Here is a 57,671-nt window from a genome sequence, read left to right as displayed (position 1 = left end):
GTGCTGGAGCAGATCGCCGCGCAGATGCAGGCCAAGAAGCTGCCGATGGTCGCCGACCTGCGGGACGAATCCGATCACGAGCATCCCTGCCGGATCGTGATCATCCCGCGCTCCAACCGCATCGACCTCGACGAGCTGATGCAGCATCTGTTCGCCACCACCGACCTGGAGTCCAGCTACCGGGTCAACATCAATATCATCGGCCTGGACGGCAAGCCGCAGTTGAAGAACCTGCGCACCTTGCTGGTGGAATGGCTGGAATTCCGGGTCAACACCGTCCGTCGCCGCCTGAAGTTCCGCCTGGACAAGGTCGAGAAGCGCCTGCACCTGTTGGACGGCTTGCTGATCGCCTACCTCAACCTGGATGAAGTGATCCATATCATCCGTACCGAGGAACACCCGCGGGCCAGGCTGATCGAGCGTTTCGCCCTCAGCGAGATCCAGGCGGACTACATCCTCGATACCCGCCTGCGTCAGTTGGCGCGGCTGGAAGAGATGAAGTTGCGCTCCGAGCAGGATGAACTGCTCAAGGAGCAGGCCAAGCTGCAAGCGCTGCTGGCCAGCGAGACCAAGCTGAAGAAACTGGTGCGTACCGAGCTGCTCGCCGATGCGCAAACCTATGGCGATGACCGTCGTTCGCCGATCGTTTCCCGTGCCGAGGCCAAGGCGCTGTCGGAAAACGAATTGATGCCCACCGAGCCGGTAACAGTCGTTTTGTCGGAAAAAGGTTGGGTTCGCTGTGCAAAAGGCCATGATATTGACGCCACTGGACTGTCTTACAAGGCCGGTGATGGCTTCAAGACCTCGGCAGCGGGGCGTTCCAACCAGTTTGCGGTGTTTATCGACTCCACCGGGCGCAGTTATTCGGTGGCGGCCCACACGTTGCCGTCGGCGCGTGGCCAGGGCGAACCGCTGACCGGTCGCCTGACGCCGCCGCCGGGTGCGAGCTTCGAATGTGTGCTGTTGCCGGAAGACGAGGCCTTGTATGTCATCGCTTCCGATGCCGGGTATGGTTTCGTAGTCAAGGGTGAGGACCTGCAGGCCAAGAACAAGGCGGGCAAGACCCTGCTGAGTCTGCCCAACGGTTCCAAGGTGATGCCGCCCAAGCCGGTGACCGACCGCGAGCAGAACTGGCTGGCGGCGGTGACCACCGAGGGTCGCCTGCTGATCTTCAAGATCAGCGACCTGCCGCAACTGGGCAAGGGCAAGGGCAACAAGATCATCGGTATTCCCGGTGAGCGGGTCGCCAGTCGGGAAGAGTACGTCACCGACCTGGCGGTGATCCCGGATGGCGCGACGCTGGTGCTGCAGGCCGGCAAACGTACCTTGTCGCTCAAGGCCGATGACCTGGAGCACTACAAGGGCGAGCGTGGGCGGCGTGGCAATAAACTGCCGCGGGGCTTCCAGCGGGTCGATGCGTTATTGGTAGAAGCTGGCAATTAAGCCGGTTTAGAGCGTTTGTCCTAGCTTTTTAGCGCAGGATCGACGCTGCAACACTGGAGTCATGGCGCATATTCACGGATGATATGCGCCTCTTGGGTGCCCGCGTGGCGGAGTGCCCAAACGAATTTTCTGGATCAGACTGTGGCATGCCTTGTGGTGGCCACCTGGATGGGATGATGACTGTTCTGCGCCTTCCTCTTATGTTGCTGCTCACCGGTGTGCTCGGTTTGGCCGGCTGCAGCGTTCACCAACCGGTTTCTTTGTATCAATTGGACAGTGGCACGCCGGGCCAACCTCAACAAAGCGCGGGCATGTCCGTGGTCCTGGGACCTGTGTCCCTGGCCGATTACCTGCAACGCGAAACCCTGTTGCAACGCCAGCCGGATGGCAGCCTGACGGCGGCGACCGATGGCCGCTGGGCTGGCAGCCTGTCTTCGGACATCAATCAACTGCTGGTCCGGCAACTGGCCTGGCGCCTGGACAGCCAGCGCGTGGTGCTGTCGCCGGCGACTCCGGGCACGACGCCGGATGTGCAGGTATTGCTGTCGATCACCCGCCTGGACTCCGGTGCCAAGCAGCCGGCGATCCTGGACGCGCAATGGCGTTTGCTCGATCGTCGTGGGCAGGTGCGCGACAACCGTATCGTCCACCTCGAGCAGCAGCATGCCGGCACCTCGGCAGCGCAGGTCCAGGCTCAGGGCGAGCTGTTGCAGCGCCTGGCCGAACAGATGAGCGTGGCACTCAAGCCGCTGGCCAATCAGCCGCCATTGGTGGAAGTGCGCAAGCCGGCGGCGGCGCCGGCTCCGGTCAAACAGGCCGAGCCGGAGAAACCGAAGATTCCGATGGCTTCGCCGATCCGTACGGACATGGAAGTGTTTCGTTTCTGAGGCCTGTATTCGAGACAACAAAAAGCCCGCGTCGAAGCGGGCTTTTTGTTGTCCTGCATTGACCGGGGGCCGGTTACTTGCCGCTGTTCTCGTGCATCCGCGCCAGTTGCCGTTCGAGCATCGACGGGTAGGGTTCCATCAGGCGTTCCACGCAGCAGGCGCCTTCAGGGCTGGCAATCGGACGGATACGGGCGCGCTGGCGGATCAGCGCATCGTCGCTGATCTGTCGCTCCACCAGCAGCAGGTTGCGGCTGTGCTGCGACAGCGCCAGGGCATCCTGGGCGGTTTCGGTCAGCAGCAGGTCGATCTGGCTCATGCCGAACAGCTCGTCACCCAGGGTCAGGCCCAGTTGCAGTTGCAGGGTGATGCCGCTGTCGGCGACTTCGATCTGCAACTGGTGGCCCAGCGCCCTGAGCAATTCGCCGCAGCAGATGGCGTTGGTCAGGTAGTCGTCGCCACTGTCCTCGGTATGGAACAGCATCAGCGTGCTGCCGTCGTTCAAGGTGTGCAGTTCGCTCTGGTACAGCGAGGCGGCCTGGTCCAGGCAGTCGCGATACCGTTCCAGCAGTTCGGTCAGGCGGGCCCGGGGCAGGCGACGCAACTGATCCTGGGCGCCCAGCTGGACCGCGAGCACGGCACTGTGCTGGGGCTGCGCAGGCACCACCGGCGCTGGTCTTGGCGCCACGGCGGTGGCGCTGCGCGGGGTTTCCCGCAGGTCGGCGAACGGGTCTTCCTCGTCCAGGTCGAGATCGTCTTCGGCGGTGCTGACGATATGCCGCGGCGCCGGCTTGGGCGTCGGGACTGCCGCGCTTTCGTCGAAGCTGGGGTCACGCAGGTTGCGCACCTGGAAGCTCGGCTCGGCGGGCTCTTCCTCGTAGTCGGTCTCGTCGTAGTCGATTTCCGGCTCGGGCTCGGGTTCCGGCTTGACCGGGGCAAAGCGCGAATGCAACTGGCGGGCGAGGTCGCCGATTTCGTCCTGGCGCTGGGTGGCCGGGGTGTGCTCGTCCATGTCCCGCAACCAGACCCGCAGTTGCAGCAACGGCGTGGAGATATGCCGTCCCAGACGCAGGCTCAAGGCCAGGGCCAATGCCAGCAGGATCGCACTGAGAATGCCCATGCTTTGCAGGCTGATGGTCATCGGCTGCTGGAACTGGGCCATGTCCAGGCTGATCCGCAGGTTGCCGGCGGTCACGTCCTGGAAAGTGATCTTGGTCTGGTAGACCCCTTCGGTTTCCCCCAGCAGGCCGCTTTTCGGACGCTGGCCGGCCTCGGCGAGGATCCGGTTGTCGACGCTGTAGATCGCCGCGTGGGCCACCAACGGGTTTTTCGTCAGGTTGTTGAGCAGCACGTTGAGGCTGAGGATGTCGTTGGACACCAGCAACTCGGTCGCGGACGTGGCGGTCTGGGTGGTCAGGCTCTGGCCAAGGGCATCGGCCTGCTGATGCATGGCTTCCTTGAACTGCAATCCCATCACGCAGGCGTAGATGACCAGCGCCAGCGCGACGAGAATCACGTTGTGGCTGGCGATACGCAATGCAAGCGGTACACGGCGGTGACGCAATGCCCGGAAGATCAGCAGGAAGAAGTTATCGGTTTTGACTGGCGTGGGCCGGTTCACTGAGCGCGGCTCTTTTGTCCGTGAAGTTGACGCGCAGTATAGCGAGAGGCCCTAGACCGGCAAAGCGCTGGCGGTGCCGATGGTCACTGAAAGTGAGTAGAATGCGACTTTTTTAACGAACGGGGGTGCGCTTTGCGCGAAATCGTCCTGATTAACATCACCGGTGAGGACCGTCCGGGTCTCACCGCGGCCATTACCGGCGTGCTGGCACAAGGTGGTGTGAACATTCTCGACATCGGTCAGGCGGTTATCCACGACACCCTGTCGTTTGGCATCCTGGTTGAAATCCCGAGCACCGAGCAGGCCTCGTCGGTGCTCAAGGATATTCTGTTCACCGCCTACAAGCTCGACCAGCAGGTCCGCTTCACCCCGGTGTCGGAAGCCGATTACCAGCATTGGGTCGACGGCCAGGGCAAGAAGCGCCATATCGTCACCCTGCTGACCCGCAAGGTCACGGCCGAGCAGTTGCAGCGGGTGAGTTCGATCACCGCGCAGTACGGCCTGAACATCGATCATATCGACCGCCTGTCGGGGCGCATGCCGCTGGACACCCCGGTCGACCAGGGCAAGGGTTGCATCGAGTTCTCGGTCCGCGGCGAACCGGCCGATCCGCAGGCGCTGCGTGCCGAGTTCCTCAGCGTGGCCCAGGAACTGAACGTCGATATCGCCTTCCAGGAAGACTCGCTGTTCCGGCGCAATCGGCGCCTGGCGGTGTTCGACATGGACTCGACACTGATCGAGGCCGAAGTCATCGACGAACTGGCCAAGGCGGCTGGCGTCGGCGAGCAGGTGTCGGCGATCACCGAGCGGGCGATGGCCGGTGAACTGGACTTCCGCGCCAGCTTCAAGGAGCGCCTGGCGTTGCTCAAGGGGCTGGACGTCAGCGTGCTGGATTCGATCGGCGCCTCGCTGCGCCTGACCGAAGGGGCCGAGACCCTGTTCGCCGAGTTGAAGCGCCTGGGCTACAAGACCGCGATCCTGTCGGGCGGCTTTACCTATTTCGCCCGGCAGTTGCAGGCGAAGCTGGGCATCGACTACGTGTTTGCCAACGAACTGGAAGTGGTCGACGGCAAGTGCACCGGTGTCGCCATCGAGCCGATCGTCGACGCCCAGCGCAAGGCTGACCTGCTGCGCGAACTGGCCCACAAGGAAGGCTTGCGCCTGGAGCAGACCATCGCCGTCGGCGACGGCGCCAACGACCTGCCGATGCTGGCGATTGCCGGGTTGGGCGTGGCGTTCCGCGCCAAGCCGCTGGTCAGGCAGTCGGCCAAGCAGGCGATTTCCACCCTGGGACTGGATGGCGTCCTGTACCTGCTGGGGTTCCGCGATCGCGAAGGGCAGAACTGAGGAAGGGCACCGGCTTGCCGGCGATGAGCGTTTAGAGTCTTGTGGTGTCCGTCCGGACGCCATCGCTGGCAAGCCAGCTCCTACAAGGGGTTGGCTTGGCTCCTACAGGGTTTTCCATAGCGAGCCGAAATCTTCTTCGTGTCCCGCCGCGCCACCCGCGGCCGATTCGCTCTTGATCGCTACCGGCTGCTCGAACAACCGATATTCGAACTGATTGAAGCTGCCGGTGCTGGCCAGGCGTTTGTTCAGCCCGCCGCGGCGTTCGTCGCCATTGGTGTTGATCACCACCTTGTGGCCTTCCTGGAAGGGCAGGCGCGGTGCCAGCAGCGTGGCGGGCACCCCGATGGCGCTGATTTCCGGCAACAGCAGGGCGCGCAGGTACTGGCTGCTCTCTTCGCTGCCGCGCACCAGTTGCAGGCCGCAGGGCTGGGCATGGGGTGCGACCAGCTCGATGCCCATCTGCGTGCCGCCGCTGCGGACCTGGCGGATCCAGCGCACCACCGCGACGCTCCAGCCCTGGGCCGTCGAATCCTGGATGCCCACCAGTTCTCCCGCCTGCAACTGGCCGGGGACCTCCCTGGGCCACGCCAGGCAATAGCCGCCGGGACTGTGGTTGATGATCTGCAGGCCGAAGGTCGGGAAATCCTCGGCGCTGTTGGCGGCCGCCTGGCTGACCTCGGCCTCCGTGGGGTGATACTGGATTTCCTCGTAGGGCAGCAGGGTATCGGCACTGCCGTGGCGCTCGGCGTCGAAGGCGAGCGTCCAGCTGTCCTTTTCCGCGCTGTTGGCCATTTGCGCGGTGAAATGCGCCGCGCGGCTGGCGACCGGGCGCTTGAGGATTTCGCTGAAGGAACGTTGCCCGCCGAGGTAGTAGTGCAGGGCACTCATGCCGATACACAGCGTCAGTTCGCCTTGTCCCGGCGTGCGCTGGAAGGTCCGCTCGGCCGCTTCGCCCCAGGCCGCGCAAAGGTGTTGCAGGGTGTCCAGGCTGAAGCCGGAGGGCACCAGCAGGCGCGACTGGCCGCGCTGGTCGGCGGGCAGTTCGAGGTAATCCTTCATGGCCGCGACCAGGGGCAGGGTGTTGATGCCCATCAGCCCCGGCAATTGCTCGTCGAGGAACAGCGAGGTGTAGCGCGGTGGCGCATCGGCCGCGGGGGCGATGGCGAAGAGACTCGACGGCAGGCCGGCACTCTGCAGCGTGACCAGCGCGCTCCAGGGCTCGAGGACTTCCGCCAGGCGGGCGATATTGTTCTGGCGCATCTGGTTGCTGCGTGAACAGCCCAGCAGCAGCGCGACGATATAGGTCTGCTCGATGGTCAGGGACTGGGTCTGGCTCGCCAGTTCATCCCGTACCGGGTTGCCCTGCACCTGATGGATGATGGCCAGCTGGTACAACTGGTGGACTTCGAACCACAGGCTTTCCGGCACGGGGCAATACAGCTGGCTGGCGCGGATCAGCGGACCGTTCAGGCAATGCAGGGCCCGCTGGATGCCGATGGTCATCAGGGCCGTGCGGTCCTTGCTGAAGCGCGAAGCGACGCGCATCGCGATCTGCTTGTAACCGATGGCCAGGTGATTCTGCAGGGCCTGGCAGAGGTTGGCGACCTTGCGCGGGCGCTCATCGAGGACGATGGACTGATTGAGGAAGTGCCGCTCCAGGTGCTTGCAGACGTAATACACCTCGGGGCGCATCAGTTCGAGCAACTGCAGGCGGTTTTCGCTGGGGGTGAGCAACTGGTTGAGTTCGCCCAGGCCCTGATACAGCAGGCGCGCGGTTTCTCCGAGATTGGCTTTCGGCAGTTCGGCGATCCAACGCTTCAGATCGCGCGGTGTTCCATCGCAGAAGGACAAGCTCAACTGCGTGGGCGTTGGCGCGCGCAACAACAGGTGAGGACTCGGATTACTCATGTAGCGGGCCAGCTCCAGCAAAGAAACAACAGGCGCCATCCATGGGCGGGGTGACAAAAAATTGATGGCAATATAATGCCACGACTCTAGCAGCTATACGGAAAGGACGCAGCCCTGTCGGTCGGATCAGGCTGCGACTCTTTGTCCGGCGGGTGAAGTCTCAGGATAGCCCGCGACTCAGGCTTCCCGGGGCAGGCCCAAACCCTGGCCCATGGTCACCGGTGAACCGGCCACCAGGCCTTCAGCCCATTTTACCTGCTCGGGACCAAACAGCACGATGGCCGTGGAACCCAATTTGAAACGGCCCAACTCGGCGCCTTTTTCCAGGTGGATCGGCGCGCGGGCGGCTTCGTCGTAACGCACGCTCTTCAGCTCGCGCTTGGGCGGCGTCACCAGCCCAGCCCAGACGGTTTCGATCGAGGCGACGATCATCGCCCCGACCAGCACCACGGCCATCGGGCCGCGCTCGGTGTCGAACAGGCAGACCACGCGCTCGTTGCGGGCGAACAGCTCCGGGACGTTTTCGGCGGTGGTCTGGTTGACCGAGAAGATCCGCCCTGGCACGTAGACCATTTCCCGCAGGGTGCCGGCCAGTGGCATGTGCACCCGGTGGTAGTCCTTGGGCGACAGGTAGATCGTCGCGAAGTCACCGCCCATGAACGGCGCGGCGACCGCCGCGTCGCCACCCAGCAGTTCGAGGACGCTGTAGCTGTGGCCCTTGGCCTGGAACACGCGGCCATGCTCGATAGGACCGAGCTGGCTGACGGCACCGTCGGCCGGGCAGAGGATTGCCCCCGACGTCTGGTCCAGGGGGCGTGCGCCTTCTTTCAGGGCACGGGTGAAGAAGGCATTGAAGTGCTCGTAGGCGGTCAGGTCTTCGACCAGCGCCTGGGACATGTCCACCTGGTAGCGCCTGGCGAACCAGGCGGTGAAGGCATTCTTGAACCAGCGCACGCGGCATTCGGCGATGCAGCCGGCCAGGCGCGACAGCAGGTGATGGGGCAGCAGGTACTGGCTGAGGATGAACAAACGCTTTTTCATCAAGGGTCCTTGGAAATCTCAAATCTCTACGGGGGTGTCGGGGTGGTTGCCCCATTCGCCCCAGGAGCCGGCATAACCTTTGACGCGCGGGTAACCGAGCGCCTTGGCCACCAGGTAGGTGAAGCCGGAGCGGTGATGGGTCTGGCAGTGGGTGATGACTTCTTTGTCCGGGGTGATGCCCAGGCTGTCGAGAATCTCCGGCATGTCCTTGCGGATCCGCAGGCTGCGGGCCTGGTCCATGCCGGCGGTCCATTCGAAATTCACGGCGCCGGGGATATGCCCGCCCTTGGCGGCGAGGACTTTTTCACCGGAGTACTCCAGCGGGCCACGGGCGTCCCAGATCGCCAGGTCGGCGGCGCCCAGGCGCGACTGCAGGTAGTCGCGGGTGGCGGTCGGTTCGTCGTGCAGCGTCAGGGCCACCGGGCCGCCGGCGGCCACCGGGGTGTCGGTGGACACCGGCAGGCTTTCGGCCAGCCATGACAGGAGGCCGCCGTCGAGGTAGTGGTAACGGCCGTGGCCGATGACATCCAGCAGCCAGATAAAGCGTCCGGCCCACCCGCCGCCTTCATCGTCATAGACCACGTAGACCGCATCCGGGTTGTGGCCCAGTTCGCCGAACAGCGCTTCGAGCGCGGCCTTCGGCGGCATCAATCCGGGCGCTGGCGGCTGGCCCAGCTGGGTGCGCTTGGGGTCGACGAAACGCGCGCCGGGAATATGCCCGGTGGCATAGCGGGCGCTGCTGGTCAGGTCCACCAGGATCAGCCCGGGCGTGTCGAGGCGCGGCAGCAGGTCGCTGGGCTCGATCACCAGCGGCAAGCCAGAGAAGTCAGGCATGTGAGGTCTCCTGGACGCAAAAGGGAGGATTGTAGCGCAAGCTTCAGGCGCTGCGGTTGGTAAAGGCTTGCAGCGCTTTCTCGATGCACTGCGCGGTCTTGCCGAAGGCCTGCACGGTCATTTCCGAGAGCGGCCCGCCTTCCTGGTCGGCCATGATCAGCATGATCACCCGGCCATTGTTGCTCAACGAACGCAGCAGCAAGTGCTCGCCGGGGAACTGGGCCCGCAGGTTGCCGGGCAGGAGAGCGGAGAACTGGGCATTGTTGGCCGGCGTCAGGCGGATCTGCGCCGGCTGGCTCAGCAGGCGCTGCAAGACGGTGCTCTGGGCAACCTGGAAGATCAGGTTGGCGGCTTCCCTGGGCAGGCCGGCGATCTGGTTGACCCGCAATGCGCTATGGCTGCGGTCGGCCATTAGGATCATCACGCGGCGCATGCCGCAGGCCACCAGGGCGTCGCGAGCGACGGTGGTCAGGTGCATGGCATTGGTGAAGCGACCGGGCTCGGCCAGCAGCTGTGCGCAGTGTTTGCGCCAGGTGCCCAGCGCCTCGGCGGTGGGGGCCGGGGCCGGCAGCAGTCCGGCATGCACGCGGCGGACATGCCAGGGCCAGATCAGGGCTTCGGCCGGGTGCCAGAGGTCTTCCATCGAATGCTGGTTGGCACTCTGGGCCGCCTGCTGGTGGATCTGTTGCTGCAACTCATCCATCGGCTGTTGCAGGTAGAGGCTCGACAGCAGTTGCCAGCGCAGGCAGTGCGGGCTGTCCCAGGCCTGTTGCGCGGCCAGGGCCAGGCCGTTGGCCAGCAGCACGGTATTGGCGGGCTGGTTCAGCCAGCGGCGCAGAGCCGGATCGGCATCCAGCCGCTGTTGCTGGTGCAGCCGGTCATCGCTGTCGCGGGCGATATGCAGCACCCTGGCCAGGGTGCGCTGTTCGGTGAGCAGCAGTTGATAACCCTGGGTCACCCACACCGGCAGGCGCCAGACATCGGCCAGCCCCTGGCACAGCTCCAGCAGGCGGATGCCGAACAGTTCCCGTTCGACGGCGGCGGCCGGTTCGTGCTTGTGCAGCACCCGCAGCTCCCAGTTTTCGAGGAGCTTCGGATGGGTCAGTGCCAGAGGCCACAAGGGCGAGAGAAACAGCAGGCTGCCCCAGTGGATGTCCTGCCAGAGTCGCGCCAGGCGTGCGGCGAACAGGCCGTTGGCCTGCTGGCTGGCGTGCTGGCTGATCAACTGCAACTGTCGCAGGGCCACCGGGATTTCTTCCGGTGGTCGCGCCGGCAGGCGTTCGAGCAGTTCTTCGGTGCGCTTGAGGCCCAGGCGATTGATCGCCACCTCGAGGTTCTCGGCCGGCTCGGTCATGCTGCCGTGGGTGTGGTGGTTGGCTTCGCAGATCACGCTCAGCGCCAGCGCGGGGCTGTCCTGCATCAGCTCGGCGATATCGCGCAGCGAGCTGCGGTTGTCGCGGATGGCCCGGCAGACGCGGTCGTGACTGTCCTGGGGGACGGGTAAACGCACGCCTTGCAGCAGCTTGATCCAGCCCTGCAGCGTGTCGGGTTTCTGCGTGGAGACAGTCGTTTCGTTAGCCATATTCGAGCGCGGTCATCATCACTGTTAACAGGCCCGTAAAGGGCTGGGCAGGCGCTGCGCAATCGACCGGCGTTGCTGGCACATGGCCGGTTTTCTGGCTTTTCGCCTGAACTGGCTATAGTCTGGCGCAGATTCGCCGATAAGGAGAAGAAGAGATTTATTAACTTCCGAATATGACCTTGAACCCGACTCAGTAAGTGCTCTCTACCTATGGCTAAAATTATCGGCATCATCGTCGTATTCGCGAGCGTGCTCGGCGGGTACGTGCTTTCCCACGGCAAGATTGCCGCCCTGATCCAGCCCTTCGAGGTGATGATCATCGGTGGCGCGGCCTTCGGTGCGTTCCTGCAGGCCAACCCCGGCTACATGACCATGCACGTGGTCAAGAAATCCCTGGGCATGTTCAGTTCGCGCTTTACCCACACTTTCTATCTCGAGGTGCTGGGCCTGATCTACGAGATCCTCAACAAGAGCCGCCGCGAAGGCATGATGGCGATTGAAGGGGATATCGAAGACGCCGCCGCCAGCCCGATCTTCGCCAAGTACCCGGCCGTGCTCAAAGACGAGCGCATGACCGCCTACATCTGCGATTACCTGCGCATCATGTCCTCCGGCAACATGGCTCCCCATGAGCTGGAAGGCCTGTTCGACATGGAGCTGTTCTCCATGAAGGAAGAGCTGGAGCATCCGGCCCATGCGGTGACCGGCATCGCCGACGCCATGCCCGGCTTCGGTATCGTCGCGGCGGTACTGGGGATCGTGGTGACCATGGCTTCCCTGGGCGAAGGCGACCAGAAGTCCATCGGCCTGCACGTGGGGGCGGCCCTGGTAGGTACCTTCTTCGGTATTCTCGCCGCCTACGGTTTCTTCGGTCCCCTGGCGACTTCCCTGACCCACGACGCCAAGGAAGAGCTGAATATCTACGAAGCGATCAAGGCCTCCCTGGTGGCCTCGGCTTCGGGCATGCCGCCTTCGCTGGCGGTGGAGTTCGGGCGCAAGGTCCTGTATCCGAAGCACCGTCCCAGCTTCGCCGAGCTGGAACAAGCGGTTCGCGGTCGCTGAGTCATGGAAAACAATCAGCCGATCATTATCAAGCGCGTCAAGCGCTTTGCCGGCGGGCATCATGGTGGCGCCTGGAAAATCGCCTTCGCCGACTTCGCGACGGCGATGATGGCGTTCTTCCTGGTGCTGTGGTTGCTGTCTACGGCGACCCCGGAACAGAAGATCGCCATCGCCGGCTATTTCAAGGACCCGATCGGCTTCTCCGAGAGCGGCACGCCCTACATCATCGACCTGGGCGGTTCGCCGGTGCTGGCGCCGGACAAGACCCTCAATCCGGAAGTCAAATCCCAGCCGCAACCGGACAAGGTCACGGTCGACACCGACCAGGTCGAGAGCATGGCCGAACAGGTCGAGAAAGAGCGCCTGGAGTTGCTGCTGCAGGAGTTGCACAAGAAGGTCGACGAGAGCCCTGAGCTGCAGAAGTTCAAGGATCAGATCCAGTTCGAGATCACCCCGGACGGCCTGCGTATCCAGATCATGGACGCGGAAAACCGGCCGATGTTCGACTCCGGCAGTGCGCGCCTGAAGCCTTACTTCGAAGACATCCTGCTGGCCATGGCCGACACCATCAAGGCGGTGCCGAACAAGATCAGTATCAGCGGTCATACCGATGCCAAGCCGTACGCAGGCTCCGGTGACTTCGGTAACTGGGAACTGTCGGCCAACCGCGCCAACGCGGCCCGTCGGGCACTGGTGGCGGGGACCTATCCGGACACGCAAGTGGCGCGGGTGGTGGGTTATGCTTCGTCGTCGCTGTTCGACAAAGCCAACCCGTTCAACCCGGTCAACCGTCGCATCGATATCGTCGTGCTGACCAAGAAGGCGCAGAAGGCCATCGAGGGCGAACAGGGTGCCGATGACGACAAGCCCGCCCCGGTCCCGACTCCGGGCCAGGGCGCGCCGGGCGAAGTGCCGGCCGACCCGAATGCGTTGCCGGCGGACAAGCAGCCGCTGCCCGCCCATGAGGTGCGACAGCGCTTGAACATCTTCGAGGACGGTGTCTTGAAGATGGACGAACCGGGCAAGCCGAAGACCGGCTCATAAGCCGATAAACAACAAGGCCGCGATTATCGCGGCCTTGTTGTTTGGGTGGTGTTTCAGTCATTTGGGGCGACAGAGGTCAATAGCTGTCCTGCGGCAGGCTGGCGATGATCGAGCGGTAGCTGTTCATCCGCTGTTGCTGCACGCGGCCGTCTTCCAGGGCCTTGAGCAGCGCGCAGCCGGGCTCGCGATCATGCTTGCAGTCGCGGAAGCGGCAGGTGCCGATCAGGTCGTTGAACTCGATAAAACCCGCCTCGACGTCGGCACGGCTGACGTGTCCCAGGCCGAATTCGCGGATCCCCGGGGAGTCGATCAGTTCACCGCCGCCGGGGAAGTGGAACAGCCGCGCGGTGGTGGTGGTATGGGTGCCCTGACCGGACAGTTCGGAGAGCGGGCCGACGCGGGTGTCCACTTCGGGCAGCAGGCTGTTGACCAGCGAGGACTTGCCGACCCCGGACTGGCCGACAAACACGCTGATGCGCCCGTCCAGTTGTTGTTGCAACTGCTCCATGCCGTTGCCGTGATGGGCCGAGACTTCCAGCACCGGATAACCCAGCGTGCGATACACCGCCAGCAGTGCGTTCAGGGCCGGGGCATTCTGCTCGTCGATCAGGTCGAACTTGTTCAGCAGCAGCAACGGCCGGATGCCAGCATGCTCGGCCGCCACCAGGTAGCGGTCGATCAGGTTGGCATGGGGTTCGGGCAGCGGTGCGAAGACGATCACGATCATGTCGACGTTGGCGGCCACCGGCTTGAGCTGGCCACGGCTGTCCGGGCGCTTCAGTTCGGTGGTGCGCGGCAGTTGCGCGACGATCACGCCAATACCCTGGTTGCCGGCACGCCAGACCACCCGGTCGCCGGTCACCAGCGCCGGCAGGTTGGCCCGCAGATGGCAGCGGAATACCTGGCCCTTGAGCTCGCCTTCCAGTGCCTCGACTTCGACCTGCACGCCGAAGTGGGCGATCACCAGGCCCGTCTGCTCGGCGCCCAGGTCGCCGCCTTCCAGTGCCTCGACGGCCTGGGATTCGCGTTTGGCGGCGCGTGCGGCGCGTTCGCCCTGGATCTTTTCGATGCGCCAGTTCTGGCGGCGGTTGAGCTGGCGTTTGGCCATGGGTGTTCCGTGTCGTTGAATCGGCGGGGAGGGGCAAGCGGTCGCGAGTTTAGCACGCCCGGCAAGCGCGGCCTGCGCTAAACTGTGCGGCTACGCCGAGGAGCCAACCCATGCAAAACCCACAGAATCTGATCTGGATTGACCTGGAGATGACCGGCCTGAACCCGGACACCGACGTCATCATCGAAATGGCGACCATCGTCACCGACAGCAACCTCAACACCCTGGCCGAAGGCCCGGTGATCGCGATCCATCACAGCGATGAAGTGCTGGCCGGCATGGACGAGTGGAACACCCGTCAGCACGGCGGTTCGGGCCTGACCCAGCGCGTGCGCGAGAGCCGCATCAGCATGGCCGAGGCCGAGGCGCAGACCATCGCCTTCCTGGAACAGTGGGTGCCCAGGGGCAAGTCGCCGATCTGCGGCAACAGTATCTGCCAGGATCGCCGCTTTCTCGCCCGCCATATGAAGGCACTGGAAAACTATTTCCACTACCGCAACCTGGACGTGTCGACCCTCAAGGAACTGGCCGCGCGCTGGGCGCCGCACGTGCGTGACAGTTTCCAGAAGGGCAGCACGCACCTGGCGCTGGACGATATCCGTGAGTCGATCGCCGAGCTGCAGCACTACCGCAAGCATTTCATCAAGTTCTGATCCGCAGCGGTGCCTGCCGCGCTGCGCTCTTTTGGGGCGCGGCGCAAGTCAGTAGACTGCGGGCCTTCTCCTGCCCGGATCGCCATCATGCTGCTGATGCTCTACCTCGTCGCCATTACCGCTGAAGCCATGACCGGCGCATTGTCTGCCGGACGGCGTGGCATGGACTGGTTCGGCGTGGTGCTGATCGCCTGCGTCACCGCGCTTGGCGGCGGTTCGGTGCGCGACGTCCTGCTGGGGCATTACCCGCTGACCTGGGTCAAGCATCCGGAGTACCTGGTACTGACTTCGGTCGCGGCCCTGGTGACGGTGTTCATCGCGCCGCTGATGCGTCACTTGCGCTCGCTGTTCCTGGTGCTCGACGCCCTGGGCCTGGTGGCCTTCACCCTGATCGGGTGCATGACCGCCCTGGAAATGGGCCAGGGCATGATGGTGGCTTCGGTCAGCGGAGTGATCACCGGGGTGTTTGGCGGGGTGCTGCGTGATATCTTCTGCAACGATATTCCCCTGGTCTTTCGCCGCGAGCTCTATGCCAGCGTCTCGTTCGCCGCCGCCTGGTGTTTCCTCGGTTGTACTTATTGGCAACTGCCCAATGAACAGGCGATTCTGATCACGCTTTTTGGTGGCTTTCTGCTACGCCTGTTGGCAATTCGCTTTCACTGGGAAATGCCGAAGTTCGTCTATAACGACGAAGCCTAGTGGGCCTATATATCTATAGTTTGAAACCTTATTGTTGATCCGATCGGACAGGGTCCGATCAACAAATTGCGTTTTTCTTTTGAAAAGGACAACGAGTAGCCTTGTGACTCATAAGTAGTAATAAGGATATTACGATGTCTGAGTCTTTTCTGTCCGCTTGTCTCCCTCCGTGCCTGATCGGGCGGGATGGGGTTCTTGTATGAACAGACTGTTGTTCGATTATGGCTCGAATCGCTACGAAATATCGGGTGACGCATTGAGCCAGGATGACCTGGCGTACCTCGCTGAAACTCAACGTGTCCTGGAAAAATATAAAGTCTGTTTTCCCGAGCTGTATCTGCAAGGCAAGGAAATACATGCCACGCAAGGTGGCAAGAGCTATCTCCTGGGAACAATCCATACCCAGGGAGCGGATGAACAACGAATTATCTATCCCTGCTTTCGGGAAGAGTTCGTATTTGATTTTCTTCGCGATATGTCGTCCTTTTCTTTGTGGCGTGACCTGGATGGCGAGTTGGCGGCTTCTTACCCTCTGCTCAAGTCGGCGTTGATAAGGGAGGGGGTTGCCGAAGAGCATCGGATCAACTGGGTATTGACCCGGGACTTTATCGCGATGGTCACTCCGGCGGGCGAGAACTCCAGCGTTAAAAAACAAGAGCTGGATTTTTTGAACGGGCTGCTTTCTCTCCAGCAGGTCGGGGCCGCACAGGCGAAGATGCGACGCTTGCAAGGTGTGAACCTGGCGAATCCGCCGGCAACGGATAGCGCATCGGGTCCGGGAAGTCGTCGCAAGCGTGCCATTGAGCACACATTGAATCTGCTGGTGGGTGACGATGTTGCCGATGTCAGACTCTATCAGGTGGTCGCGGCGCAAAGTCCGGATTCCGCTGCCAGTATGCGTCTTGTTTCGAAGTACTACACACAATGGAAAGGGCGTATCAATACCCGGCAGGAATTTGCCAATTTCCTCCTGGCGATCAATCTCGGCTCAATGCCACCTTCGCTGTTTACCGGGTTCCATCAATTAGGCGCCTTGAGACAGCGACGCGTGACACAGGTCCTGCTCACGCTACCCAACGAAGGCTCTCCGGAGTGGCGGAGGATGCTGCTCAATATTCATGGCGAGTTCGATCAGTTCAGGCAGCGGGCGCTGGGTCGCATACTCAAGCCGGGGGGCCGCAGTTACCTCGAGTTGGGGGCCGACTATTCAATCAGCAATAACGACCTGGTCATAAAATATTCCGCGGCGGCGGCGCCAGGTGTCGAATTTGACGGAGTCGTCAATGTCATCGCCCACGGTCAGGATATAGAGCGACGCGTGTCCGGTTATCCGGAAAAGGTTGCGGGCTGGCTGCACGACAACCTGCTCGCCAATTATGGCGCGACAGGGTTCAGGAAATTGAAGGTGATCAATTTTCAGTCCTGCCATATTCCTGATGTGCTGGCGAAGCACATTACCTGTCTTTTCCTGGAAAGGTCGTCGGTGTTTTTTGAACCGGATCGAATTCCCAATTTACTGATCATCTCCAGTCCGCGATCGCCGCTGGTATTGACGTCGCAGCTGCTACTCGGTCGTGCCCTGTCGAGTCTGTGGCAGGAGCAGCACTTTGTTTTTCCCGGGCATGTGCTCAAGGCGTTCAGGCACCTGATCGATAACTCTTCGGGTATTCAGGTGGCGATCAGCGAGAATTTTCACTGGTCTTCTACCTTTACCGATCCGAACTATCTTTCATTCGCGGATTACCTGAGAAGCACACAGGTTTTACAGGCGGATCGACTGTTTACGGAAACGCCCGGTATTCCTTATGTCGATAAGACCACGTTCGACTCTATCAACCGCGTCACACGCGCGGTGCTCGATCTGCGCAGGTCGGGAGTGGAGCAGTGTGCCCAACTGATCGTTGATCGGTTTCCCGGGGCGGTCGGCGATGTCCAGAGGCTGGTGTCGGTTGCCTCCATCGCCGAAGGGCCGGATATGCTGCCAGTCGGCGAAGTCGATACCGTGCGCAAAGTGATAGGTTTTCTGGCGCAATTGAAGTCGGCAGCGGACCGTCGGGATTTTCTCGGCGGTTATCAGATTTACCATGCGACGAAAATAAAAATCCTGATTGATCCCTATGATCCCCATGGGCCTGCAAAGATCAGGCACTTCACCGACCTGATCTTCATATTGTGCGGTTCCAGGATGCCTGGCACCGAAGAGCGCTATGAGGCCGCCTATAAAAAGCTCTTTCTGCTGGAGAAGGAGGAGTATCGGGCGATGACCGGCATCGATATCGATTTCGCCGCCCGGCAGTTTTTCAAGAATTATCCGTATATACAGTTCGCTCCGAGCGAGTTTCATTCCTTTCAAGCACCCAGCCCTCAGCCGGACATGGTGACCGTGGACACCGGCCTGCTGCGGGGGCTGCAGGGCAGCGAACAGTTGGGGATGCCCACACGGGAACTGCGGCGATTGCTGGACGCCGGGGACGAAATAAATACCCTGTCGGCCATGGAGCGGCTGGAAAGCAGCCTGGACAAGAAGAAGCCATTTCTCAACGACTCGCGTTCGCTGAGAAGCCTGCAAGAGACCCGGGAAAATCTCGAGCGCGCCAGGACCCGTCTCGAGAAAAAGCAGTTGTCACCCATCGCCCTGAAAGCCACTGCGCGCTTGGCCGCCGGCTCCAGTCGCCTGCTCGGGGCATTCGGGGTCTTCGCGGACTTCCGCACCCAGCCCTTCCACCTCGACTTTTCCTCGGTCAGGTCGGGGCTGTTCAGCACCAGCGATTCGCTGGCGGTGGTCAAGGGGGTCTTCGATTTCAGCTCCGATATCGGCCCGGCACTGGCCTTGCGCCTGGCCTCCAGCGCGTCGCGGGCACTCTGGCAACCGCGGCTGGACCAGCTGTTCTTCAAGATGAACAAGGTGCTGCTGCCCCTCGATGTGCTGTTCACGGCGGTCAGCCTGTATCGCAACGTCGAAGGCGCACGGTTGGCCAGGAGCGTCGAGGAACAGGCGCTGTATATCACCATGACGGTGATCGATGGCGCCTCGTTCGGTCTGGGCCTGGCGGGCTTTATCCTGATCGGTGTGCCCGGGGTCGGGGTCGCGCTGATTCTGGTGGGGATGGCCCTGGCCGTGGTGAACATCCTGCTGAACGCCATTGTCAGCCTCTCGCAACTGGAGAACTATCGCTGGGATGAAAAGGTTGGCCTGTTCTTCGGCAACCTGTTCGGGGCTTCGGCACTGCACGGCATTCTCACCCAGCAGCAGATGCGCCAGGCGGCGGATCAACTGTTCACCGGGGTGAGCGAAGAGAGTATCGATCTGTTGCTGACGCCGATGATCAATGACGCCGACGACAGCGACCAGACCAATCCGCTCAAGGACATCGGTTCGATCAGCCAGGGTTCCAGCCTGCGCCAGCAGCCCAAGGGTTATACCTTGTCGCCGCTGGGGCTGAGCCCGGACGACCTGCAGACCTGGTCGGACGGGAAGGACCAGGACAAGACCGTGCAGGTCCACAAGGGCTGGTACCTGCGTCGCCGGGAGCGCCCGCGCAAGCTGATGGTGACGATGCCGTCCACGCCGAACACACGGCTGGAACTGCTGGATTTCGGTGCGATCCCGACGATCCTGCTGTTCGGTGCCACGCCCCACCTGTTGCTGGAGGCCAATCCGTTTGGCTGGGCGGCGGGAGAGTCACCCCAGGAGCGGGCGCTGAACCGCTACCAGGTCAGGCTGCACCGCGAGACGCCCTACACCCTGCAGTTCAAGAAAAGCGTGCTGAGCTCAAAGGACTTCGACTCGAACTTCGGCAGTCGGACGGAACTGCTCGTTCCGCCGGGGGATTTCCCGACGCTGCCGCAAGTGAGCCTGGACCTGTCCGGCCAGGACCGCGAGACCCTGGCGGAGCTGGACTTGTCCCGCTCGTCGCTGGAGATCGTCAAGTTCAAGGGCAAGAGCACCTTCCGGCTCGACCTGGTCAGTGCCGATGACCAGGCCGCCTGCGCGCTGGAGCAGGTGGTGCGCACGGTTCAACTGCCGGCGCATATCTCGTTCAAGAGCGGCGAGACGCACCCGGTGATGGCGGTGGTGGGGGAAAGTTCGCGGATCACGCTGAGGCATTCGACGGGGCATTCCCTGCTGTTGCTGAAGGCGCAGGTGCGTCGTTGCGATATCGAGCTGCAGGCCCCGGTCAGTGGGTTTGCGCTGTCTGCTTGAACCCGACGGTCAGGGGGCGTTGCGCCCGGCATGTTGATGCAGTGCCCACTGCACGTGTTCCCTGACCAGCTCCGACGGATAGTCCAGGCGGGCATTGAGGGCTTCCAGTACCACAATCGTCGAGGGCGCGTTGCCCAGGCCGACCGCCAGGTTGCGTAGCCAGCGCTCGTAGCCGGCCCGGCGCAGCGGCGAGCCTTCGGTGTTTTTCAGAAAGGTCTCTTCATCCCACAGGAACAGTTCGGCCAGCCCGGCATTGTCCAGGCTGTGCCGGGGCTTGAAGTCTCTTTCGTCGGAGGCGCGGGCAAAACGGTTCCACGGGCAGACGATCTGGCAATCGTCGCAGCCGAACACCCGGTTGCCGATCAGGGGGCGCAAGTCTTCTGGGATCGCGGTTTTCAGCTCGATGGTCAGGTACGAGATACAGCGTCGCGCATCCAGCACATAGGGGCCGACAAACGCCGCCGTCGGGCAGATATCCATGCACGCCGTGCAACGTCCGCAATGCTCGGTGGCATGGGGGGCGTCCACCGGTAGCGGCAGGTCGACGAACAGCTCGCCGAGGAAGAAATAGCTGCCGGCCTTGCGATTGAGCACCAGGGTGTTCTTGCCGATCCAGCCGAGCCCGGCCTGTTCGGCAATGGCCTTTTCCAGCACCGGGGCGCTGTCGACGAAGGCGCGGTAGCCGAACGGGCCGATGACCTGCTGGATGCGCTCGGCCAGTTGTTGCAGGCGCTTGCGGATCAGCTTGTGGTAATCGCGGCCCAGGGCATAACGCGAGACATAGGCCTTTTCCGGCTCTCCCAGGCGCTGGGCCATCTGCGTGTCGCCGGGCAGGTAGTCCATGCGCAACGACACCACGCGCAATGTCCCGGGCACCAGTTCGTCGGGGTGCGAGCGCTTGCTGCCGTGCGCGCCCATGTAGTCCATGTCGCCGTGGTAGCCGGCATCCAGCCAGCGTTGCAGGTGCTGCTCATGCTCGCCCAGCTCGACGCCCGCGATACCGACTTGCTGAAAGCCCAGCTCACGGCCCCATTCCTTGATGGATTGGGCGAGGGCGGGAAGGTCGACGCTATTTACAGGCATGAGACAGGAGAAACCTAGGCTTTGGTGCGTATAATTCTGCCAGACATCAGAGCCGAACGACGCATGCCGCAGACCAAACCGCCTTTTCCCGATATTCAGTCACTGACCCTCGCCACTTTGCCGAGCCTTCCCGCACGTCAACCGGACGCCCACAAGGGCCAGTTCGGCCACGTGTTGCTGATCGGTGGCGACCGGCGTTTCGGCGGGGCGATCCTGCTCAGCGCCGAAACGGCCCTGCGCGGTGGCGCGGGCCTGGTCTCCCTGGCGACGCGGCCGGAACACGTGGCCGCTGCCCTGGCGCGCCTGCCGGAAGTGATGGTGGTCGGCGTCGAGTCGGCCAATCAGTTGATGGACGTGCTGGAGCAGGCCACGGTCCTGGTGGTCGGCCCGGGCCTCGGGCAGTTCGCCTGGAGCCGCAGTCTGTTGTCGCTGGCCGCGAACGCCGCGGTGGCGCAGGTCTGGGACGCCGACGCGTTGAATCTGCTGGCGAGCGGCGAGACGCGGCTGCCGGCCGATTGCGTGATCACCCCGCATCCGGGCGAGGCCGCGCGCCTGCTGGGCATGTCGACAGCGCAGGTGCAGGCCGATCGTGTCGCCGCGGCACGGGCCCTGGCCGCGAAGTACCAGGCGGTGTGCGTGCTCAAGGGCGCTGGCAGCCTGATTGCCGCGCCGGATGGGCGGCTGTCGCGCTGTGAGCGCGGTCATCCGGCCATGGCCACCGCCGGGCTGGGCGATGTCCTCGCCGGCCTGATCGGTGCCTTGCGCGCCCAGGGCCTGGCGGCATTCGAGGCGGCTTGCCTGGCGGTCTGGCTGCATGCCGGCGCCGGCGAGCTGCAAGGCAGAAAGGGCCGTGGGCTGGCGGCCAGTGACCTGATTCCAGCCATCCGTCAGTTGCTGGAGGAGCAATCGCCGTGTCTGAACTAACCCTGCAATTGCCTGACGAAGAAAGCATGGTGGCGTTTGGCCGGAAAATCGCCGAAGTGACCGCCGGTGTCGGGGTGATTTTCCTCGAAGGCGACCTGGGCGCCGGCAAGACCACGCTGTCGCGCGGCATCATTCGCGGGCTGGGGCATGCTGGGGCAGTGAAAAGTCCGACTTTTACGCTGGTCGAGCCGTACGAATTCGCTGAAGTTCGTGCCTACCATTTCGATCTTTACCGCTTGGTCGATCCCGAAGAGCTCGAATACCTGGGGATTCGCGACTATTTCGACGGCGATGCCCTGTGTCTGGTGGAGTGGCCCGACAAAGGTGCAGGCTTTTTGCCAAAGCCCGACCTGACCATTACCATTAGCCCGCATAATGGCGGACGTTCGCTGTGTCTGTTGTTCCAGGGGTCGCGAGGCGAGGCCTGGTGTGCCGCACTGGCATTGGAATTCAAATAAATGATGGGGTTTGGTATGCGCATTCGCGCGCTGGTTGCTGTCGTAGGACTGTTACTTACGGCACTGGCCGTCGACGCCGTAGCGGCGACACAGGTCAAGAGTGTTCGACTGTGGCGAGCCCCGGATAACACACGACTGGTGTTCGACCTGTCTGGCACCGTCCAGCACAGTGTCTTCACGCTGACCGCACCCGATCGCCTGGTGATCGACATCAATGGCGCGACCCTGGCTGGCCCGCTGAACGTGCCGACGGCCAATACGCCAATCACCAGCGTCCGCGCCGCCCAGCGCACGCCGACCGACCTGCGGGTGGTGGTCGACCTGAAAAAAGCCGTGACCCCGAAAAGCTTCACCCTGGCGCCGAACGCCCAGTACGGCAATCGCCTGGTGGTCGACCTGTTCGACAACCCGGCCGATGCCGCGCCGACGCCGACGCCCGCGTCCAATCCGGCGCCCAGCGTGGCGACGCTGCCGGCGGTGCCGGTGACACCGACGGAACCGGCCATCAAGCTGCCGCCGGCCCCGGCCGGCAAGCGTGACATCATCGTGGTGATCGACGCCGGTCATGGCGGCGAAGACCCGGGTGCGTCCGGCTCCCGTGGCCAGCACGAGAAGGACGTGGTGCTGTCGATCGCCCGTGAACTGCAACGCCAGGTCAATGGCCAGAAGGGCTATCGCGCCGAGCTGACCCGTACCGGCGACTACTTCATTCCCCTGCGCGGACGTACCGAGATCGCCCGCAAGAAAGGCGCCGACCTGTTCGTCTCGATCCACGCGGACGCCGCACCATCCGCCGCGGCGTTCGGTGCCTCGGTATTCGCCCTGTCCGATCGTGGCGCGACGTCCGAGACCGCGCGCTGGCTGGCGGACAGTGAAAACCGTTCCGACCTGATCGGCGGTGCCGGCAACGTCAGCCTCGACGACAAGGACAAGATGCTCGCCGGCGTCCTGCTCGACCTGTCCATGACCGCCTCGCTGACGTCCAGCCTGAACGTCGGCCAGAAGGTCCTGAGCAACATCGGCCGGGTGACGCCGCTGCACAAGCAGCGTGTGGAGCAAGCCGGGTTCATGGTGCTGAAGTCGCCGGATATCCCGTCGATCCTGGTCGAGACAGGCTTTATCTCCAACTCCAACGAGGCCTCCAAGCTGGCCTCCGCGAACCATCAGCAGGCCCTGGCGCGTTCCATCAGTGCCGGTATCCGCCAGTTCTTCCAGCAGAACCCGCCACCGGGGACCTACATTGCCTGGCTGCGCGATTCTGGCAAGATTGCCCAGGGCCCGCGTGACCACCGCGTGGCGCCGGGCGAGACCCTGGCCATGCTCGCCGTGCGCTACCAGGTCTCGGCGGCGACCTTGCGCAGTGCCAACAACCTGAGCAGCGACGAGTTGAAGGTGGGACAGAACCTGACCATTCCTGGTGCTGAACTGGCGGCCAAACAATGAGCGATGCAATCCTGAACGAACGAGCCCGTATCGAGCTGCTCAGCCCGCGTCTGGCGAACCAGATTGCCGCCGGCGAGGTGGTCGAGCGCCCGGCCTCGGTGATCAAGGAGTTGCTGGAAAACAGCCTGGACTCCGGTGCCAGGCGTATCGATGTGGACGTCGAGCAGGCCGGGGTCAAGCTGTTGCGGGTGCGCGACGATGGCAGCGGCATTTCCGCCGATGACCTGCCGCTGGCCCTGGCGCGCCATGCCACCAGCAAGATTCGCGACCTGGAAGACCTTGAGCGGGTGATGAGCCTCGGTTTCCGGGGCGAGGCCCTGGCGTCCATCAGTTCCGTGGCGCGCCTGACCCTGACCTCGCGGACCCGCGACGCCGATCAAGCCTGGCAGGTGGAAACCGAAGGCCGCGACATGGATGCCCGGGTGCAGCCGGCGGCCCATCCGGTGGGCACCTCGGTGGAAGTGCGCGACCTGTTTTTCAATACGCCGGCGCGTCGCAAGTTCCTCAAGGCCGAGAAGACCGAATTCGACCACCTGCAGGAAGTGATCAAGCGCCTGGCCCTGGCCCGCTTCGATGTGGCCTTTCACCTGCGCCATAACGGCAAGAGCATTCTCAGCCTGCACGAGGCCCATGACGACGCGGCCCGCGCCCGGCGTGTGGCGGCGGTCTGCGGTTCGGGTTTCCTCGAGCAGGCGCTGCCGATCGAGGTCGAGCGCAATGGTCTGCACCTGTGGGGCTGGGTCGGCCTGCCGACTTTCTCCCGCAGCCAGGCGGACCTGCAGTATTTCTATGTGAACGGCCGCGCGGTCCGCGACAAGCTGGTGGCCCATGCGGTGCGCCAGGCTTATCGCGATGTGCTGTTCAACGGCCGGCATCCGACCTTCGTGCTGTTTTTCGAGGTCGATCCTTCGGTGGTCGACGTCAACGTGCACCCGACCAAGCACGAAGTACGCTTCCGTGACGGGCGCATGGTCCACGATTTCCTCTATGGCACCCTGCACCGCGCCCTTGGCGACGTGCGTCCGGAAGACCAGTTGGCCGCGCCGGCCGCGGTGACCGGCATTGTTCGCCCGAGCGGGCTCGAAGCGGGCGAGTTCGGTCCCCAGGGCGAGATGCGCCTGGCCGCCAACCTGCTCGAACAGCCCCAGGCTCAGCCTTCGCCGTCGTTTGCCGCGACTGCCGGCTCGGGTTCCGGCGCCGGCTATCAGTATCAATACCGTCCGCAATCGACGCAGATGCCGCCGGCGGCAGAAGCGCAAAGCGCCTACCGCGAGTTCTTCGCGCCGTTGCCGGAGGCTGGCGTACCGAGCCTGCCCGAAGGCCAGGGCGACATTCCGCCGCTGGGTTATGCGCTGGCGCAGCTCAAGGGCATCTACATCCTCTCCGAGAACGCCCAGGGGCTGGTGCTGGTGGATATGCACGCCGCCCACGAGCGGATCATGTATGAGCGCCTGAAGATCGCCATGGCCAGCGAGGGCCTCAGCGGCCAGCCGCTGCTGGTGCCCGAGTCCCTGGCCGTCAGCCAGCGCGAGGCCGACTGCGCCGAGGAGCATGTCGCCTGGTTCCAGCGCCTGGGCTTCGAATTGCAGCGCCTGGGTCCGGAAACCCTGGCCATCCGACAGATTCCGGCCCTGCTCAAGCAGGCTGAAGCCAACCGGCTGGTGCAGGATGTCCTGGCGGACCTGATGGAGTACGGCACCAGTGACCGTATCCAGGCACACCTGAACGAATTGCTCGGCACCATGGCCTGCCACGGTGCGATTCGCGCCAACCGGCGCCTGGCACTGCCGGAAATGAACGGCCTGCTGCGGGACATGGAAAACACCGAGCGCAGTGGCCAGTGCAACCACGGTCGTCCGACCTGGACCCAACTGGGCCTGGACGACCTGGACAAACTTTTCCTGCGCGGTCGCTGATGACGGGTTCCCGACTTTTGAAACAGACGGCATTACCCCCGGCGATTTTCCTCATGGGCCCGACGGCGGCCGGCAAGACCGACCTGGCCATCGAGCTGACCAGGGTCCTGCCCTGCGAGCTGATCAGTGTCGACTCTGCCCTGGTTTACCGGGACATGGACATCGGTACCGCCAAGCCTTCGAAAGAGCTGTTGGCACAGTTTCCGCATCGGTTGATCGATATTCTCGATCCCGCGCAGAGCTATTCGGCCGCGCAATTCCGCGCCGATGCGCTGGCAGCCATGGCCGAGATCACCGCACGGGGAAAAATTCCCCTGCTGGTCGGTGGTACGATGCTCTATTACAAGGCTTTGCTCGACGGCCTGGCGGAGATGCCGGCGGCTGATCCGCAGGTTCGCGCGGAAATTGAAGAAGAGGCTGCACGCCTTGGCTGGCAAGCCCTGCACGACCAGTTGGCAAGTATCGATCCGGAATCGGCGGCGCGCATTCATCCCAATGACCCGCAGCGATTGAGCCGGGCGCTGGAAGTCTATCGGGTCAGCGGGTCGAGCATGACAGCCCATCGACAGCGACAATCTGCGCAAAGTATTGACGCAGCCGCTTCGGGACGGCCGCAATTACCCTATACTGTGGCGAACCTGGCCATTGCTCCGGCGAACCGCCAGGTCCTGCATGACCGAATTGCACAAAGATTCACACAAATGTTGGAACAGGGATTCATTGACGAGGTCGTAGCCCTGCGTAGGAGAGGTGACTTGCATGTCGGGTTGCCGTCTATACGTGCTGTAGGCTACAGACAAGTCTGGGATCATCTGGATGGCAAGCTGACGTCAGCCGAAATGCAGGAGCGGGGCATCATCGCCACGCGCCAATTGGCGAAGCGCCAGTTCACCTGGTTACGCGGCTGGGCTGATTTACACTGGCTGGACAGCCTGGATTGCGACAATCTGCCACGCGCCTTGAAATACCTTGGGACGATCTCCATATTGGGCTGAGTCCCTGCAATTGCCGTCTATCCTTGGGGGAGTGGCGGCATAAGCCACCTGTTTATTCATTTTTTATTATTGATCCTTAAAGGAGTGCGGCACATGTCAAAAGGGCATTCGCTACAAGACCCTTACTTGAATACCTTGCGTAAAGAGAAGGTTGGGGTTTCCATCTATCTGGTCAACGGGATCAAACTGCAAGGCACGATCGAATCCTTCGACCAGTTCGTGATCCTGCTGAAGAACACCGTCAGCCAGATGGTCTACAAGCACGCTATCTCGACAGTGGTACCGGTTCGTGCAATTCGTCTGCCTAGCGCAACCGAATCCGAACAGGGTGACGCTGAGCCAGGTAACGCCTGATAGGAGTCTCCTTTGTTCTTTGAGCGCCACGGTGGTGGTGAGCGGGCGATTCTCGTTCACTTGGAAGGTCAGGACCCTGAGGCGCGCGAAGATCCGCAGGAGTTTCAGGAGTTGGCACTATCGGCAGGTGCCGAGACCGTCGCGTTTTTCAACGTGCCGCGTCATCGGCCAACCGCCAAGTATCTGATTGGCACTGGCAAGGTCGAGGAACTTCGCGACCTGGTCAAGGCCGAGCAGGTCGAAATCGTGATTTTCAATCACATCCTCACGCCCAGTCAGGAACGTAACCTCGAACGTGTCTTCGAGTGTCGCGTGCTTGATCGCACGGGCCTTATTCTCGATATTTTCGCCCAGCGCGCACGTACCCATGAAGGCAAGCTCCAGGTCGAACTGGCCCAGCTTGAGCACATGAGCACGCGTCTGGTACGCGGCTGGACTCACCTTGAGCGCCAGGGCGGCGGCATCGGCATGCGCGGCCCGGGTGAAACCCAGCTGGAAACCGACCGGCGCCTGTTGCGGGTACGCCTGCGGCAGATCAAGGGCCGGCTGGAAAAGGTCCGCAGCCAGCGCGAGCAATCCCGTCGCGGGCGCAAGCGCGCCGATATCCCCACCGTGTCACTGGTGGGCTACACCAACGCCGGCAAGTCGACCCTGTTCAATGCGGTCACCGAGTCCGACGTGTATGCCGCCGACCAGTTGTTCGCCACCCTCGACCCAACCTTGCGCCGTCTCGACCTGGATGACCTCGGGCCGATCGTGCTGGCCGACACCGTGGGTTTTATCCGGCACCTGCCGCACAAGCTGGTCGAGGCTTTCCGGGCTACGCTCGAAGAGTCGAGCAACTCCGACCTGCTGCTCCATGTGATCGATGCCGCAGAGCCGGACCGGATGCTGCAGATCGAGCAGGTGATGGTGGTGCTGGGCGAGATCGGGGCCCAGGACTTGCCGATCCTCGAGGTGTATAACAAACTCGATCTGCTTGAGGGCGTCGAGCCGCAGATCCAGCGCGACGAGGACGGCAAGCCGCAGCGGGTCTGGCTTTCAGCCCGGGGCGGAGTCGGCCTGGAGCTGCTCGGGCAGGCGATCGCCGAGTTGCTGGGCAACGATTTGTTCGTCGGCACCTTGCGCTTGCCACAGCGTTTTGCTCGACTGCGTGCACAGTTTTTCGAGTTGGGTGCGGTTCAGAAAGAAGAACATGACGAAGAAGGCACCTGTCTGCTGTCGGTTCGTTTGCCCAGGGCCGAACTCAATCGAGTGGTCTCGCGCGAAGGGATGAAGCCGCCGGAGTTCATCGAACAACACACTTTGCAATAAAAGCCTGACAAAGCGGTTGTGCCGCTGTAGCAGGCATTCTGTAGCATTGGTCGGCGCGCCGTGGGTGCGTCTTTGCTTTATCAGATGGAGAGCGCTATGGCTTGGAATGAGCCGGGTGGCAACTCGAACAATCAGGATCCTTGGGGTGGCAAGCGTCGTAACAACGGCGACCGCAAGGGGCCACCGGATCTTGACGAGGCCTTCCGCAAGCTGCAGGAAAGCCTTAACGGGTTGTTCGGTGGCGGAAAGAAACGCAGTGACGACGGTGGTGGATCGAGCGGCAAGGGCGGTGGTTTCGGCCTGCTGGGCATCGGTCTCGTCGTGCTGGCGGCTGTCTGGCTGTACAGCGCGGTCTATGTCGTGGACGAGCAGGAGCAGGCCGTGGTGCTGCGCTTCGGCAAGTACTACGAGACTGTCGGCCCGGGCCTGAATATCTATTTCCCGCCGATCGACAAGAAGTACATGGAAAACGTCACGCGTGAGCGTGCCTACACCAAGCAGGGGCAGATGCTGACCGAAGACGAGAACATCGTCGAAGTGCCGCTGACCGTGCAGTACAAGATCACCAACCTGCAGGACTTCGTGCTGAACGTCGACCAGCCGGAAATCAGCCTGCAACAGGCCACCGACAGTGCCCTGCGCCACGTGGTGGGTTCCACCGCGATGGACCAGGTACTGACCGAAGGTCGTGAGCTGATGGCCAGCGAAATCAAGGAGCGCCTGCAGCGGTTCCTCGATACCTATCGTACCGGCATCACCGTGACCCAGGTGAACGTGCAGAGCGCCGCGGCGCCCCGTGAAGTCCAGGAAGCGTTCGATGACGTGATCCGTGCCCGTGAAGACGAGCAGCGGTCGCGCAACCAGGCCGAGGGTTATGCCAACGGCGTGGTACCGGAAGCCCGTGGTCAGGCCCAGCGTATCCTCGAGGATGCCAACGGCTACCGTGACGAAGTGATCTCCCGCGCCAAGGGTGAGGCAGACCGCTTTACCAAGTTGGTCGCCGAGTACCGCAAGGCACCTGAAGTCACCCGCCAGCGTCTGTACCTGGACACCATGCAGGAAGTCTTCAGCAACACCAGCAAGGTGCTCGTGACCGGCAACAAGAACGGCCAGAGCAACCTGCTCTACCTGCCGTTGGACAAGATGATCCAGAACAGTTCGGGCGGTAATTCGCCAGTAACCGGTTCGGCCGCAGCCTCCGGCAACACGGATGTCGTGCCGCATATCACTGACCTGCCGCAAACGCGCACAAGGGAGAGCCGCTGATGAGCAATAAATCGCTGATCGCCCTGATCGTTGGCGTCGTCGTGGTCCTGGCCGGCTGGAACTGCTTCTACATCGTGTCGCAGACCGAGCGGGCCGTACTGCTGCAATTCGGTCGCGTGGTCCAGGCGGATGTCCAGCCCGGTCTTCACGTGAAGGTCCCCTACGTCAACCAGGTGCGCAAGTTCGACGCCCGCCTGATGACCCTGGATGCCCCGACCCAGCGCTTCCTGACGCTGGAAAAGAAAGCCGTGATGGTCGATGCCTACGCCAAGTGGCGGGTCAAGGATGCCGAGCGTTTCTACACCGCGACTTCCGGTCTCAAGCAGATCGCTGACGAACGCCTCTCGCGCCGCCTGGAATCGGGCCTGCGTGACCAGTTCGGCAAGCGCACCCTGCATGAAGTGGTGTCCGGTGAACGTGATGCGCTGATGGCGGATATCACCTCCTCGCTGAACAAGATGGCCGAGAAAGAGCTGGGGATCGAAGTGATCGATGTCCGGGTCAAGGCCATCGACCTGCCGAAGGAAGTGAACCGCAGCGTGTTCGAGCGCATGAGCACCGAGCGTGAGCGTGAGGCTCGCGAGCACCGCGCCAAGGGTAACGAGCTGGCCGAAGGCATTCGTGCCGACGCCGATCGTCAGCGCCGCGTGCTGCTGGCCGAAGCCTATCGCCAGTCCGAAGAGGCTCGCGGTGACGGTGATGCCCAGGCCGCTGCCATCTATTCCAAGGCCTACGGCCAGGACCAGGAGTTCTATGCGTTCTATCGCAGCCTGCGCGCCTACCGCGAAAGCTTTGCGAACAAGAGCGACGTGCTGGTTCTGGACCCGAGCAGTGACTTCTTCCATTACCTGGAAAAAGCCAAGCCCTGATCTACAGCGCATCAACACACCCGCCCGGCGGCTAAAACGCCTGGCGGGGTGATCCTTTCGGAAAACGTGTGTATGATGCGGCAGCCGGGAAATTCCCGGCTTTTTTGCGTCTGCATGGTTGATTAGCCGGCAGGCTGGCAAAACCGAGTTGATCGACTCGACAGGTTTTTCGAGGAAAGTGGTAGGCGAAGCCGGTTTTCGGCTGTTCGTCGCGTCGTTCTTGCGCGCGCGTTAACCATTTTCTGCTTCACTCAAGGCTCGCCTGTGGGCTTGCCGCCCGGATCATAGGGGAAAGGCGTAATGGCAACGGTAGACCGCTGGCTCCTGCCAGATGGCATCGAAGAAGTACTTCCGCCTGAAGCGGCGCGCATCGAAGTGGCGCGCCGCCAGGTGTTGGATCTGTTCCAGAGCTGGGGCTATGAGTTCGTTGTCACCCCGCATATCGAGTACCTGGAGTCCTTGCTGACCGGTGCGGGCCAGGACCTGGACCTGCGTACCTTCAAGGTGATCGACCCGCAGTCGGGCCGGCAGATGGGTTTCCGCGCCGATATCACGCCGCAGGTGGCGCGCATCGACGCCCATACCCTGCGTCGCGAAGGTCCGAGCCGCCTGTGCTACGCCGGCAGCGTGCTGCATGCGCAGCCGCGGGCCCTGTCGTCCTCGCGCAGCCCGATCCAGTTGGGCGCCGAGCTGTACGGCGATGCCAGTCCGAGCAGCGACGTCGAAGTCATCAGCCTGATGCTGGCGATGCTGCAACTGGCCGACGTACCGGATGTCCACATGGATCTCGGGCATGTCGGTATCTATCGTGGCCTGGCCCGTGCGGCCGGGCTGTCCGGCGAAGTGGAACAACAGTTGTTCGATGCCCTGCAGCGCAAGGCCATCGACGAAGTGATCGACCTGACCGAAGGCCTGCCGGCCGAACTCGCGGCGATGCTGCGCGCTCTGGTCGACCTGTGTGGCGGTCGTGAAGTGCTGGCGGCCGCGCGCGTGCGCCTGGCGGGGGCTCCGGCACCGGTCACGGCGGCGCTGGACGACCTGCTGGCGATTGCCGAGCGGCTGTCGGTGCGTTTCCCTGACCTGCCGTTGTACTTCGACCTGGGTGAGTTGCGCGGTTACCACTACCACACCGGTGTGGTGTTCGCGGTGTTTGTCCCGGGTGTCGGCCAGGCCATCGCCCAGGGCGGTCGTTACGACGATATCGGCGCGGACTTCGGTCGCGCGCGCCCGGCGACGGGTTTTTCCACCGATTTGAAAACCCTGGTGACCCTGGGGCGTGCTGAGATCGAGCTACCGTCTGGCGGTATCTGGATGCCTGACAGCGCGGATGCGGCACTCTGGCAGCAAGTCTGCCGGTTGCGCAGTGAGGGTCAGCGTGTCGTCCAGGCCTTGCCTGGGCAGCCATTGGCCGCCGCCCGTGAAGCGGACTGCGACCGGCAATTGATTCTGCAGAACGGGCTTTGGCAAGTATTGCCGCTGGCTTCTTGAGTTTTCCCGCCGGCGGCTGCCGGCACCAAGTTTGCGCGAATGAGGACAAGTGTTATGGGTAAGAATGTCGTAGTCCTGGGCACCCAGTGGGGTGATGAGGGCAAAGGCAAGATCGTTGATCTGCTGACCGAACATGCTGCCGCCGTAGTGCGCTACCAGGGTGGTCACAACGCGGGTCACACCCTGGTGATCGACGGCGAGAAAACCGTCTTGCACCTGATCCCCTCGGGCGTGCTGCGCGAAGGCGTGCTGTGCCTGATCGGCAATGGCGTGGTGGTTGCACCGGATGCCCTGCTGCGGGAAATCACCAAGCTGGAAGAGAAAGGCGTACCGGTGCGCGAGCGCCTGCGTATCAGCCCGTCCTGCCCGCTGATCCTGTCCTATCACGTGGCGCTGGACCAGGCCCGTGAGAAGGCCCGTGGCGAGCTGAAGATCGGTACCACCGGTCGTGGCATCGGCCCGGCGTACGAAGACAAGGTGGCCCGTCGCGGCCTGCGTATCGGTGATCTGTTCCACCGCGAGCGTTTTGCCGCGAAGCTGGGCGAGTTGCTGGACTACCACAACTTCGTGCTGGTCAATTACTACAAAGAGCCGGCCATCGACTTCCAGAAGACACTCGACGAGTGCATGGAATACGCCGAGCTGCTCAAGCCGATGATGCTCGACGTCACCGCCGAACTGCACAACCTGCGTCGTGCCGGCAAGGACATCATGTTCGAAGGCGCCCAGGGTTCGCTGCTGGACATCGACCACGGTACCTACCCGTACGTCACCAGCTCCAACACCACCGCGGGCGGTATCGCCACCGGTTCGGGCGTTGGTCCGATGTACCTGGACTACATCCTGGGCATCACCAAGGCCTACACCACGCGCGTCGGTTCGGGCCCGTTCCCGACCGAACTGTTCGATGACGTCGGCGCCTTTCTGGCCAAGCGTGGCCACGAGTTCGGTGCGACCACCGGTCGTGCCCGTCGTTGCGGCTGGTTCGATGCGGTCATCCTGCGTCGCGCCATCGACGTCAACAGCATCTCGGGCCTGTGCCTGACCAAGCTGGACGTACTGGACGGTCTTGAAACCATCAATATCTGCGTGGGTTACAAGAACGAGAACGGTGCGGTCATCGACGCGCCGACCGATGCCGACAGCTATATCGGCCTGGAGCCGGTGTACGAGCAGATGCCAGGCTGGAGCGAGTCGACCCTGGGTGCCAAGACCCTGGAAGAGTTGCCGGCGGCTGCCCGTGCCTACATCAAGCGCATCGAAGAGCTGGTCGGCGCGCCGATCGACATTATTTCGACAGGTCCGGATCGCAACGAAACCATCGTTCTGCGTCATCCTTTCGCCTGATAAGTCGTTGATGTAGATCACAAAGGGTCCCTTATGGGACCCTTTGTCGTTTATGTCTGTTGTGCGGCACGGCCCTTGCTGTGATTATCTTCTAAAAAGTGTGCCATCAAATTAATGGCGCCAAAGTGGAGGAGTCTCCAGTGTCGGCCGTTCTCTCACTGTTACAAAGCCGTTTACTGCGGCCTGTGTTCGTTACGCTCGGTATCGCCCTTTTGGTGCAAGTGCTGGTAGCGGTCGCCCTGACCCGAAGCACCGTCACTGCCCTCGAGGCCGATCTTGGCAGTCGCCTGGGTGTCGATAGCCAGAAACTCTCCGGCGAGCTGGAGCAGGCTGGCAAGGAAGTGACGTCGAGCCTCGACAATCTTTCTTCCAGCACGCGTCAGCGCCTGACCAGCGGTTTGTCCTCGCGATTGAAGGGTGAGCAGGTTCAACTGCGCGCCACGCTGGAGAAGGATCTGCAGGATTCCGCCAACGATATGGCGCAATTGCTCGCCTCCGTCGCTCCCCGGGCGATGTGGGACAGCGACGTGCCGACCCTGTCCGAATTCGCCCGCCGCGCCCAGCGCAATCCGAACGTGTTGTTCGTGGTCTACGACGACGCCAATGGCGAGCACCTGACCCGCTACCTGAACCGGGAAAACCCGATCAACAAGGCCCTGCTGGAAAAGGGCCAGGGCGAGCGGGCGCTGGACAAGGTGCTGAACGCGGCGAAAAACGACCCGTCGGTCTACTACCTCGAGGCGTCGATCAATCCCAATGGCGTGGAAATCGGCAAGGTCCTGATGGGGGTCTCGACGGCCTCGGTCGAAACCGACCTGAAAGCCCTGGACCAGCGTTTCTCGGCCCTGATTGCCAGCAGCGACAAGCTGGTGGGTGACAGCTTGCAGGGGGCCGCGGCCGACAGTTCGACGGCCATGCGCGCGCGCCTGCAGTCGGCACAGTCGACGGCTGCGCAAATGCAGGTGAACACCACCGGTACGGTACAGGATGCGGCACAGACCCTGCGCTGGCGCATCGGCCTGGGCCTGGCGCTGGTCGGCCTTGGCGTGCTGCTGTTGCTGGCGGTGGTGCTGGGGCGGCGAGTGGTGAGCAAACTGCATCTGCTGATCGCGGCGCTCAATGACCTGGCGGCGGGCGAGGGCGACCTGACCAAGCGGGTCCAGCTCAGCAGCAATGATGAAATCGGCGACATGGCCTCGGCGGTCAATCGTTTTGTCGACAAGCTGCAGCCTATCGTCCGTGAGGCGGGGGATGTGGCCCAGCGTACCGGTGTCGAGATCGGTGCCATGAGTCTGCGCAACGCCGGTGCCGACAAGGCGGCCGAGTTGCAGCGCGATGAGGTGGAGCAGAGCCTGCGGGCGCTGGAGCGCATGGCGGATGAGGCGCAGTCGGAGAGCCAGGCGATGCAGGCGGCCCTCAAGCAGGTGATCGATATTCGCCAGGCCACTGATGAAAATACCCGGACCTCTGCCCAGGTCGGCGGTCTGATCGAGGCCCTGGCGGTGCAGGTCGATACCGGTTCCAAGGTGATCGAGCGGCTGGCCCAGCAGAGCGAGCAGATCGAAGTGGTGCTGACGGTGATCCACGGGATTGCCGAACAGACCAACCTGCTGGCGTTGAATGCGGCCATCGAGGCGGCGCGGGCGGGTGAAACCGGTCGTGGGTTTGCCGTGGTGGCGGATGAGGTGCGGGCGCTGGCTAGCAAGACCCAGAGCTCCACCGGAGATATCCAGGCGCATATCGGCGCCTTGCAGCAGGGGGCCCGCGAGGCCGTGGCGGCCATCGGCCAGGCCGGGCGGCAGGCGAACGAAGGGTTGGCGGTGCTGCGCAACAGCGTGAAGTTGCAGCAGACGGTTCAGGCCTCGGTGGAGCAGGTGCATGCGGCCATCGGCCTGGCGACCCAGGCGGCGGCGCAGCAGGCCGAAGGCGCGCATGCGGTGCGTGGACGGGTCGAGGTGATTCATGCCCAGGCCGAGCGCGCGGCACAGGCGGTGGTGGAAACCACGGCCAGCGGCAAGGTGCTCGACAGCCTGGCGGCGCAGCTCAAGGCGAGTCTGGGGCAGTTCCGGGCCTGATCGGGCGGAGTGGTGGGGGGGGCGTCCCGTTACTCGGATTCTTGTAGGGGGCGGCTTGCCGGCGATGGCGTCGGCAAGATCGATGCAAGGCTTGCCGGCCTTATCGCCGGCAAGCCGGCTCCCGCAGGGACTGGTGTGTTCAAGGATTGCGAAAGTCAGAAACGCAAAAACCCGCTTTCGCGGGTTTTTGGAGGACTCCAGAATCTCTGAAGTCTTGAATTGGTGCCCAGAAGAAGACTCGAACTTCCACGACCTTGCGGTCACCAGCACCTGAAGCTGGCGTGTCTACCAATTTCACCATCTGGGCAGCATCTTCAGCGTTGCCGCTGTTGATGTGGCGAACTATACGGAGGCTGTTTTGATCTGTAAACCCCTGTTTTGCTTTTAATAAATCAAATATCGGGCGCAAGGGGGGAGGGTGTCTTGATGGGGGCCGGCTTGTCGGTGATGACGTCTGCAAGATTGATGGGCGACTTGCTGGTCTCATCGCCGGCAAGCCGGCTCCCACAGGGGAATTGGCGTGTTCAAGGGTTGCGGAAGCCAGAAACGCAAAAACCCGCTTTCGCGGGTTTTTGGAGGACTCCAGAATCTCTGAAGTCTTGAATTGGTGCCCAGAAGAAGACTCGAACTTCCACGACCTTGCGGTCACCAGCACCTGAAGCTGGCGTGTCTACCAATTTCACCATCTGGGCAGCATCGATAACGTCTCCGTCGTCGATGGCGCGCACTATACGGAGGCTCTCTTGTACTGTAAACCCCTGTGATCGAAAAAGTGAAAAAAATATCGCGAATGGTCTGTAGCGGCGCCTGAAGCCGCCGACAAAAGGGTTTTCGGGTGTCATCCGTGCCTGAAATTTCCCGTTTCAATACGCGTATGCCAAACTAACCCGCATATAGACAAGGTGAAATTTATCTAATGGCCGATTGGCAGTCCCTCGATCCCGAGGCCGCTCGTGAAGCGGAAAAATACGAAAACCCTATTCCTAGCCGTGAGCTGATCCTGGCGCACCTTTCCGAGCGCGGGTCGCCGGCGAGTCGCGAGCAGTTGGTGGAAGAGTTTGGTCTGACCACCGAAGACCAGCTGGAGGCCCTGCGCCGCCGCCTTCGCGCCATGGAGCGCGATGCCCAGCTGATTTACACCCGCCGCGGCACCTACGCGCCGGTGGACAAGCTTGACCTGATCCTCGGCCGCATCGCCGGCCATCGTGACGGTTTCGGCTTCCTGATCCCGGACGACGGCAGCGACGACCTGTTCATGAGCCCGGCGCAGATGCGCCTGGTGTTCGATGGCGACCGTGCCCTGGCACGGGTTTCCGGCCTGGACCGGCGTGGTCGGCGTGAAGGGGTGATCGTCGAAGTGGTGTCCCGTGCCCACGAGACCATCGTCGGCCGTTACTTCGAGGAAGGCGGTATCGGTTTTGTCGTGGCCGACAATCCGAAGATCCAGCAGGAAGTGCTGGTCACGCCGGGCCGCAATGCCGATGCCCGCGTCGGGCAGTTCGTTGAAGTGAAGATCACCCACTGGCCGACACCGCGCTTCCAGCCCCAGGGCGACGTGGTCGAAGTCGTGGGCAACTACATGGCGCCGGGCATGGAAATCGATGTTGCCCTGCGCACCTACGATATTCCCCATGTCTGGCCTGAGGCCGTGCTCAAGGAGGCCAGCAAGCTCAAGCCGGTCGTCGAGGAGAAGGACAAGGAGAAGCGGGTCGACCTGCGCCATCTGCCGTTCGTCACCATCGACGGCGAAGATGCCCGCGACTTCGACGACGCGGTCTACTGCGAAGCGATCCCGGGCAAGCTGCGGCTGTTTTCCGGTGGCTGGAAGCTGTACGTGGCGATTGCCGACGTTTCCAGCTACGTGAAGATCGGCTCGGCACTGGATGCCGAAGCCCAGGTGCGCGGCAACTCGGTGTATTTCCCGGAGCGCGTGGTACCGATGCTGCCGGAAGAGTTGTCCAACGGCCTGTGCTCGCTGAATCCGCATGTCGATCGCCTGGCCATGGTCTGTGAAATGACCATGTCGAAAAAGGGCGAGATGACCGACTACGTGTTCTACGAAGCGGTGATCCACTCCCATGCCCGTCTGACCTACAACAAGGTCAGCTCGATCCTGGAGCAGCCGAAGACCACCGAGGCGAAGAAGCTGCGCGGCGAGTACTCGGAAGTGATCCCGGACCTCAAGCAGCTGTACGCCTTGTACAAGGTGCTGCTGGCGGCCCGTCATACCCGTGGCGCGATCGATTTCGAAACCCAGGAAACCCGGATCATCTTCGGCTCCGAGCGCAAGATCGCCGAAATCCGTCCGACCACCCGCAACGACGCCCACAAGCTGATCGAGGAATGCATGCTGGCGGCCAACGTGGCCACCGCCGAATTCCTCAAGAAGCACGAAATTCCGGCCCTGTACCGGGTGCACGACGGTCCGCCGCCAGAGCGCCTGGAGAAACTGCGGGCGTTCCTCGGTGAGTTGGGCCTGTCCCTGCACAAGGGCAAGGAGGGGCCGTCGCCGAAGGATTACCAGGCCTTGCTGGCCAGCATCCAGAGCCGTCCGGACTTCCACCTGATCCAGACCGTGATGCTGCGTTCCTTGAGCCAGGCGGTGTACAGCGCCGACAACCAGGGCCACTTCGGCCTGAATTACGAGGCCTATACCCACTTCACCTCGCCGATCCGCCGTTACCCGGACCTGCTGACGCACCGTGCGATCCGCAGCGTCATCCACTCGAAGCAGGACACCCCGCACGTACGGCGTGCCGGCGCGATGACCATTCCGAAGGCGCGGATCTATCCGTATGACGAGGCGATCCTCGAGCAATTGGGCGAACAGTGCTCGATGAGCGAGCGGCGTGCCGACGAAGCCACCCGCGACGTGGTGAACTGGCTCAAGTGCGAGTTCATGAAGGATCGCGTGGGCGAGTCGTTCCCGGGCGTGGTCACCGCGGTGACCGGTTTCGGCCTGTTCGTCGAACTGACCGATATCTACGTCGAGGGCCTGGTGCACGTCACCGCCTTGCCGGGCGACTACTACCACTTCGACCCTGTGCATCACCGCCTGGCGGGCGAGCGCACCGGACGCAGCTTCCGCCTCGGCGACACGGTGGAAGTGAAGGTCATGCGCGTCGACCTCGACGAGCGCAAGATCGACTTCGAGATGGCCGAGAAGACCCTCAGCGCACCGATCGGTCGCAAGAAGCGTGGTGCTGAAGGCAGTGCGCCGGCGGCCGTTGAAAAAGCCGCCGAGCCGGTCAAGACCGGGCGTCGCACCACTGCCGAGAAGAAGTCGAGCGAGGCCTACCGTCCAAGCGATGCCGCCGCGAAAAACGCTGAAGTGCGCAAGAGCCGCGAAATGAAGCAGGCACTGCTGGCCGAGGCGAAAAACGGTGGCAAGGCCAAGGCCGATGGCAAGCCGGGTCGCGGCGCGGCCCCGGAAAAGCCGAGCAAGCATCGTAAAGGTCCGCCCAAGGCGGGCACCGGTCCCGCGAAAAGCGGCGGGGCGCGCAAACCCAAGGCCAAGTCATGAGTCAGTTGGAAAAAATCTACGGCGTGCATGCCGTGGAGGCGTTGTTGCGTCATCACCCCAAGCGGGTCAAGCAGATCTGGCTGGCTGAAGGCCGCAGCGATCCGCGGGTCCAGGGCCTGTTGCAGCTGGCCGGCGAAAACAAGGTCTCCGTCGGCCAGGCCGAGCGTCGCGAAATGGATGCCTGGGTCGAAGGCGTGCACCAGGGTGTGGTGGCGGAAGTCAGCCCCAGCCAGGTCTGGGGCGAAGCCATGCTCGACGAGCTGCTCGATCGCACCGAGGGCGCACCGCTGATCCTGGTGCTCGATGGCGTGACCGACCCGCACAACCTCGGTGCCTGTCTGCGTACCGCCGATGCGGCGGGTGCGCTGGCGGTGGTGGTGCCGAAGGACAAGTCCGCGACCCTGACGCCTGCCGTGCGCAAGGTCGCCTGTGGCGCCGCGGAAGTGATTCCGCTGGTGGCCGTGACCAACCTGGCGCGTACCCTGGAAAAGCTCCAGCAGCGCGGCCTGTGGGTGGTTGGTACCGCCGGCGAAGCCGAGCAGGAGCTGTACCAGCAGGACCTGACCGGCCCGACGATCCTGATCATGGGCGCCGAAGGCAAGGGCATGCGTCGCCTGACCCGCGAGCACTGCGACTACTTGGTGAAACTGCCGATGGCTGGCAGCGTCAGCAGCCTGAACGTCTCCGTGGCCACCGGTGTGTGCCTGTTCGAAGCGCTGCGCCAGCGCAGCGTCAAGGCTTCCAGCAAAAAAGCCTGACGACCGCAAAACCCTTGTGAGAGCTGGCTTGCCAGCGATGATGGCCGCACAGTCACCGCAGGGCTTGCCGGCCTCATCGCCGGCAAGCCGGCTCCCACAGTGATCGCATTCACCTCGGTTGTGATGCAAGGGGCAAGTCGGCGGTGCTTGTTGCGCCGGGCTGTTCAAATAATCACCAATTGTCTTGCGCCCCTCGCCCCCCTTCTCTACAATTGCGCCCCTTGCCGTGATGGCTGGCGCATTTGTGCCTACTCGAAGGCAAGACACACCAGTGTCATTCACTCCTTGTCTGACCGCTTTTGAGCGGCAGGCTACAACCCGTAAGGAGCATTCATGCGTCATTACGAAATTATCTTTTTGGTCCACCCGGATCAAAGCGAGCAAGTCGGCGGCATGGTTGAGCGTTACACCAAGCTGATCGAAGAAGACGGCGGCAAAATCCACCGTCTGGAAGATTGGGGCCGTCGTCAACTGGCCTACGCAATCAACAATGTTCACAAGGCTCACTACGTGATGCTGAACGTTGAGTGCACCGGCAAGGCCCTGGCCGAGCTGGAAGACAACTTCCGCTACAACGATGCTGTGATCCGTAACCTGGTCATCCGTCGCGAAGAAGCCGTCACCGGCCAATCCGAGATGCTCAAGGCTGAAGAAAACCGCAGTGAGCGCCGTGAGCGTCGCGACCGTCCTGAGCACTCCGACGCCGAAGGCGTTGATGGTGATGACAGCGACAACAGCGATAACGCTGACGAGTAATCCACGGACCTTTTGAGGAGCCAATTACATGGCACGTTTCTTCCGTCGTCGTAAATTCTGCCGCTTCACCGCTGAAGACGTGAAAGAGATCGATTACAAAGATCTCAACACCCTGAAAGCCTACGTATCCGAAACCGGCAAAATCGTTCCAAGCCGTATCACCGGTACCAAAGCTCGTTATCAGCGTCAGCTGGCCACCGCTATCAAGCGCGCCCGCTTCCTGGCCCTGCTGGCCTACACCGACAGCCACGGCCGCTGAGACCGGGCAGTCGACAAGTAGTAAGGGATTGAATGCATGCGCGCCTTAGCTGACTTCATCATGCGGGGACGCGTGCAGGCCACGCTGGTTGTGGCCGGATCTGCGGCATTGCCGCTGTTGTTCTGGTTGAGTGCCGCCGCCGGATGCCTCGTGCTCCTGCGGCGTGGTTCGGACGCCTTGAGCGTCCTGGGTATCGGGTTGCTGTCGGTGTTGTTGAGCTGGCATTTCCTGAAAGACCCGACGGCCCTTCTGGTGCTGTTCGGGGCTTGCAGCCTGGCGCTGGTTCTGCGCGCCGGGCATACCTGGAACCGCGTGCTGCTGTGCAGCATGGCCGTGGGGTTGTTGTGTGCGGTGAGCCTGGGAACGCTGTTCAGTTCCTTCATCGAGTCACTGGCGCAGACGTTCGAACACGTCCTGCCGCTGGCGATGGGTGAGGTCTACGAGAAACTCTCGGCAGACCAGAAGGCGTTTCTCACTGCCCTGACCGTTCCGCTGATGATCATTTCGACAGCGATTTCGTTGCAGGTCTTTAGCGTGCTGTGCCTGATTCTTGGGCGCTATTGGCAGGCGTTGTTGTATAACCCCGGTGGTTTCGGTCGCGAGTTTCGCGCCATCCGACTGCCGAAGAACGTGGCGCTGTCGCTGCTGGCCGTCATGTGTGTGGCTCCGTTTTTCGGGCTGCATGCACTGATCCTGTTGCCGTTGTGCGGCGTACCGCTGGTCTTCGCCGGTCTGGCCCTGATTCACGGGCTGGTGGCGCAGAAGCGACTGGCCGGTTTCTGGCTGGTGGGGATATACGTGACGTTGTTGCCTTTCATGCACTTGCTCGGTCCGTTGCTCGTGGTTCTGGCCATTGTCGACAGCCTGATTGATTTTCGCGGTCGTCTCGCGTCGAAAGACGCCGATAACGCGAACGGTGAAGGTTAAAAGTTAAGAGGATTTCCACATGCAACTGATCCTTCTGGAAAAAATCGCCAACCTGGGCAACCTGGGCGATAAGGTAAACGTTAAGGCTGGTTACGGCCGTAACTACCTGCTGCCTTTCGGCAAAGCCACCGCTGCGACCGCTGCCAACCTGGCTGCGTTCGAAGAGCGTCGTGCCGAGCTGGAAAAAGCCGCAGCAGACAAGAAAGCTTCGGCTGAATCGCGCGCCGCCCAACTGGCTGAGCTGGAAGTGACCATCACTGCCACCGCCGGTGACGAAGGCAAGCTGTTCGGTTCGATCGGCACCCACGACATCGCTGATGCCCTGACCGCCTCCGGCGTAGAAGTGGCAAAAAGCGAAGTGCGTCTGCCGAACGGCACCATCCGCAACGTTGGCGAATTCGACGTGGCCGTGCACCTGCACGCCGAAGTCGAAGCAACCGTACGCGTTGTTGTGGTGGCTGCTTAAGCAGCACTCGATCGTCTGGCGGCTTGCCCGCCAGGCGGTTAACATCGGGCACGACTCTGTTCATTCAGGTCGTGCCCTTTGTTTTTCTGCACTCACCATCTGATTTCAAGTGGCCATGAACGATATCTCCGCTCCCGAGCAATATGATCTGCAAACCGCTGCCCTGAAGGTGCCGCCGCATTCCATCGAGGCCGAACAGGCCGTGCTCGGTGGCCTGATGCTGGACAACAACGCCTGGGAACGCGTGCTTGACCAGGTTTCGGACGGCGATTTCTATCGACATGACCACCGCCTGATTTTCCGTGCGATCGCCCGACTGGCCGATCAGAACATGCCGATCGACGTGGTGACCCTGGCCGAGCAATTGGACAAGGAAGGCCAGACGTCGCAGGTCGGCGGCCTGGGCTACCTCGGCGAGCTGGCGAAAAACACCCCGTCGGTCGCCAACATCAAGGCCTATGCCGCGATCGTGCGTGAGCGGGCGACCCTGCGCCAGCTGATCGGTATCAGCACCGAGATCGCCGACAGCGCGTTCAACCCCGAAGGCCGTACCGCCGCCGAAATCCTCGACGAGGCCGAGCGGCAGATCTTCCAGATCGCCGAAGCGCGGCCGAAGACCGGCGGCCCGGTGAGCGTCAACGACCTGCTGACCAAGGCCATCGATCGCATCGACACGTTGTTCAACACCGACAACGCCATCACCGGCCTGTCCACCGGCTACACCGACCTCGACGAGAAGACCAGCGGCCTGCAACCGGCCGACCTGATCATCGTCGCCGGCCGTCCGTCGATGGGCAAGACCACCTTCGCCATGAACCTGGTGGAGAACGCGGTGCTGCGCAGTGACAAGGCGGTGCTGGTGTACTCCCTCGAGATGCCAGGCGAATCGCTGATCATGCGTATGCTGTCCTCGCTGGGTCGGATCGACCAGACCAAGGTCCGTGCCGGTCGCCTGGAAGACGACGACTGGCCGCGCCTGACCTCGGCGGTCAACCTGCTCAACGACCGCAAGCTGTTCATCGACGATACCGCCGGTATCAGCCCGTCGGAAATGCGCGCGCGGACCCGGCGCCTGGTGCGTGAGCACGGCGATATCGCCCTGATCATGATCGACTACCTGCAGCTGATGCAGATCCCCGGCTCCAGCGGCGACAACCGGACCAACGAAATTTCCGAGATTTCCCGGTCCCTCAAGGCCCTGGCCAAGGAATTCAACTGCCCGGTGGTGGCCCTTTCCCAGCTCAACCGCTCCCTGGAGCAACGACCGAACAAGCGCCCGGTGAACTCCGACTTGCGTGAATCCGGAGCGATCGAGCAGGACGCCGACGTGATCATGTTCGTGTACCGCGACGAGGTCTACCATCCGGAAACCGAGCACAAGGGCATCGCCGAGATCATCATCGGCAAGCAGCGGAACGGTCCGATCGGCTTTATCCGCCTGGCCTTTATCGGCAAGTACACGCGCTTCGAGAACCTGGCGCCGGGCAGCTACAACTTCGACGATGACGAGTAAGGGCGTTATCCCCTTGGCCTGCTAGTGGCTGGGCCATGCCGTCTCCAGTGTCTGGATCTGCTCCCAGGTGTAGCCGTGATTCACGCGTAGCTCGCGGAAGCCGTAGATGACCCGGCTGGTGAACAGGGCCGTGACGAAATAGCGGTTTTTCTCGAGGCTGCCGTCACGGCCCCTGACGTCGACCGCGAAGGCGACCGACTCCACGTTGTAGCCGTCGTAGGCTTGGCGAACGGGCACCGCGTTGCTGTATTCGTAGATCGTATTGATCCTCGACAGGATGTTGTCGCCTGACAGGCAGGGCGCGGCCGGTTTCGGCCTGCCATTGCCGAAGCTGATCAGTTCCGCCGTGGCGTCCAGCCGGACCCTGGCGGCGAAGGGATCGCGACGATGGTGGCTGACGATCAGCGGAATCAGCATGCCGCCATAGACCCCGAGTATTTCACCTCGCCCGAGGTGGCGCCTGGCAGACACCAGGAACCTGCCGACCAGATGTTCTTCCTGCGGGGAGCGCATGTCATCGTGTTCAAACCGTGTGATCTCCAGTTTGTCTTCGTAGAGGCGAGCGACCTTTTCATGACCCTGGGATTGCAGGTAAGGGACGATCTGCTCCGCGCGTGCCCTGGACTGGCGGCTCCCCTCGACCTCGCTGTAGTGGATGGCGACAACGGTCAAGGGCTCTCCGTCCAGATCGCGCAAGGGGTAACGACCGTTGTCGACGCGGTCGTAGGTGAGGGCGGAGTTCAAATGGGATCGGTAGGACTTGCGGGTGCGCATGCGCTGTCGTTCATCGGCGGTGAAATACTTGTCGTCAGTGGCCTCGGCCGGGGCGCCGGATTCTGTCTGGACCTGCAAGGTGCCGGTTCCTGAAGGCACGGAGGGGCCGGCATCTCGATACACGGCCCATTGACCGTCAGCCTGGTGTTGGAGCAACGGCTGATAAAAGCTGTAGGGATTGCGCGCGTTCAACAGTCGCCAGCCCTCGGCAACCTGCCTGACCGGGTAGTAGCGGCTGCCATCGCGGATGTAGTGCAGGTGAGCATGGGCGGCGACGGGGTTGTGGTTGAGATTCCAGTAGATGCCGTCGCGCAGCTCCAGGCCGGACAGGGTTGTCCCGCGCACGGCGAAACTCTCCGGCAGGCGGGTGGTGGTGCCGGTTCCAGGCGCCTCTGGCGCAGGGCGCGGGCCACGCAGGGCCGGCACCTGGCTGCGTAATCTCGAGGCTTGCGCGAAGATGGCCTGTTTCAGATCCGGCGCCGCCTGCCTTTCATCCAGGCTGATGCCATGTGCGCTGTTCAGGATCAGCTGCGTCAGTTTCGGCATCGCCCGCCAGGCGCCGGTATACAGGTCATGGGGTCCGGACAGCGTCTTGCCCTGGCGGTCCTGCAGTTGGTAGAACGCGCCGGTTTTCTTCAGGCGCCTGCAGGTCAGGCTGTCGTGTTCGCCGATGGCCTCCAGGGCGGTCGCGGTGTCGATGTCGGGGTCCCACAGTTCAAGACGAATATCCTGCGGCCAGGCCTCCAGGGTTTCCAGCAGGGAAAAGGCCAGCCGGTCACTTTGCTGGGCGTGCGGCCAGGCAGGATAGAGACCTTCGAATACCCGGGCGATGCGCACCTGCTCCAGGGCCCGGTCGATCTCCCTTTGCAGTGCCGGTGCTTTTTCGGGATTGGCTTGCTTCTGTAGTCCCAACGAGAAGATGACGTCGACCCGATGACTTTTCGGCAGTTCGGCGTGTTCCTCGCGTAGCTGTCGTTGCACCGGGGTGTCGGCTTGCTCTGTCTCGTCGTACAGATGCTCGAACAGCGCCAGGCTGTTGTGTTTCGCCTGGGCCTGCAGGTTCAGCGCCAACTGGTTCGCTTGATCGAGGTGGGCAATATTGCTCTCCAGCAACGTATCGATTTCTTTCTGGTCGAGCGCCTTGAGTACCACGTCGAGTAGCTTTCCAGCCGTCCAGCGCTGTTCGGAAATATTCACCATGTTCATCCCCGCGCCATATTGGATGGCCGTCTGTGAGCCGCTGCTCAGGACTCCCAGCGCTTTGTCCATGGGCCAACCGGGCAGCCGGGTCAGCAGATAGCACTGGATCCGGGGGGATAATTGCGAGATCACGGTCCCCCTGGCCCGGTCGAGATCGAAGTCTTCGATTTCCTGAAAGATCCACAGGCGCTTGAGGCAGTCGAGCAGCAGGGGTGGGGTGCGACGGCTGTAGTGATGAATCTGGCGCAGCGTGTGCAGGCGGGTGCCGCTGAGGGTCAACGCCGCGTCCGCCAGGGCTTCGGACAGCCTGGCGGCGTGCGGTCCCAGGCGGGCGATCAGTTGCGGTTTCGACCAGGTCGAGACTTTCTCGTGGATCATCCGCCAGGCGCCGAGGCAATTGTGCTGCAGGGGCGGCGGATAAACCCCCGGATAACCGGTCAGCACGATATGCCAATGGTCGGTGTCTTCATCGTGCTCGACCTTGTAGTACTGCCGGTCCAGTTTCAGGACGCTGGTCCTGGCCCACGAGTACAAACCCAGCGCGTTCGCCTGCCAATGTTCGTCAGGCGGCTTGATTGCCGACTGATAGGGCGTCAGGTCGGGCCGCCAGAGGCGGGTGCGGCCCTGGAACCTCACGGGGAGCAGCTCGGGCAGTCCTTCTGTCGCCGTGGTTGTCCGGCCGTTCGTCGGCGCCTCGAGGACATTGAGCAAATGGACCAGGCCGGCGTTCACCTGGGACGGGCTCCAGATAAACAGGTCCTGATAGATCGCCGCCGTGAGCTGGCTGCCTGGCGGTGCCAGCAGGGTCTGGTGGAACCGGGGAATGAGGTTCTTCAGGCTGGACAGCAGGTCCTGGCGCGCGGTCTGGAATTCCTCCAGCAATTGTTCGCGCGCCAGTGCATCGGCGCGCGTTGCGGGGATCGCCAGTCTGCCGGCGTCGTTGCCAAGGCGTTGCAGACGCTGCCCGTGGATGTCTTCGAACAGCTCGCCTGTAAGCTCTGAAAGACTGATGAGGCTCGTCCGTTCGGCTTGCGAGCGGCCCTCGGCGGCTTTGCCGATCCTGGTGTTCAGCAGGCGGCCCTGGTGGTCGATGGGCATGAGTCGACCGAGCAGTTGCCAAAAGTCCGTGGTCAGCATCTGTTCCAGGTAATCCTCCTGAAAGGCGACGAGCGACGGATACTCCCTGAGCTCGGCCTCGGGGTGCTCCGGAAAGTAGATGGCGCAAGGTCCGCTGGGGTTGTCCGGGTCGGACGCGAAATGAATGACGCCGGGCAGCGTGAGATCGAGAAATTTCACCCGATGGGACAGTGGCAGTTTTCCGGCTCTTTGCTTGACGGGCAGCAGGAAATGTTTCAATCGGTCGTGGCATTTGGACGTGATGTCCTGCTTCATGAGGGCCATCTGCAACACCACCTCGAAACGGCTCTGTTCATGGCGCACGAAGTGCTCGCGCTTGCTGGCGAAGATCATCAGTTCGTCGGCAGGGCGATCGAGATCGAGTATTTCCCCGAGATGATCGATATAGGCGCGGCCAAGATCAAGCGTGCGGCAATGGCGGGCAAACACTTCAGGCCTGAGGCCGCTTTCGAGGCCCGCGGCCTTGCCCGAGCAATAGATGACCGAGCCGCTTTCGAAAGCGCTGGCGTGGGTTTCCCACTCCTCGAAGTTGTACAGCGCCGCTTCCAGCAGCGAGTATTCGGGGCTGGTGTCGTAGATGGGGATAAGGCCCAGGAGATTGTATTTTTTCCGGCGGATGACCAGGGTGGCGGCCTGCATGTCTCTGAGCTCGGGAGCACGACTCCTTATCTCGAGCTCCAGAATAGGCTCGGCGAAGATCTCGATACTCTTGAGTTGGCTGAGGATATTGGCCACCAGGAGCCTGGACGCCGCATTTTTCAGCAGGGCCGAGCGCAGTTCGGCGCGCTGTGCGGCTGTCGAGTCGGTCATCCAGTCCGGCAGGCGGGACTTGATGAAACTGTAAAAGGGCAATGTGCGATGTGGGTTTGTTGCTGTCTTCGTGTGCATGGCGGGGCTCATTGTCGGCTTGACGGGGGGGCAGGATTTGCGTGGCACCTGCCTTCAGGTTTCCAGGCTCGTCTCGGGTTCGGCGAACGTGGTGCGCACTCCCGCCTCGGTGTAGCCGTAGTTCCAGCGCAGTTCTTCATCGGCGGGAATGCCCCGGGTGGTGAAGAAGGCACTGAGCAGGAAGGGTTCCAGGCGACCGTCCGCGACTTCGACATCGACGGGAAACGTTGCCCCCTCGACGTTGTAGCCGCTGCTGGCCTGGCGGACCGGCAGGCGCCCTTCGTATTCGAAAATGGAGTTGATCCGCGAAATGATGTTGTCTCCCGTCAACACCAGCCGATCCCATTTCGGCCTGCCGCTGGGAGGGTTGGGCAGGATATCGATCACGAACGGATCCTTGCGGGCATTGCTGACGTGAAACGGGATGAAATTGCCGCCATACACGCCGATGGCTTCCCCGGCTTTCAGCGGCTTCCTGGCCACGACCATGGCTTGGCCGACCATGCTCGTTTCCGGGGGAAACCTGGCATCCTCCGCGGTGAACGTACGCAGCAGCAGTTTCTCCTCGTAGAGCTTGGCGACTTCCTCATGGCTATCCCATTTCAGGTACGGCAGGATGTCCTTGGCCTGGTAACGCAATCCCGAATCGGTGACGTCGCTGGTGCTCTGGATTTTCCTGATGCGCAGCGGCTTGCCCTGCAGGTCGCGCAACGGATAGCGGCCGTTGTTCACCCGGTCGTAGTCGCCCATCCGGTTGGGCTGGCGCTGATAGGACTTGATGAGTTTCATGCGCTCCAGGTCTTCGCGGGTGAAGGGCTCGGGCTTGATGTATTCCTGCGCCGAGACCATGCTCGATTCACTTTCCACCAGCTCGATCTTGCTCAGTACCGGACCTGGCGCGCCGCCTTTCAAGCCCATGTCCGTGTTGATTTCCCAGCGCCCGGCCGTTCGCCGCAGCACCGGGCGATAAAAGCGGAAAGGGCTGCGGGCATCGATCAGTTTCCAGCCGGGATCTGACGGCTCGACCTGGTAGTACCGTTCTCCCTCCCGGATGTAGTGGCGGGAAAAGGCCCCCCGGTACAGCTCATCGCCGATGGGCTCGAGGTCGCCCGGTGGGGTTTCCAGCGCGAAGTGAATATCCAGGGCGCGGCCGGGCCGGCGGGGCCGCGAGGGCATCGCGGCAGGAATCTGCCGTACGACCGGAGGGGAGTCACTCAACTGCCTGATCTTGTCGATCAGCGCGCGCTTGAGGGCGCTGTTTCGGTTCGGGCCGCTGAAGCCCAGGTTCTCGAACTCGGTGTCGGGCAGGGCTTGTCCGATGGCCGAGTAGAGGTCGCTCGGGGCGAAGACCTGCAGGCTGCCGGTATCGTAGACCCGATAGCGCGAGCCTTCACGAAGCAGGCGCCTGATGCTCGTGGCGTTGGCGCTCCCGGCGGTGGCGGCAGGCGGTTCGGCCAGTGTCGCCGAGTACAGTTCCAGGCGAACGTCGCCCGACCAGCCCGGCAGTGCCTCAAGGGTCTGGAACGCCAGCCGGTCCGAATCCGGATTGAACGTCGTGTGCAGATAAAGGCCTTCATGGAGCCGGGCGGCATCCACGTTCTGCATCGACAGCTCGGCTTCGTCCTTCAGATAGGGCAGCAGGCTTTTCTGCTCCAGGATCTGCCGGGCTTCGGCGGGGCTGATGGATTTCACCATGGCTTGCACATAGCTTTTGGGCAGGGCCGGAAAGTCCTGTCGGATCTGTTCGGACAGCGGGCCTTTGACCTGTTCGCTCTGCTGATAACGATCTTCGAAGCGTTCCGCCGTGCTGGGTTCGACGGTCGCGGAAGGGGGCGTGCCATCGTTGATCGGCGGGCTTTCCAGCCGTCGCTGGTGCTGGATCTGCCGGTCGAGCTGGAAGCGTTTCAAGGTGTCGAGCAATTGCGCCGGCGGCGACTGGTTGTCGCGATGAAGTTCAAGCAGCAGCTTCGAATCGCTGGCGCTGGCGTGCAGGATCGGCGCCAGGTCTTCGGGGCGGGTGCCCGCTGCGACCGGTCCCAGTCGCTTGAGCCGTTTCAGGTCGCTCCACTCCCGCGGGTTTTCATGCAGGGCACGCCAGGCCCCGCTGCCGTTATGGCGCAAGGGCGGCGCATACGCCCACGGGTCGTCGGGGTGCTGGATGGACCACTCGGGCGGGGAGCCCCCATGGCTGACCTCATAGAGCTGATCGTCCAGTGACAGGTAATGCCGGCCCTGGTAGTCGTACAGGCCCTGTTCATCGGGAAGCAGCGCCTGCGGCAGTTCAAGGGATTGTCGGTAGGGGGCCAGGTCCGGTTTCCACAGGCCGGAGCGGTGGGGTGCAAACTTGACACGCAGCAGCGAGCCGACGAAGCGGCCGGCCTTGGCGGCACCCGCGGTGGCGCCCATGAGCACGATCTGTTCGGTGACATCCATGAGGTAGTTGAGCGCCTCCACCTTTTCGCCGCGCCGCCAGGCATCGAACCCCAGATAGACCTCATGGATCAGCTGTATCCCCGTGGACACCAGCAGGACCTCGCCGATCACGGGGATGAACGAGGCCGCGAGGACCAGGGCGCTCAGGCCGGCCTTTTCGTAGGCTTGCAGCAGCTGTCGGCGGGCCTGGGCGTCGGTCTGCGCCGTGGGCACGACGACCTCGCGGCCATGGCGTTCGATCTGTTGCCTGCGCAGGTCGCGCAGGCCCTTGAACACGTTGCCATCGATGGGGTGCAGTACAAGCAAGACTGACCCGTGCTCCGCAACAAGACCGGGTTTGGGATGCCACTTTTGCCACATGGCCTGCCTGATCGTCTGGCTGAGCAGCGCTCCCTGGTGACTGGCCGGGAGGAAACGTGAAAAGAAAGAGCGGTAGGCGGGTGACAGCAGCCTGCGGCTCAACTCGTTTTCGAAATCCCGCAGGGAGCCGTAGCGCGCCAGGGGGCTGATCGGGTCCTGCGGTATGTAGACCAGGCATGGACGGGTGTCGTCGCTGGTGTCCAGGCCGATGACCAGCACCTCGCTGGCGACCATGCCGAGAAGTTCGAGCCGCGAGCAGGGCTGGGTGCCATAACGGACGACATAACGATCATTGAGTACGTCGAGGAGTACCCGGTAGCTGGCCGGCGTGATTTCCTGCTTGAGCATGGCCAGGTGTATCGCGCTGGCGAAGGCGTCCTTGCCGCTCTGGAGCAGAGGGTCCCGGGCACGGCTGGCGAGGTCGTCGCCATCGACCTGGGCGGCGGCATCGAGGACGGATCGCAGGTGGGCCTGGTAGAGGCGACCGAAGTCGAGCCGGCGACAGACCAGGGCGAACTCCTCGGGTCTGATCGGGGTCTTGCTATCGAGGGCGCCTGGCACCCGGTAGATCCCCGAGCCCGCGCCGAAGGCGTCGGCGCTGGTCAGCGATTCGTCGAAGTTGTGCAGGGCCGCCGATAGCAGGGTTTGCTCGCTGGTACTGCCCTGGACCGAAACCAGGCCGAAGAAATAGTCGTTCTTGCGCACATGGACGAAGGTCGCCTGCTCGACATCCAGGGTCAGTCGGAAATTGACGGCGATGGCTTCTTCCAGCAGCGGCTTGACGAACTGCGCCGGCGTTTGCAGCTTTGCCATCATCTGCTCGACGTCATGGCGGGAATTGCAACTGGCTATCATGCTCTGGCGCAACGCGTCGCGTTGTTCGCCAGGCGCATCGAGCAGCCAGGCGGGCAGATGCTCCTTGATCACGTCGAAATGCGGCTGCTCGTTGGAGAGCGGGGTGGGGGATGGAGTCATGACGGTGGCCTTGCCGGATTCTTGAAGCGCCAGCTAACGACAAGGCGGCGGTGCGGCTGCACTAGATAGTTGTCGGCCCGCCCCTGGGGAAGGGGCGCGGGTAAAACCGACGGTTATAGTCGGACTTGATCAAAATTTGTGCTATATTCCGCCCCCGCGAATTTTCATCTCGATACTTCCCATCTCGACATCGGTCATCGCCATGCAAGCAGCCAAGCCGTTATTTGACTATCCCAAGTACTGGGCCGAATGTTTCGGGCCAGCGCCCTTCCTGCCCATGAGCCGGGAAGAGATGGATCAGCTTGGCTGGGATTCCTGCGACATCATCATCGTCACCGGTGACGCCTACGTTGACCATCCGTCCTTCGGCATGGCGATCATCGGCCGGCTGCTGGAGTCCCAGGGCTTCCGCGTCGGGATCATTGCCCAGCCGAACTGGCAGTCCAAGGACGACTTCATGAAGCTCGGCGAGCCGAACCTGTTCTTCGGGGTCGCGGCCGGCAACATGGACTCGATGATCAACCGCTACACCGCCGACAAGAAAATCCGCTCCGACGACGCCTACACGCCGGGCGGCATGGCCGGCAAGCGTCCGGATCGCGCCAGCCTGGTCTACAGCCAGCGCTGCAAGGAAGCCTACAAGCATGTGCCGATCGTGCTCGGTGGCATCGAGGCCTCGCTGCGCCGGATCGCCCACTACGACTACTGGCAGGACCGCGTGCGCAACTCGATCCTGATCGACGCCAGCGCCGACATCCTGCTCTACGGCAACGCCGAGCGGGCGATCGTCGAGGTCGCCCAGCGCCTGTCCTACGGCCACAAGATCGAAGACATCACCGATGTGCGCGGCACCGCGTTCATTCGCCGGGACACGCCGCAAGGCTGGTACGAAGTCGACTCCACGCGCATCGACCGGCCGGGCAAGATCGACAAGATCATCAACCCGTACGTCAACACCCAGGACACCCAGGCCTGCGCCATCGAGCAGGAGAAAGGGCCGGTTGAAGACCCGCAGGAAGCCAAGGTCGTGCAGATCCTGGCCAGCCCGCGCATGACCCGCGACAAGACCGTGATCCGCCTGCCGTCGGTGGAAAAGGTTCGCAATGACGCGGTGCTCTACGCCCACGCCAACCGCGTGCTGCACCTGGAAACCAACCCGGGCAACGCCCGCGCGCTGGTGCAGAAGCATGGCGAGGTGGATGTCTGGTTCAACCCGCCACCCATCCCGATGACCACCGAAGAGATGGACTACGTGTTCGGCATGCCGTACCAGCGCGTCCCGCACCCGGCGTATGGCAAGGAAAAGATCCCGGCCTACGACATGATCCGTTTCTCGGTGAACATCATGCGTGGCTGCTTTGGCGGCTGCACCTTCTGCTCGATCACCGAGCACGAGGGACGGATCATCCAGAACCGCTCCGAAGAGTCGATCATTCGCGAGATCGAAGAGATCCGCGACAAGGTGCCGGGCTTTACCGGGGTGATTTCCGACCTCGGCGGCCCGACCGCGAACATGTACCGCATCGCCTGCAAGAGCCCGGAAATCGAATCCGCGTGCCGCAAGCCATCGTGCGTGTTCCCCGGCATCTGCCCGAACCTGAATACCGACCACTCTTCGCTGATCCAGCTCTATCGCAGTGCCCGCGCGTTGCCGGGCGTGAAGAAGATCCTGATCGCCTCCGGCCTGCGCTACGACCTGGCGGTCGAGTCGCCGGAATACGTGAAGGAACTGGTGACCCACCACGTCGGCGGCTACCTGAAGATCGCCCCGGAACACACCGAGGAAGGTCCGCTCAACCAGATGATGAAGCCGGGCATCGGCAGCTATGACAAGTTCAAGCGGATGTTCGAGAAGTACTCCAAGGAAGCCGGGAAAGAGCAGTACCTGATTCCGTACTTCATCGCCGCGCATCCTGGCACCACCGACGAAGACATGATGAACCTGGCCCTGTGGCTCAAGGGCAACGGTTTCCGCGCCGACCAGGTGCAGGCCTTCTACCCGTCGCCGATGGCCAGCGCCACGGCCATGTACCATTCGGGCAAGAACCCGCTGCGCAAGGTCACCTACAAGAGTGACTCGGTGACCATCGTCAAGAGCGAGGAGCAGCGCCGGTTGCACAAGGCGTTCCTGCGCTACCACGACCCGAAGGGCTGGCCGATGCTGCGTGAAGCCTTGCTGCGCATGGGCCGTGGCGACCTGATCGGGCCGGGCAAGAACCAGCTGATCCCGTTGCACCAGCCGGCGACCGACAGCTACCAGAGCGCCCGCCGGAAGAACTCGACGCCGGCCGGTAGCCACAAGGTGGCGAAGGAAACCACGACCAAAATCCTCACCCAGCACACCGGCCTGCCGCCGCGTGCCAGCGACGGTGGCAACGCCTGGGACAAGCGCGAGCAGGCCAAGGCCGCCGCGTTCGCCCGCAACAAACAGGCGGCCAAGGAGCGCGCCGATGCCGCCAAGGGCAAAGGCAAGAAGCCGCCCCGCAAGCCGGTGGTCCCACGCTGAAACCAGGCGCTGCCGGGTGGGGGCAGCCCCGCCTCAGGCAACCCGATCAAACAGCTGTTGTGCCGTACGCCCATCGAAGGCTTCGCGCCAGATGGGTGTATGGGGCAACCCCTGCTGTTGCTGGCGAATCTGGCTTTCCACGCCCAGCCTGCTTTGTGCCAGGGTTTTCAGGTGCCCGCCCTTGAGTTCGAAATTGCGCGGCGGGGTATCCTTGCGCGCGTAGTGGAAATGCGCATGCCAGAGTTCCTTCCGGTTGGCCTTGTCGCGTATCGAATAGACATCCAGGTAGTTTTTCCTGGCACCTTTGCCGCGCTCGACCCGGTCCTGGATCTTTCTGACCTCTATCTGATCGTTGTCGATCAGATAGAGCAGGCGCTGCACGCTGAGTACGTTCGGGTCCTTGTATAGCCTCAGCCTGATGTTCTCGCCTTCGTTGCGCAGGTTCTGGCCGGCTTGCCTGAGGCGAGCGGCCAAGGCCGGCGCCTGCGGGGCCTCGGCGGCCGACAGGGCGGCGATGTCCGTGGCGTGCTGGTCCAGTCGCTCGGCCCTGGCGTCAAGGTATTCGACGATGTTGCTCGGGTTCTGCCTGGCCTGTTCATCTCGTTGGGCCTTGGCCAGATAGGTTTCCACTTGCCCCAGGAGCTGATTGGCGTCGCTGAGCCGGGTGGCTGGCAATTTGCTGGGCTGTTCGACGGGGGCCGCGGGGGCTTCGCTGAGAGTCCCTTGCCATTGGCCGTTGACCTGGCGATAGGACCGGAAGGGGAGGCCCGGCTTGTTCTCTTCGATGATATCGACCAGGGTTTCGCCATCGTCGGTGATGCGTTCCTGGCCGAGCTTGAGGTGATCCTGGCCGCCCCGCCTGACTTTGATCAGGCGCTTTCGCGGGGGCGGGAAATGGCTGGTCGATGGCTGGGCGGGGAGAAAGTCCAGGTCGATGGCGTCGAGGTCGGTGGACAGGGCTTCATTGCTGTGGGCCTGTGCATAGCGTTGTTCCAGCTCGCCGACGATGGCGTCGTTGAACCCGTCGATAAGGTCGATGATCGCCTTTTGATGGGCGGTCTCCGTGGCGGCGGTGGGGTAGTCGCGCATCGCTTCGAAGTTTTCCCGTATCCCCGAGGTTTGTTCCAACAGGTTATCGAGTACGGCGATCTGCTTGTCCTCGGGGATCAGCCTGATCTGGTCCAGGGTCACGAAGACTTCCCTGAACCGCGTCATTTCCTGGGTCGCCTCGAAGTGGTAAGTGGGCGGTGCGCTCAGATTCACCGGGTCGCCGACCGAATACAGATTGCTCAGGGCGATCAGCTTGCCCATGTCGATGGCCCGGATCGTGGTGGGCGTCCCCAGGATCAACTGCTCGATCCTTTGCTCGGTCTGCCCGCCTGGCGCCAGTTCGCGCAGGCTGGCAATCGCGACCTGCCGTTGTTCCAGGATGGGCGTTCGCTTGGTGAGGCTTGCCAGCATCTTTCTGTTGAAGTCCCGGAACTCTCGCAGATGAGTCAATGGGTTCGGCAGGACCGGGCCAGCCTGGGAGATGAAGTTGTCGTCCTCGGCGAGGAACAGCCTGGAGTAGAACTCCACCTGGCTGGAGCGCATATCGTGCAGTTCTCTGCGGTAGATATCGGTCGCCTGTTTCCGGGTCCAGAGTTCCTTGTGGGTTTCGTAGCGTTTGATGTGTTGCTCAAGCAGATTGAGATGGGTGCGCAGGTAAACCTCATTGGCGATCCTGGCCACCCTGCGGGCGTTGTCGTCAGCCGCCCGGATGACGGCGTCGCGCATTGCCGGCATTCGCTCCTGGGAGGCTTGCAGCGCGCGGTGATGGGTTGCCAGCTCATCGACCAGCTCGTTGTCCCGCTGCTTGGTCGCTTCCAGCCGGCTCAGCTTGCGCGGCATGCCGCCGGCCCCGCCCACGATAATCCCGACCCATTGGCCGTCCGCGCGACGAGTGATCGGCTCGCTTCTGCCGGGGCGCGTCGGGACATAGCGATTCTCGGGGTCCATCGCCACCGGGTCGCCGGGTCTGACGATGCGGTAGACCTTGCGCGTCGGCGTCGAGGCCTCTCTATCATCCATGACCTGATAGGCGCCGCCGTCGATGCTCACAAAGCGCTTGCCGCCAAAGTTGTACAGCGATTGCTCGTCGTCGGCGATGGGCAGGTGCTTGTCCTGACGAAAATGCGCCAGTCGGCCGGGGGTGAGCAGGTACTGGTCGGGAACCGGAAGCAGCTCCTTGAGATCCTCGCGATGCTCCTGGGCGAGTCGCAGCAGATCGTCGACCAGACGCTGCGGCTCGTCGAGTCGATAGCCCAGGGCATCGCGCTGGGCATCATTGAGTGAGCGCAGCACGCTGCCAGCCAGGTTGTGTTCGGCCGAGGGCCCGTAGATCAGGCCGCCGGTGGCATCGATGCCCATGTAGCGCTCGTCGTTTCTGAACAACCTGAGGGTGGTCGTGGCGTCCTCCAGCCCGTAGCTGCGCGAGGGCAGGGTCGAGATGATCGGTCGGCCACTGCTGTCGATTCCCGGGTCGATGCGGATCTTCAGGTTGCCGGGCCAGCGTGGCAGGCTGCACAGCAGCCGGCAGAACAGGGCCTCGCTGTCTTCGCCAAGGCCGCGCTCGGCCCTGTCCGCCCAACCGGCCAGCGCACTGATGATTCGGCTCTGCTGTTGTGACGCCTGAACCGCCGCCAGCACCGCGGGCTCGATCCGGCTATCCAGGGCAATGGCCTGGAGCGATGAGTGTTTGTCCACCAGGTCGATGGCCGCCGCCTGGCTCAATCCCGGAAAGCGTTCCCGCAGGACGCCGACGGCGGGCTTGAGAGGCTTGCCGGGTTGGCTGACGGGAGCAAAGGCATAGGCCGGGTCGCTCGGCTTGAGTTGTGAGCGCGTCGGGGTATCGAGCAGGGCCAGGTACAGGGCGTGCTGGTGATCCCTGATATCCCGGGCGAGCGCCTTGCGTAGCTGGGTCAGGCGCTGTTCGAAACTCTGCTCGATCACGCCCGCCGCCTCGCTCGCCCAACGGCGCTGGTTGAGGTGTTCGTAGGCCTTCAGGGTAGTTTCCAGCAGCGCCCCCGTTTCGGCCGACTTCGGCTCATACGCGGGTCGGTAGCGCCCCGGCTGGACTTCGCTCAGCATGATCGTCGGTTTCGGCCTGGCATCCGCGCGTGGCAAGTCGGCGTAGCGGCTGGACGTGCCCGGCTCGCGGCTCTCGATCTCCAGGGGCGCCTGCAGTTGTCGGGCGAGCAGGGCGGGCAAGGCCTTGTCGGCATAGGGCGCCAGTTTGGCGTCGGGGCTGTCGAGGGCCTCTCGCAGCTGATCCAGGGCCTTGCGCACCTGCAACTCGGCAATGGCCTGATTGGCTTCCCAGGGGGCTGTTTCATCGCCCCGCCAGATTTTTTCCAGTTTCGACCGGGAAAGGTCCGACCATGCCAGCAACCGGCCCAGTTCCTGCTCATTGAGGGAGGGCAGATCGCGGCGCAGCATTTTCTGCAGCAACTGGGTGTCGGAGAGTGCGCTGATATCGACCGGCGCCAGTTTCCACGAGCGGGTAACAGGATCGAACACCATGGCGGGCCTGTAGCGGCCGGCATCCGGGTGGATCAGGTGATAACGCCCGGTGTCCTTGTCCAGCATGACCTCGCCGACCCGGGTCTCGGTGTCGAGCTTGATCTGGACATAGAGCTTGCCGTCTTTTCTGATCAAGCCCTGGGCATCAACCGCCAGCCCCTCGACGCTGCTCTGGGCGAGCGGCGTGTAAGGGCGCAGGTCACTCAGCCAGAGGGCATTGCCGGTCGCCTGTGTCACCGTGCGGGGCCTGCCCATGGACTCGATCAGTGCGCGGGTGCGGCGGGCCGAAAGGCGTGCGCCGATCGCCTGGATTCGAGCCGTGATGACCAGCTCCGCCACATCGGTGACGGCCTGCACGAATTCCATTTTTCTGCCGCTGGCCAATTCGGTGCTGGCCACCAGGCTCTGGTAGGCCAGGGTGCCGAGGCTGGCGCTGATCATCAGAGGGTTGAGGCCCAGCACTCCGCCAGGCAAGGGCAGCAGGAGCAGTTCCATTGTCTCGCTGGCCATCCATTGAAGGGTGTTGATCAGCGTCTGCCAGTCGAGGCTGCGGCGGGTGGTGGCGAGATTGCTGATGTCGGCGATCAGTCTCAGGGATTGGGTCCGGGTCAGCGTGTCCAGCACCGAGCTGCTTTGCTCGCGTTCCGCCTGCGGGGTCATGACCAGATTGATG

The 57,671-nt window shown here is 62.8% G+C and carries 38 protein-coding genes and 2 tRNA genes (2 of these 40 running past the window's edge); 28 read left to right on the top strand and 12 right to left on the bottom strand.

Translation table 11 applies throughout. The annotated features are described in order from the left end of the window. Both parC and ACL9RJ_RS15635 read left to right on the top strand, forming a co-directional pair. Positions 1–1,443, top strand: the 3' portion of a protein-coding gene (parC, locus tag ACL9RJ_RS15640) for a DNA topoisomerase IV subunit A (RefSeq protein WP_177083390.1). 816 nt of this gene lie to the left of the window's left edge; only the last 1,443 of its 2,259 coding nucleotides appear in the window; its start codon lies beyond the left edge, outside the window; it ends in the stop codon at positions 1,441–1,443. Positions 1,444–1,643: 200 nt separating this feature from the next. Then, positions 1,644–2,330, top strand: coding sequence for a PqiC family protein (locus ACL9RJ_RS15635; protein ID WP_017125090.1), 687 nt, complete (start codon positions 1,644–1,646; stop codon positions 2,328–2,330). Between the two features lie 73 nt (positions 2,331–2,403). Here the strand turns inward: ACL9RJ_RS15635 and ACL9RJ_RS15630 are convergent, their stop codons facing one another. Then, positions 2,404–3,948: an AhpA/YtjB family protein gene (locus ACL9RJ_RS15630; RefSeq protein ID WP_177083388.1), complete on the bottom strand. Its 1,545-nt coding sequence runs from the start codon at positions 3,946–3,948 to the stop codon at positions 2,404–2,406. A gap of 132 nt (positions 3,949–4,080) precedes the next feature. Between ACL9RJ_RS15630 and serB the strand changes: the two genes are divergently transcribed. Further along, positions 4,081–5,295 carry a phosphoserine phosphatase SerB gene (gene serB / locus ACL9RJ_RS15625; RefSeq protein WP_017125088.1) on the top strand — a complete coding sequence of 405 codons (1,215 nt, stop codon included), beginning with the start codon at positions 4,081–4,083 and terminating at the stop codon, positions 5,293–5,295. A gap of 102 nt (positions 5,296–5,397) precedes the next feature. Here serB and ACL9RJ_RS15620 read toward each other — a convergent pair whose 3' ends face one another. The 4 genes from ACL9RJ_RS15620 to ACL9RJ_RS15605 all read right to left on the bottom strand — a co-directional run bounded on the left by ACL9RJ_RS15620 (position 5,398) and on the right by ACL9RJ_RS15605 (position 10,660). Beyond that, a complete protein-coding gene (locus ACL9RJ_RS15620) occupies positions 5,398–7,203 on the bottom strand; it encodes a hypothetical protein (RefSeq protein ID WP_042934917.1) in 1,806 nt (601 codons plus the stop codon). Between the two features lie 177 nt (positions 7,204–7,380). Continuing rightward, positions 7,381–8,244, bottom strand: a complete 864-nt coding sequence (gene asd / locus ACL9RJ_RS15615; protein WP_103033102.1) for an archaetidylserine decarboxylase — start codon at positions 8,242–8,244, stop codon at positions 7,381–7,383. 18 nt (positions 8,245–8,262) lie between these two features. Next, positions 8,263–9,078 (bottom strand): rhodanese-like domain-containing protein, encoded by an 816-nt coding sequence (locus ACL9RJ_RS15610; protein ID WP_177117816.1) that lies wholly within the window; start codon positions 9,076–9,078, stop codon positions 8,263–8,265. A gap of 43 nt (positions 9,079–9,121) precedes the next feature. Beyond that, on the bottom strand, positions 9,122–10,660 hold the full coding sequence (locus tag ACL9RJ_RS15605; RefSeq protein ID WP_017125085.1) for an HDOD domain-containing protein: 1,539 nt from the start codon (positions 10,658–10,660) through the stop codon (positions 9,122–9,124). 210 nt (positions 10,661–10,870) lie between these two features. On the opposite strand from ACL9RJ_RS15605, the gene motA reads away from it, so the two are divergent. Together motA and motB are read left to right on the top strand one after the other, a co-directional pair. Beyond that, positions 10,871–11,722, top strand: a complete 852-nt coding sequence (gene motA, locus ACL9RJ_RS15600) for a flagellar motor stator protein MotA (RefSeq protein WP_017125084.1) — start codon at positions 10,871–10,873, stop codon at positions 11,720–11,722. A 3-nt stretch (positions 11,723–11,725) separates the two neighbouring features. Next, on the top strand, positions 11,726–12,766 hold the full coding sequence (gene motB / locus ACL9RJ_RS15595; protein ID WP_017125083.1) for a flagellar motor protein MotB: 1,041 nt from the start codon (positions 11,726–11,728) through the stop codon (positions 12,764–12,766). Positions 12,767–12,842: 76 nt separating this feature from the next. On the opposite strand, the gene rsgA is transcribed toward motB, so the two are convergent. Continuing rightward, complete coding sequence (gene rsgA, locus ACL9RJ_RS15590; protein WP_017125082.1) at positions 12,843–13,874, bottom strand: small ribosomal subunit biogenesis GTPase RsgA; 1,032 nt, start codon at positions 13,872–13,874, stop codon at positions 12,843–12,845. A gap of 110 nt (positions 13,875–13,984) precedes the next feature. Between rsgA and orn the strand changes: the two genes are divergently transcribed. The 3 genes from orn to ACL9RJ_RS15575 all read left to right on the top strand — a co-directional run bounded on the left by orn (position 13,985) and on the right by ACL9RJ_RS15575 (position 19,430). Continuing rightward, positions 13,985–14,527: an oligoribonuclease gene (gene orn, locus ACL9RJ_RS15585; protein ID WP_212810420.1), complete on the top strand. Its 543-nt coding sequence runs from the start codon at positions 13,985–13,987 to the stop codon at positions 14,525–14,527. An 84-nt stretch (positions 14,528–14,611) separates the two neighbouring features. Continuing rightward, a complete protein-coding gene (locus tag ACL9RJ_RS15580; RefSeq protein ID WP_177083818.1) occupies positions 14,612–15,226 on the top strand; it encodes a trimeric intracellular cation channel family protein in 615 nt (204 codons plus the stop codon). Between the two features lie 199 nt (positions 15,227–15,425). After that, positions 15,426–19,430 (top strand): hypothetical protein, encoded by a 4,005-nt coding sequence (locus ACL9RJ_RS15575; RefSeq protein ID WP_422765446.1) that lies wholly within the window; start codon positions 15,426–15,428, stop codon positions 19,428–19,430. Between the two features lie 9 nt (positions 19,431–19,439). On the opposite strand, the gene queG is transcribed toward ACL9RJ_RS15575, so the two are convergent. After that, on the bottom strand, positions 19,440–20,513 hold the full coding sequence (queG, locus tag ACL9RJ_RS15570) for a tRNA epoxyqueuosine(34) reductase QueG (protein WP_212810423.1): 1,074 nt from the start codon (positions 20,511–20,513) through the stop codon (positions 19,440–19,442). Positions 20,514–20,576: 63 nt separating this feature from the next. On the opposite strand from queG, the gene ACL9RJ_RS15565 reads away from it, so the two are divergent. The 12 genes from ACL9RJ_RS15565 to ACL9RJ_RS15510 all read left to right on the top strand — a co-directional run bounded on the left by ACL9RJ_RS15565 (position 20,577) and on the right by ACL9RJ_RS15510 (position 34,962). Beyond that, positions 20,577–21,437 (top strand): NAD(P)H-hydrate dehydratase, encoded by an 861-nt coding sequence (locus tag ACL9RJ_RS15565; RefSeq protein ID WP_212810424.1) that lies wholly within the window; start codon positions 20,577–20,579, stop codon positions 21,435–21,437. Continuing rightward, on the top strand, positions 21,425–21,895 hold the full coding sequence (tsaE, locus tag ACL9RJ_RS15560; protein WP_422765445.1) for a tRNA (adenosine(37)-N6)-threonylcarbamoyltransferase complex ATPase subunit type 1 TsaE: 471 nt from the start codon (positions 21,425–21,427) through the stop codon (positions 21,893–21,895). Before ACL9RJ_RS15565 ends, tsaE begins: the two co-directional genes overlap by 13 nt. A 3-nt stretch (positions 21,896–21,898) precedes the next feature. Further along, positions 21,899–23,338, top strand: a complete 1,440-nt coding sequence (locus ACL9RJ_RS15555; protein WP_209436720.1) for an N-acetylmuramoyl-L-alanine amidase — start codon at positions 21,899–21,901, stop codon at positions 23,336–23,338. Between the two features lie 11 nt (positions 23,339–23,349). Next, positions 23,350–25,254 (top strand): DNA mismatch repair endonuclease MutL, encoded by a 1,905-nt coding sequence (gene mutL, locus ACL9RJ_RS15550; RefSeq protein ID WP_177083813.1) that lies wholly within the window; start codon positions 23,350–23,352, stop codon positions 25,252–25,254. Continuing rightward, a complete protein-coding gene (gene miaA, locus ACL9RJ_RS15545) occupies positions 25,254–26,249 on the top strand; it encodes a tRNA (adenosine(37)-N6)-dimethylallyltransferase MiaA (RefSeq protein ID WP_017125071.1) in 996 nt (331 codons plus the stop codon). The genes mutL and miaA overlap by 1 nt, the downstream gene beginning before the upstream one ends. 93 nt (positions 26,250–26,342) lie before the next feature. Then, positions 26,343–26,603 carry an RNA chaperone Hfq gene (gene hfq / locus ACL9RJ_RS15540; RefSeq protein ID WP_017125070.1) on the top strand — a complete coding sequence of 87 codons (261 nt, stop codon included), beginning with the start codon at positions 26,343–26,345 and terminating at the stop codon, positions 26,601–26,603. Between the two features lie 12 nt (positions 26,604–26,615). Further along, positions 26,616–27,917, top strand: a complete 1,302-nt coding sequence (hflX, locus tag ACL9RJ_RS15535; protein ID WP_422765444.1) for a ribosome rescue GTPase HflX — start codon at positions 26,616–26,618, stop codon at positions 27,915–27,917. A gap of 96 nt (positions 27,918–28,013) precedes the next feature. Next, positions 28,014–29,183 carry an FtsH protease activity modulator HflK gene (gene hflK / locus ACL9RJ_RS15530; protein WP_017125068.1) on the top strand — a complete coding sequence of 390 codons (1,170 nt, stop codon included), beginning with the start codon at positions 28,014–28,016 and terminating at the stop codon, positions 29,181–29,183. Beyond that, the gene (gene hflC / locus ACL9RJ_RS15525; RefSeq protein WP_017125067.1) at positions 29,183–30,052 is read left to right on the top strand and encodes a protease modulator HflC; all 870 of its coding nucleotides are present in this window, start codon (positions 29,183–29,185) and stop codon (positions 30,050–30,052) included. Before hflK ends, hflC begins: the two co-directional genes overlap by 1 nt. Before the next feature lie 300 nt (positions 30,053–30,352). Continuing rightward, positions 30,353–31,540: an ATP phosphoribosyltransferase regulatory subunit gene (locus ACL9RJ_RS15520; protein WP_017125066.1), complete on the top strand. Its 1,188-nt coding sequence runs from the start codon at positions 30,353–30,355 to the stop codon at positions 31,538–31,540. A gap of 54 nt (positions 31,541–31,594) precedes the next feature. Further along, on the top strand, positions 31,595–32,887 hold the full coding sequence (locus ACL9RJ_RS15515; protein ID WP_422765443.1) for an adenylosuccinate synthase: 1,293 nt from the start codon (positions 31,595–31,597) through the stop codon (positions 32,885–32,887). A 140-nt stretch (positions 32,888–33,027) separates the two neighbouring features. Continuing rightward, on the top strand, positions 33,028–34,962 hold the full coding sequence (locus tag ACL9RJ_RS15510) for a methyl-accepting chemotaxis protein (protein ID WP_042934896.1): 1,935 nt from the start codon (positions 33,028–33,030) through the stop codon (positions 34,960–34,962). Positions 34,963–35,182: 220 nt separating this feature from the next. Here the strand turns inward: ACL9RJ_RS15510 and ACL9RJ_RS15505 are convergent. Both ACL9RJ_RS15505 and ACL9RJ_RS15500 read right to left on the bottom strand, forming a co-directional pair. After that, positions 35,183–35,269 (bottom strand) — tRNA-Leu (locus ACL9RJ_RS15505). 298 nt (positions 35,270–35,567) lie between these two features. Continuing rightward, positions 35,568–35,654, bottom strand: a tRNA-Leu gene (locus ACL9RJ_RS15500). A gap of 224 nt (positions 35,655–35,878) precedes the next feature. Here ACL9RJ_RS15500 and rnr point away from each other — a divergent pair. From rnr to dnaB, 7 genes are all read left to right on the top strand, one after another. Next, positions 35,879–38,485: a ribonuclease R gene (gene rnr / locus ACL9RJ_RS15495; protein ID WP_017125063.1), complete on the top strand. Its 2,607-nt coding sequence runs from the start codon at positions 35,879–35,881 to the stop codon at positions 38,483–38,485. Beyond that, positions 38,482–39,243, top strand: a complete 762-nt coding sequence (gene rlmB / locus ACL9RJ_RS15490; protein ID WP_103033099.1) for a 23S rRNA (guanosine(2251)-2'-O)-methyltransferase RlmB — start codon at positions 38,482–38,484, stop codon at positions 39,241–39,243. Before rnr ends, rlmB begins: the two co-directional genes overlap by 4 nt. A 333-nt stretch (positions 39,244–39,576) precedes the next feature. Beyond that, positions 39,577–39,999: a 30S ribosomal protein S6 gene (rpsF, locus tag ACL9RJ_RS15485; RefSeq protein ID WP_008035342.1), complete on the top strand. Its 423-nt coding sequence runs from the start codon at positions 39,577–39,579 to the stop codon at positions 39,997–39,999. A gap of 28 nt (positions 40,000–40,027) precedes the next feature. Further along, on the top strand, positions 40,028–40,258 hold the full coding sequence (gene rpsR / locus ACL9RJ_RS15480; protein ID WP_002551829.1) for a 30S ribosomal protein S18: 231 nt from the start codon (positions 40,028–40,030) through the stop codon (positions 40,256–40,258). Positions 40,259–40,294: 36 nt separating this feature from the next. Beyond that, a complete protein-coding gene (locus ACL9RJ_RS15475; protein ID WP_017125060.1) occupies positions 40,295–41,185 on the top strand; it encodes a hypothetical protein in 891 nt (296 codons plus the stop codon). Positions 41,186–41,204: 19 nt separating this feature from the next. Next, positions 41,205–41,651 carry a 50S ribosomal protein L9 gene (gene rplI / locus ACL9RJ_RS15470; protein ID WP_017125059.1) on the top strand — a complete coding sequence of 149 codons (447 nt, stop codon included), beginning with the start codon at positions 41,205–41,207 and terminating at the stop codon, positions 41,649–41,651. A gap of 115 nt (positions 41,652–41,766) precedes the next feature. After that, positions 41,767–43,164, top strand: coding sequence for a replicative DNA helicase (gene dnaB / locus ACL9RJ_RS15465; protein ID WP_017125058.1), 1,398 nt, complete (start codon positions 41,767–41,769; stop codon positions 43,162–43,164). A 21-nt stretch (positions 43,165–43,185) separates the two neighbouring features. On the opposite strand, the gene ACL9RJ_RS15460 is transcribed toward dnaB, so the two are convergent. After that, the gene (locus tag ACL9RJ_RS15460; RefSeq protein ID WP_146049253.1) at positions 43,186–47,085 is read right to left on the bottom strand and encodes a dermonecrotic toxin domain-containing protein; all 3,900 of its coding nucleotides are present in this window, start codon (positions 47,083–47,085) and stop codon (positions 43,186–43,188) included. Positions 47,086–47,217: 132 nt separating this feature from the next. Further along, positions 47,218–50,931, bottom strand: coding sequence for a dermonecrotic toxin domain-containing protein (locus tag ACL9RJ_RS15455; RefSeq protein WP_422765442.1), 3,714 nt, complete (start codon positions 50,929–50,931; stop codon positions 47,218–47,220). A 202-nt stretch (positions 50,932–51,133) separates the two neighbouring features. Here ACL9RJ_RS15455 and ACL9RJ_RS15450 point away from each other — a divergent pair, with 202 nt between their 5' ends. Beyond that, a complete protein-coding gene (locus tag ACL9RJ_RS15450) occupies positions 51,134–53,437 on the top strand; it encodes a YgiQ family radical SAM protein (protein WP_103032799.1) in 2,304 nt (767 codons plus the stop codon). 33 nt (positions 53,438–53,470) lie between these two features. Here ACL9RJ_RS15450 and ACL9RJ_RS15445 read toward each other — a convergent pair whose 3' ends face one another. Continuing rightward, positions 53,471–57,671: the 3' portion of a hypothetical protein gene (locus ACL9RJ_RS15445; protein ID WP_422765441.1), read on the bottom strand. Its footprint extends 1,193 nt past the window's final position; 4,201 of the gene's 5,394 nt are visible here — the last part of the coding sequence; its start codon lies off the right edge, out of view; it ends in the stop codon at positions 53,471–53,473.

It is taken from the genome of Pseudomonas sp. Mn2068, from assembly GCF_049319725.1.
GTDB classification, from domain to species: Bacteria; Pseudomonadota; Gammaproteobacteria; order Pseudomonadales; family Pseudomonadaceae; genus Aquipseudomonas; species Aquipseudomonas gingeri.
Note: the sequence above shows the minus strand (reverse complement) of the source record. Positions and strands in the feature narration are given on the sequence as shown.

What these genes read in the sequence shown, in the direction of transcription:
- ACL9RJ_RS15635 (WP_017125090.1), top strand. Translation starts at nt 1,644, where the DNA reads ATGTTGCTGCTCACCGGTGTGCTCGGTTTGGCCGGCTGCAGCGTTCAC.
- ACL9RJ_RS15620 (WP_042934917.1), bottom strand. Translation starts at nt 7,203, where the DNA reads ATGAGTAATCCGAGTCCTCACCTGTTGTTGCGCGCGCCAACGCCCACG.
- asd (WP_103033102.1), bottom strand. Translation starts at nt 8,244, where the DNA reads ATGAAAAAGCGTTTGTTCATCCTCAGCCAGTACCTGCTGCCCCATCAC.
- ACL9RJ_RS15610 (WP_177117816.1), bottom strand. Translation starts at nt 9,078, where the DNA reads ATGCCTGACTTCTCTGGCTTGCCGCTGGTGATCGAGCCCAGCGACCTG.
- ACL9RJ_RS15605 (WP_017125085.1), bottom strand. Translation starts at nt 10,660, where the DNA reads ATGGCTAACGAAACGACTGTCTCCACGCAGAAACCCGACACGCTGCAG.
- motA (WP_017125084.1), top strand. Translation starts at nt 10,871, where the DNA reads ATGGCTAAAATTATCGGCATCATCGTCGTATTCGCGAGCGTGCTCGGC.
- motB (WP_017125083.1), top strand. Translation starts at nt 11,726, where the DNA reads ATGGAAAACAATCAGCCGATCATTATCAAGCGCGTCAAGCGCTTTGCC.
- rsgA (WP_017125082.1), bottom strand. Translation starts at nt 13,874, where the DNA reads ATGGCCAAACGCCAGCTCAACCGCCGCCAGAACTGGCGCATCGAAAAG.
- orn (WP_212810420.1), top strand. Translation starts at nt 13,985, where the DNA reads ATGCAAAACCCACAGAATCTGATCTGGATTGACCTGGAGATGACCGGC.
- ACL9RJ_RS15575 (WP_422765446.1), top strand. Translation starts at nt 15,426, where the DNA reads ATGAACAGACTGTTGTTCGATTATGGCTCGAATCGCTACGAAATATCG.
- queG (WP_212810423.1), bottom strand. Translation starts at nt 20,513, where the DNA reads ATGCCTGTAAATAGCGTCGACCTTCCCGCCCTCGCCCAATCCATCAAG.
- ACL9RJ_RS15565 (WP_212810424.1), top strand. Translation starts at nt 20,577, where the DNA reads ATGCCGCAGACCAAACCGCCTTTTCCCGATATTCAGTCACTGACCCTC.
- ACL9RJ_RS15555 (WP_209436720.1), top strand. Translation starts at nt 21,899, where the DNA reads ATGGGGTTTGGTATGCGCATTCGCGCGCTGGTTGCTGTCGTAGGACTG.
- miaA (WP_017125071.1), top strand. Translation starts at nt 25,254, where the DNA reads ATGACGGGTTCCCGACTTTTGAAACAGACGGCATTACCCCCGGCGATT.
- hfq (WP_017125070.1), top strand. Translation starts at nt 26,343, where the DNA reads ATGTCAAAAGGGCATTCGCTACAAGACCCTTACTTGAATACCTTGCGT.
- hflK (WP_017125068.1), top strand. Translation starts at nt 28,014, where the DNA reads ATGGCTTGGAATGAGCCGGGTGGCAACTCGAACAATCAGGATCCTTGG.
- hflC (WP_017125067.1), top strand. Translation starts at nt 29,183, where the DNA reads ATGAGCAATAAATCGCTGATCGCCCTGATCGTTGGCGTCGTCGTGGTC.
- ACL9RJ_RS15520 (WP_017125066.1), top strand. Translation starts at nt 30,353, where the DNA reads ATGGCAACGGTAGACCGCTGGCTCCTGCCAGATGGCATCGAAGAAGTA.
- ACL9RJ_RS15515 (WP_422765443.1), top strand. Translation starts at nt 31,595, where the DNA reads ATGGGTAAGAATGTCGTAGTCCTGGGCACCCAGTGGGGTGATGAGGGC.
- rnr (WP_017125063.1), top strand. Translation starts at nt 35,879, where the DNA reads ATGGCCGATTGGCAGTCCCTCGATCCCGAGGCCGCTCGTGAAGCGGAA.
- rlmB (WP_103033099.1), top strand. Translation starts at nt 38,482, where the DNA reads ATGAGTCAGTTGGAAAAAATCTACGGCGTGCATGCCGTGGAGGCGTTG.
- rpsF (WP_008035342.1), top strand. Translation starts at nt 39,577, where the DNA reads ATGCGTCATTACGAAATTATCTTTTTGGTCCACCCGGATCAAAGCGAG.
- rpsR (WP_002551829.1), top strand. Translation starts at nt 40,028, where the DNA reads ATGGCACGTTTCTTCCGTCGTCGTAAATTCTGCCGCTTCACCGCTGAA.
- ACL9RJ_RS15475 (WP_017125060.1), top strand. Translation starts at nt 40,295, where the DNA reads ATGCGCGCCTTAGCTGACTTCATCATGCGGGGACGCGTGCAGGCCACG.
- rplI (WP_017125059.1), top strand. Translation starts at nt 41,205, where the DNA reads ATGCAACTGATCCTTCTGGAAAAAATCGCCAACCTGGGCAACCTGGGC.
- dnaB (WP_017125058.1), top strand. Translation starts at nt 41,767, where the DNA reads ATGAACGATATCTCCGCTCCCGAGCAATATGATCTGCAAACCGCTGCC.
- ACL9RJ_RS15460 (WP_146049253.1), bottom strand. Translation starts at nt 47,085, where the DNA reads ATGACCGACTCGACAGCCGCACAGCGCGCCGAACTGCGCTCGGCCCTG.
- ACL9RJ_RS15455 (WP_422765442.1), bottom strand. Translation starts at nt 50,931, where the DNA reads ATGACTCCATCCCCCACCCCGCTCTCCAACGAGCAGCCGCATTTCGAC.
- ACL9RJ_RS15450 (WP_103032799.1), top strand. Translation starts at nt 51,134, where the DNA reads ATGCAAGCAGCCAAGCCGTTATTTGACTATCCCAAGTACTGGGCCGAA.